The sequence below is a fragment of the Alcaligenes faecalis genome, from assembly GCF_002443155.1.
In the GTDB taxonomy this organism is placed as follows: Bacteria; Pseudomonadota; Gammaproteobacteria; order Burkholderiales; family Burkholderiaceae_B; genus Alcaligenes; species Alcaligenes faecalis.
The window spans coordinates 2,915,723-2,973,393 of the sequence record NZ_CP023667.1 but is presented as its reverse complement, the minus strand read 5'-3'; the positions used below and the strand labels follow the sequence as shown (position 1 = coordinate 2,973,393).

44 protein-coding genes and 1 pseudogene (1 of these 45 cut by a window edge) are annotated in these 57,671 nt (G+C 57.3%); 31 read left to right on the top strand and 14 right to left on the bottom strand.

Annotated elements, in window-relative coordinates; all coding sequences use genetic code 11:
• Nucleotides 1-24: 24 nt before the first annotated feature.
• The 4 genes from CPY64_RS13920 to CPY64_RS13905 all read left to right on the top strand — a co-directional run bounded on the left by CPY64_RS13920 (nt 25) and on the right by CPY64_RS13905 (nt 3,569).
• Complete coding sequence (locus CPY64_RS13920) at nt 25-996, top strand: amidohydrolase family protein (protein ID WP_042486206.1); 972 nt, start codon at nt 25-27, stop codon at nt 994-996.
• A gap of 2 nt (nt 997-998) precedes the next feature.
• Nucleotides 999-1,823 carry an alpha/beta fold hydrolase gene (locus tag CPY64_RS13915; RefSeq protein ID WP_042486203.1) on the top strand — a complete coding sequence of 275 codons (825 nt, stop codon included), beginning with the start codon at nt 999-1,001 and terminating at the stop codon, nt 1,821-1,823.
• 83 nt (nt 1,824-1,906) lie between these two features.
• A complete protein-coding gene (locus tag CPY64_RS13910; protein ID WP_042486201.1) occupies nt 1,907-2,959 on the top strand; it encodes a 2,5-dihydroxypyridine 5,6-dioxygenase NicX family protein in 1,053 nt (350 codons plus the stop codon).
• Entirely contained in the window at nt 2,946-3,569 is a 624-nt protein-coding gene (locus CPY64_RS13905) for an N-carbamoylsarcosine amidohydrolase (RefSeq protein ID WP_226791382.1), read from the top strand. Before CPY64_RS13910 ends, CPY64_RS13905 begins: the two co-directional genes overlap by 14 nt.
• A 690-nt stretch (nt 3,570-4,259) precedes the next feature.
• On the opposite strand, the gene CPY64_RS13900 is transcribed toward CPY64_RS13905, so the two are convergent.
• From CPY64_RS13900 to CPY64_RS13875, 6 genes are all read right to left on the bottom strand, one after another.
• Entirely contained in the window at nt 4,260-5,288 is a 1,029-nt protein-coding gene (locus CPY64_RS13900; RefSeq protein WP_042489560.1) for an IS110 family RNA-guided transposase, read from the bottom strand.
• Between the two features lie 565 nt (nt 5,289-5,853).
• On the bottom strand, nt 5,854-6,804 hold the full coding sequence (locus CPY64_RS13895; protein WP_042489577.1) for an IS110 family transposase: 951 nt from the start codon (nt 6,802-6,804) through the stop codon (nt 5,854-5,856).
• Between the two features lie 566 nt (nt 6,805-7,370).
• Entirely contained in the window at nt 7,371-7,889 is a 519-nt protein-coding gene (locus CPY64_RS13890; protein WP_042489471.1) for an aromatic-ring-hydroxylating dioxygenase subunit beta, read from the bottom strand.
• Nucleotides 7,890-7,902: 13 nt separating this feature from the next.
• Nucleotides 7,903-9,192, bottom strand: coding sequence for an aromatic ring-hydroxylating dioxygenase subunit alpha (locus CPY64_RS13885; RefSeq protein ID WP_009460850.1), 1,290 nt, complete (start codon nt 9,190-9,192; stop codon nt 7,903-7,905).
• Between the two features lie 66 nt (nt 9,193-9,258).
• Nucleotides 9,259-10,536: an NAD(P)/FAD-dependent oxidoreductase gene (locus tag CPY64_RS13880; protein ID WP_042489468.1), complete on the bottom strand. Its 1,278-nt coding sequence runs from the start codon at nt 10,534-10,536 to the stop codon at nt 9,259-9,261.
• A 31-nt stretch (nt 10,537-10,567) separates the two neighbouring features.
• Nucleotides 10,568-10,882: a non-heme iron oxygenase ferredoxin subunit gene (locus tag CPY64_RS13875; RefSeq protein ID WP_042489465.1), complete on the bottom strand. Its 315-nt coding sequence runs from the start codon at nt 10,880-10,882 to the stop codon at nt 10,568-10,570.
• A gap of 381 nt (nt 10,883-11,263) precedes the next feature.
• Here CPY64_RS13875 and CPY64_RS13870 point away from each other — a divergent pair.
• The 11 genes and pseudogenes from CPY64_RS13870 to CPY64_RS13820 all read left to right on the top strand — a co-directional run bounded on the left by CPY64_RS13870 (nt 11,264) and on the right by CPY64_RS13820 (nt 24,463).
• Nucleotides 11,264-12,360 (top strand): annotated as a pseudogene (locus CPY64_RS13870) (TRAP transporter substrate-binding protein).
• Nucleotides 12,361-12,384: 24 nt separating this feature from the next.
• Nucleotides 12,385-14,787, top strand: a complete 2,403-nt coding sequence (locus CPY64_RS13865; protein WP_042489457.1) for a xanthine dehydrogenase family protein molybdopterin-binding subunit — start codon at nt 12,385-12,387, stop codon at nt 14,785-14,787.
• Entirely contained in the window at nt 14,784-15,620 is an 837-nt protein-coding gene (locus CPY64_RS13860; protein ID WP_042489452.1) for an FAD binding domain-containing protein, read from the top strand. Before CPY64_RS13865 ends, CPY64_RS13860 begins: the two co-directional genes overlap by 4 nt.
• Nucleotides 15,621-15,623: 3 nt before the next feature.
• Nucleotides 15,624-16,811: a xanthine dehydrogenase family Fe-S subunit gene (locus CPY64_RS13855; RefSeq protein WP_042489449.1), complete on the top strand. Its 1,188-nt coding sequence runs from the start codon at nt 15,624-15,626 to the stop codon at nt 16,809-16,811.
• A 44-nt stretch (nt 16,812-16,855) separates the two neighbouring features.
• Nucleotides 16,856-17,875, top strand: coding sequence for an ABC transporter substrate-binding protein (locus tag CPY64_RS13850; RefSeq protein ID WP_042489446.1), 1,020 nt, complete (start codon nt 16,856-16,858; stop codon nt 17,873-17,875).
• Entirely contained in the window at nt 17,875-18,654 is a 780-nt protein-coding gene (locus tag CPY64_RS13845) for an ABC transporter ATP-binding protein (RefSeq protein ID WP_042489443.1), read from the top strand. Before CPY64_RS13850 ends, CPY64_RS13845 begins: the two co-directional genes overlap by 1 nt.
• The gene (locus CPY64_RS13840) at nt 18,647-19,408 is read left to right on the top strand and encodes an ABC transporter permease (RefSeq protein ID WP_042489440.1); all 762 of its coding nucleotides are present in this window, start codon (nt 18,647-18,649) and stop codon (nt 19,406-19,408) included. Before CPY64_RS13845 ends, CPY64_RS13840 begins: the two co-directional genes overlap by 8 nt.
• 38 nt (nt 19,409-19,446) lie before the next feature.
• Complete coding sequence (locus CPY64_RS13835; protein WP_042489438.1) at nt 19,447-20,055, top strand: TRAP transporter small permease subunit; 609 nt, start codon at nt 19,447-19,449, stop codon at nt 20,053-20,055.
• Nucleotides 20,056-20,066: 11 nt separating this feature from the next.
• Nucleotides 20,067-21,743, top strand: a complete 1,677-nt coding sequence (locus tag CPY64_RS13830) for a TRAP transporter large permease (RefSeq protein ID WP_042489483.1) — start codon at nt 20,067-20,069, stop codon at nt 21,741-21,743.
• A gap of 24 nt (nt 21,744-21,767) precedes the next feature.
• A complete protein-coding gene (locus CPY64_RS13825) occupies nt 21,768-22,790 on the top strand; it encodes an XdhC family protein (RefSeq protein WP_042489435.1) in 1,023 nt (340 codons plus the stop codon).
• Nucleotides 22,791-22,978: 188 nt separating this feature from the next.
• Nucleotides 22,979-24,463, top strand: coding sequence for a bifunctional ADP-dependent NAD(P)H-hydrate dehydratase/NAD(P)H-hydrate epimerase (locus CPY64_RS13820; protein WP_052363053.1), 1,485 nt, complete (start codon nt 22,979-22,981; stop codon nt 24,461-24,463).
• 3 nt (nt 24,464-24,466) lie between these two features.
• Here the strand turns inward: CPY64_RS13820 and CPY64_RS13815 are convergent, their stop codons facing one another.
• Complete coding sequence (locus CPY64_RS13815) at nt 24,467-25,390, bottom strand: EamA family transporter (protein WP_042489432.1); 924 nt, start codon at nt 25,388-25,390, stop codon at nt 24,467-24,469.
• 152 nt (nt 25,391-25,542) lie between these two features.
• Here CPY64_RS13815 and CPY64_RS13810 point away from each other — a divergent pair, with 152 nt between their 5' ends.
• Nucleotides 25,543-27,147 carry a phospholipase D family protein gene (locus CPY64_RS13810; RefSeq protein WP_042489429.1) on the top strand — a complete coding sequence of 535 codons (1,605 nt, stop codon included), beginning with the start codon at nt 25,543-25,545 and terminating at the stop codon, nt 27,145-27,147.
• Between the two features lie 95 nt (nt 27,148-27,242).
• Here the strand turns inward: CPY64_RS13810 and CPY64_RS13805 are convergent, their stop codons facing one another.
• Nucleotides 27,243-30,851 (bottom strand): ATP-binding protein, encoded by a 3,609-nt coding sequence (locus tag CPY64_RS13805; RefSeq protein WP_042489428.1) that lies wholly within the window; start codon nt 30,849-30,851, stop codon nt 27,243-27,245.
• 195 nt (nt 30,852-31,046) lie between these two features.
• Here CPY64_RS13805 and CPY64_RS13800 point away from each other — a divergent pair, with 195 nt between their 5' ends.
• The 3 genes from CPY64_RS13800 to CPY64_RS13790 all read left to right on the top strand — a co-directional run bounded on the left by CPY64_RS13800 (nt 31,047) and on the right by CPY64_RS13790 (nt 33,862).
• Nucleotides 31,047-31,793 (top strand): GntR family transcriptional regulator, encoded by a 747-nt coding sequence (locus CPY64_RS13800; RefSeq protein ID WP_042489478.1) that lies wholly within the window; start codon nt 31,047-31,049, stop codon nt 31,791-31,793.
• A gap of 179 nt (nt 31,794-31,972) precedes the next feature.
• A complete protein-coding gene (locus tag CPY64_RS13795) occupies nt 31,973-32,866 on the top strand; it encodes an MBL fold metallo-hydrolase (RefSeq protein WP_042489475.1) in 894 nt (297 codons plus the stop codon).
• 21 nt (nt 32,867-32,887) lie between these two features.
• A complete protein-coding gene (locus CPY64_RS13790; protein ID WP_042489425.1) occupies nt 32,888-33,862 on the top strand; it encodes a Bug family tripartite tricarboxylate transporter substrate binding protein in 975 nt (324 codons plus the stop codon).
• Between the two features lie 538 nt (nt 33,863-34,400).
• On the opposite strand, the gene CPY64_RS13785 is transcribed toward CPY64_RS13790, so the two are convergent.
• Nucleotides 34,401-35,429: an IS110 family RNA-guided transposase gene (locus tag CPY64_RS13785; RefSeq protein WP_042489560.1), complete on the bottom strand. Its 1,029-nt coding sequence runs from the start codon at nt 35,427-35,429 to the stop codon at nt 34,401-34,403.
• A 416-nt stretch (nt 35,430-35,845) separates the two neighbouring features.
• On the opposite strand from CPY64_RS13785, the gene CPY64_RS19120 reads away from it, so the two are divergent.
• Nucleotides 35,846-36,055 (top strand): hypothetical protein, encoded by a 210-nt coding sequence (locus CPY64_RS19120; protein WP_162178867.1) that lies wholly within the window; start codon nt 35,846-35,848, stop codon nt 36,053-36,055.
• Nucleotides 36,056-36,581: 526 nt separating this feature from the next.
• On the opposite strand, the gene CPY64_RS13775 is transcribed toward CPY64_RS19120, so the two are convergent.
• A complete protein-coding gene (locus CPY64_RS13775) occupies nt 36,582-37,553 on the bottom strand; it encodes a Bug family tripartite tricarboxylate transporter substrate binding protein (protein ID WP_042488873.1) in 972 nt (323 codons plus the stop codon).
• Between the two features lie 37 nt (nt 37,554-37,590).
• Nucleotides 37,591-39,180 (bottom strand): sulfatase family protein, encoded by a 1,590-nt coding sequence (locus CPY64_RS13770; RefSeq protein ID WP_042488871.1) that lies wholly within the window; start codon nt 39,178-39,180, stop codon nt 37,591-37,593.
• Nucleotides 39,181-39,286: 106 nt separating this feature from the next.
• Here CPY64_RS13770 and CPY64_RS13765 point away from each other — a divergent pair, with 106 nt between their 5' ends.
• Complete coding sequence (locus CPY64_RS13765) at nt 39,287-40,201, top strand: LysR family transcriptional regulator (RefSeq protein WP_042488869.1); 915 nt, start codon at nt 39,287-39,289, stop codon at nt 40,199-40,201.
• A 114-nt stretch (nt 40,202-40,315) separates the two neighbouring features.
• On the top strand, nt 40,316-41,428 hold the full coding sequence (locus tag CPY64_RS13760; RefSeq protein WP_042488867.1) for a GGDEF domain-containing protein: 1,113 nt from the start codon (nt 40,316-40,318) through the stop codon (nt 41,426-41,428).
• Between the two features lie 72 nt (nt 41,429-41,500).
• Here the strand turns inward: CPY64_RS13760 and CPY64_RS13755 are convergent, their stop codons facing one another.
• Nucleotides 41,501-43,933 carry a penicillin acylase family protein gene (locus tag CPY64_RS13755; RefSeq protein WP_042488864.1) on the bottom strand — a complete coding sequence of 811 codons (2,433 nt, stop codon included), beginning with the start codon at nt 43,931-43,933 and terminating at the stop codon, nt 41,501-41,503.
• Nucleotides 43,934-44,122: 189 nt separating this feature from the next.
• Between CPY64_RS13755 and CPY64_RS13750 the strand changes: the two genes are divergently transcribed.
• From CPY64_RS13750 to CPY64_RS13725, 6 genes are all read left to right on the top strand, one after another.
• Nucleotides 44,123-44,710, top strand: a complete 588-nt coding sequence (locus CPY64_RS13750) for a hypothetical protein (RefSeq protein WP_042488862.1) — start codon at nt 44,123-44,125, stop codon at nt 44,708-44,710.
• Nucleotides 44,711-45,127: 417 nt separating this feature from the next.
• Nucleotides 45,128-46,345 carry an ABC transporter substrate-binding protein gene (locus tag CPY64_RS13745; protein ID WP_042488859.1) on the top strand — a complete coding sequence of 406 codons (1,218 nt, stop codon included), beginning with the start codon at nt 45,128-45,130 and terminating at the stop codon, nt 46,343-46,345.
• A gap of 67 nt (nt 46,346-46,412) precedes the next feature.
• Nucleotides 46,413-48,308: an ABC transporter permease gene (locus CPY64_RS13740; RefSeq protein ID WP_042488856.1), complete on the top strand. Its 1,896-nt coding sequence runs from the start codon at nt 46,413-46,415 to the stop codon at nt 48,306-48,308.
• Nucleotides 48,305-49,072, top strand: coding sequence for an ABC transporter ATP-binding protein (locus CPY64_RS13735; RefSeq protein WP_035273692.1), 768 nt, complete (start codon nt 48,305-48,307; stop codon nt 49,070-49,072). Before CPY64_RS13740 ends, CPY64_RS13735 begins: the two co-directional genes overlap by 4 nt.
• Nucleotides 49,069-49,848, top strand: coding sequence for an ABC transporter ATP-binding protein (locus CPY64_RS13730; RefSeq protein WP_042488853.1), 780 nt, complete (start codon nt 49,069-49,071; stop codon nt 49,846-49,848). The genes CPY64_RS13735 and CPY64_RS13730 overlap by 4 nt, the downstream gene beginning before the upstream one ends.
• A gap of 48 nt (nt 49,849-49,896) precedes the next feature.
• Complete coding sequence (locus tag CPY64_RS13725) at nt 49,897-50,445, top strand: DUF924 family protein (protein ID WP_042488850.1); 549 nt, start codon at nt 49,897-49,899, stop codon at nt 50,443-50,445.
• Nucleotides 50,446-50,587: 142 nt separating this feature from the next.
• Here the strand turns inward: CPY64_RS13725 and CPY64_RS13720 are convergent, their stop codons facing one another.
• Nucleotides 50,588-53,428 carry a c-type cytochrome gene (locus CPY64_RS13720; protein ID WP_052363037.1) on the bottom strand — a complete coding sequence of 947 codons (2,841 nt, stop codon included), beginning with the start codon at nt 53,426-53,428 and terminating at the stop codon, nt 50,588-50,590.
• Nucleotides 53,425-53,901 carry a (2Fe-2S)-binding protein gene (locus CPY64_RS13715; protein WP_035273699.1) on the bottom strand — a complete coding sequence of 159 codons (477 nt, stop codon included), beginning with the start codon at nt 53,899-53,901 and terminating at the stop codon, nt 53,425-53,427. Before CPY64_RS13715 ends, CPY64_RS13720 begins: the two co-directional genes overlap by 4 nt.
• 400 nt (nt 53,902-54,301) lie before the next feature.
• On the opposite strand from CPY64_RS13715, the gene CPY64_RS13710 reads away from it, so the two are divergent.
• From CPY64_RS13710 to CPY64_RS13700, 3 genes are all read left to right on the top strand, one after another.
• The gene (locus tag CPY64_RS13710; RefSeq protein WP_042488848.1) at nt 54,302-56,560 is read left to right on the top strand and encodes a xanthine dehydrogenase family protein molybdopterin-binding subunit; all 2,259 of its coding nucleotides are present in this window, start codon (nt 54,302-54,304) and stop codon (nt 56,558-56,560) included.
• 61 nt (nt 56,561-56,621) lie between these two features.
• Complete coding sequence (locus CPY64_RS13705) at nt 56,622-57,446, top strand: alpha/beta fold hydrolase (RefSeq protein WP_042488844.1); 825 nt, start codon at nt 56,622-56,624, stop codon at nt 57,444-57,446.
• Nucleotides 57,447-57,527: 81 nt separating this feature from the next.
• Nucleotides 57,528-57,671: the 5' end (the start) of a 2,5-dihydroxypyridine 5,6-dioxygenase NicX family protein gene (locus CPY64_RS13700; RefSeq protein WP_042488842.1), read on the top strand. 909 nt of this gene lie beyond the right edge of the window; the window shows 144 of its 1,053 coding nt (coding positions 1-144); the start codon lies at nt 57,528-57,530; the stop codon falls past the right edge of the window.

Sequence of the window (57,671 nt, the reverse complement as noted above, 5' to 3'; positions counted from 1 at the left end):
TCAATAATTTAGGGAAAATTTACGGTGAAACGTATTAAAAAAATAGCACTGGAGGAGCACTTCAACGCCGTTGGCTTTGAGGATTATTCCAAGGCCTTTGTCAAACATATTGACAGTGCCGACGCGCGTGAACTGATGGCTCGTTTGCATGACTTCGACGCGCAGCGTCTGGAGGTGATGGATCGTGCCGGTATCGAGTACGTTGTGCTGTCGCAGACCGGCCCTGGGGTACAGGTGGAAAAGGATGTGTCCGTCGCTATCGAGCGTTCACGTCAGAACAATGATTTCCTGGCGCAGCAAATTGCCCGCCATCCCGATCGCCTGGGTGGCTTTGCCACTTTGCCCATGCAGGACCCGGCTGCCGCAGCACAAGAACTGACGCGCGCGGTGCAGGATCTGGGCTTGAAGGGCGCGTTAGTTAACGGTCACACGCATGGTGTGTACTACGACGGCCGCGAATACGATGCCTTCTGGGAAACCGTGCAGAAGCTGGATGTGCCTTTTTATCTGCACCCGTTTGATGCCTACGAAATGCCACACGCTTACACGGGCCACCCGGAGCTGATGGGCGCAACCTGGGGGTGGGGTGTAGAGACCGGCACCCACGCGCTGCGCATGTTGTTCGGTGGTGTGTTTGATCGTTGCCCGGACGTGAAGCTGGTGCTGGGTCATATGGGCGAAGGCCTGCCATTCCAGCGCTGGCGCTACGACAGCCGTTTTGCGGTCTACCCGCACGGTGTCACCTTGAAGCGCAAGCCATCCGAGTACATAGGCAGCAACATCTTGATCACCACTTCTGGTGTCTGTTCAGCCCCGACCCTGATGGGCGCGATTGGTGAAATGGGTGCTGAAGCCGTGCTGTTCTCGGTGGACTACCCTTACGAATCCACTGAGCTGGCGGCAGATTTCATCGAAGCAGCGCCTATGGATGACAAGACACGCGAGCTGGTTTGCTACGGCAACGCAGCCCGTCTGTTCAAACTGGACCGGAGCTAAGCATGAGCACATTTTTGTACGGCGCTCATGTGCACGCTAACGGTATTCGCCAGCATTACCTGCGTTTTGGTGGCTCCGTCGGAGGGCGTGACCAGCGTCCTGCCGTCATCATTGTTCCCGGCATCACCAGCCCGGCGGTGACCTGGGGTTTTGTGGGCGAGCAGTTCGGCAAGCACTTTGATACCTACATTCAGGACGTGCGTGGTCGCGGTTTGAGCGAAGCGGCTGAAGGCATGGATTACAGCCTGGATGCGCAAGCCGATGACTTGATCGCCTTGGCTCAAGCCTTGGGTCTGAAAGACTACATCGTGGTTGGTCACTCCATGGGTGCCCGCATTGGTTTGCGTGCGGCTCACAAGAACAGCGAAGGTTTGAACCGTTTGGTGATGGTTGATCCTCCCGTCTCTGGCCCAGGTCGCCGTGCTTATCCCTCCAAGTTGCCCTGGTATGTGGATTCCATGGCCATGGCTCGCAAAGGCTGCACCGCAGAAGACATGCGTGCCTTTTGCCCGACCTGGACCGAAGAGCAATTGCAGTTGCGTGCTCAGTGGCTGCACACCTGCCACGAGCCTGCGATTCTGGCCAGCTTCGAGGGTTTCCACACCGACGATATCCACGTCGACTTCCCGCATCTGAAAGTGCCTGCCTTGCTGATGACAGCCGAGCGTGGTGACGTGGTGCGTGATGAAGATGTGGCCGAGATTCAGCAACTGGCCTCGGGCGTTCAGCACGTTCGTGTGCCCAATGCCGGTCACATGATCCCTTGGGATAACGAAGCAGGCTTTTACGAAGCCTTCGGTGATTTCCTGGGCCAACGCTTGGTGTGATGTTGAGCAGGGGTCGCCTAGGCGGCCCTGTCGTGATTAGGCATGTCGGTTTGAAGCCGAGGTGCCTCACAAGGAGAGACAAAATGGCAGTGAGTGATTATCAACTTATCGAAGCATGGCAAGAAGTGCTGCGCCTGTCCAAGCTGGAAGCGGGTCAAACAGTGACTTTGCTGACCAGCTCCACGACCAATCAGCAAACCATGCAGTGTGCGCAGATTGCGGCGCAGTCCATGGGCGCGGTGGTGAACCGTCTGGATCTGTTGCCTGTGAATGCAGAAAAGGCCCTGAGCCGGGATCCTTTGGCTTATTTGGGCACCACGCCTTTGACGGGCAATGAGGCGGCAATTGCGGCTTTGAAGGCCAGCGATCTGGTTCTGGACCTGATGACCCTGTTGTTCTCGCCCGAGCAGATCGACATTCTGAAGTCGGGTACCAAGATTTTGCTGGCTGTGGAGCCACCGGAGATTTTGGTTCGTACCGTGCCAACCGAAGCGGATCGAGCGCGTGTGACAGCGGCCGCTGGCCTGATTAAAGCGGCCAAGGAAATGAGCATTACCTCTCCTGCCGGCACTAATTTGTGTTGCCCGCTGGGTGAGTTCCCCGCGATTCGTGAATACGGTTTTGTGGATGAACCCGGTCGTTGGGACCACTGGCCTAGCGGTTTTGTGCTGACCTGGCCGAATGAGTTGGGTACCAACGGCACTATCGTGATCGACAAGGGCGACATCCTGCTGCCGCAGAAAAAGTACTCCTCCGAGCAGATTATTCTGACTGTGGAGAATGGTTATGCCACGAAGATCGAAGGCGGCATTGAGGCGCAATTATTGGACGAGTACATGAAGTCCTTCAATGACCCTGAAGGCTACGCTATCTCGCATATCGGCTGGGGTCTGCAACCGCGTTGTCATTGGTCCACGCTGGGTTTGTACTCGCGTGAGAACACCATTGGCATGGATGCCCGTGCGTTCGAGGGTAACTTCCTGTTCTCCCTGGGCCCGAACAACGAGGCAGGCGGCAATCGTACGACGGCATGTCACATCGACATTCCTTTGCGCAATTGCACGGTCAGCCTGGATGGCCGTGCCGTAGTGCGTGATGGCAAAGTACTGGACGGAGGCGTTGGTGAGTACGAATGAGGGAGCGGTTTACGCTCAACAAGGTTTTGGGTCGACGCTGGAGCCTAAAGCTCCTTACGGTTTGTTGATTATTGATCTGGTGAATGGCTTTGCTGACCCGGCGGTGTTTGGCGGCGGCAATATTCCCGAGGCGATCGAGAACACGCAGAAGTTGTTGGCGACGGCGCGTGAACAAGGCTGGCCGGTTGCTCATACCCGTATCGTGTATGCGGACGATGGCGCTGATAACAACATCTTCAGCATCAAAGTCCCTGGCATGTTGGGACTGACTGAAGACGCGCACAATAGCCACATCGTGCCGGAGTTGGCTCCTGCTCCCGGTGAGTTCGTTGTTCGCAAGAATGTGCCGTCGGCTTTCTTTGGTACGCCCTTGGCGGCATGGTTGACGCAACGTGGTGTGCAAACGCTGCTGGTTGCCGGTGCGGTTACCAGTGGTTGCGTGCGTTCCAGCGTGGTCGATGCAATGCAACTGGGCTTTCGCCCCCTGGTCGTCTCTGATTGCGTGGGTGACCGTGCAATTGGCCCACACGAGGCTAACCTGTTCGATATGCGTCAGAAGTACGCCACCGTGGCAACGCGTGAAGAGGCGATGAAGTTGATTGGTCTTTAAAGCGATTCAAGCTCTTGAGTTTTTGAGAAGAACGATGTGTTTCATCATGGCCTGGATGGGCGTCCGTGCTTGATGGACATGAGTTGTCGTTAACAAGTCTGTTTTGATAGCCTTGTGATTGAGTATCGGTGGTCTGCCGCTTGGGGGCAGGCTATCGGACCTGTGCCCCTGGGAGCCGAATGGCTCTCGGGGGCTTTTTTATTTCTGGCAGCGTGGTGGGGCTGCAAGGATTGCGGTGTCGGGGCTTTCTTCTGGACGTGCCGTTTGGGCTTTGCGTGAGGGCGGCGGATAGTTTTCTTGTGGGGCCCGGGTACGGCTTGTCTTGGCGGGTCTCTTGCCCACGCTGCGCGTGGGTACCCTTGTCAGAGTGCTGGGGCGGGCGGGTCGTGAACTCGGAGCGCGGCTTGTCCCCCGTACATGGACGCCCCTGTTTTGCCAAGCACTCACTTCATGTTGGACAGTGGGTCGAGATTGCACCCGTACATCCGGACTTGATTGCCGCGTCAGCGGCGGTCCCTGATGGGTTCTGCTGGTTGGTGCCTCAATCGGACAAGCGCACTGCTTAGTGCCTGGGGGACATCGGGTTTAACCAACCACGGTCTGACCTATCTTGCCATCATGTCGTGTTTGCCTGAGCAATCGGGAGAAGGGTTAATAGTGGCTTTTAAGGGGAAGCTCAGTCCAGCCTGACTATGAGCCGTCAGGCGTGTAGTCAGGCTGGAAGGTTCGTTGATTGGCCAGTAACGCCCAGACGATACGGGCATTTTTGTTGGCTAATGCAACAGCCGCTACGTTAGCGTGAGATCGCTGCAAGAGTCGTTGTAGCCAACCGGTGGGCTCTGCGGCTTGCCGTGCACGATAGATCACCGCTCGAGCGCCATGAATTAACAAGGTACGTAGATATTGATCTCCTCGTTTGCTGATTCCCAGGAGCACGGACTTGCCACCACTGGAGTGCTGCTTGGGCACTAAGCCTAGCCACGCCGCTAACTGTCGGCCATTGGTGAAGTTTTTGGCATCGCCGATCGTGGCAACCAAGGCACTGGCGGTGATCGGGCCAATGCCCGCAACTTTCTCAAGTCGGCAGCTCGCTTCATTGGCCTTATGCCAGGCTTTAATCTGCCGCTCCAACTCATGGACCTGTTTATCCAGCTCTTTTAAGTGATCCAGGAGCCGGAGTATGAGTAATCGAAATGAGCCCGTCAGCTCCTGATTCGCCTGCTCGAGTAGCGCAGGGACACGTGTATGCAGGTGAGAGATTCCCTGTGGGACGATCAGCCCGAACTCAGCCAGTAATCCGCGGATCTGATTGGCCTGTGCGGTCCGTGCCCGTACGAACCCTTGTCGAGCCCGGTGCAAGGCCAAGACGGACTGTTGTTCGATATTTTTGATCGGTACAAACCGCATGTTAGGCCGAGCCACTGCCTCGCAGATGGCTTCGGCATCAGCAGCATCGTTCTTGTTGGTTTTAACGTAGGGTTTAACAAACTGAGGGGCAATCAAGCGTACGGTATGCCCGAACGATTCTAATTTACGGGCCCAATGATGCGCACTTCCACATGCTTCCATGCCAATCAGGCAGACCGGTAAGGTGGCGAAGAACGTGGCCATCTGGTCGCGTTTGAGCTGTTTTCTTAACACGGTTTTGCCTTGTTCATCGACGCCGTGCAGTTGAAAGACTTGCTTTGCCAGATCGATACCTAGTGTCGTAATCTTCATGATGGACGCCTCGCTCGGTTCAAGTGGTTGGTGATACGCCCACTTTGGCACATAGGATGCCGGTGCGGGTAGGGGCGTCCATCCCATTGGACAAACCGCAAGCGTGCTCCTCAAACAGCACGCCCCTTGCATCCCGCCCCAGCACTCTGCCGGCGGCAAGAGCCCTGACTCGCCCGCCAAGCCGTCCCCGGGCCCCACAAGAAAACAAGCAATACTGTTTAAAGCCCAAACGGCACTTGCAGAGGTGGGATGAAAGGTAGGGGCTCAGATTGGATGGGTGGAGAAAGGAAGGGGGGGGAAGAGCAGAACAGCGGAAGGATATGTGCTTAGGAAGCGCAGGAGAACAAGGCACGAGTCTTTGTTTGCTCAAAGAGTCTATCTATAAGAGATTGGTAGATAAAAAGCCATTGTGAGCCGTTCAGTCAGCCTGCTGGGGTGTTGGGGCGGATCAGAGTACTTGCCGCGGTCAGGAGATAGCGTAGGGGTTCAAGCATCCTGCTGTTTGAGCCGGACGCTTGTACTTGGTCCGGGGGACCAAGTACCCGGCGAGGTTCTATGGTTTGGGTCAAGCTGTTTTAGGCGATAGTTTGGACGGGTCAAAGGCTTGTCCACTTTTCCACACGGCATATGCAATGCGCAGCAACTTACGAGCCAGAATCACAATCGATTCTGTGCCCGCCAGGCCTCGGGCACGATACGCTTCATACAACGGTTTACATGCCGCACTGCGGCAGGCCGACATCGCTGCCAAATACAGTTGTCGGCGCAGCAAAGCCGGCCCACGCTTGCTGATACGACGACGCCCTCGCTTGGTCCCTGAGTCGTTGGGTCGGGGATCGAGCCCGCTATACGCGACTAAGGCATCCGCATTGGCAAAGGGAATACGATTGAGCAGTTCGGTCAACAAGGCCGCTGTCTGTTGACCGATGCCACTCACACTACGCAAACGTTGATATCCCTGTTCGAGCTGCGGGTCGTTCGCAATCAAATGCTGTATTTGTTGATCCATTGAGGCCAGCACAACATCAAATCCATGTTGTAACGCTTGGGTATCGACACCTGATAGATCCACGTCGGTAAAGGCCTGGCGTAAAGCGCTCTGGTGAGTGATCACTTGAGCGCGACGAGACAACAGTTGACGCAACTGTTGTTGCTCGGGGGTGAGCGGTTGCCAAGCTTGCAGGCTGGATTGATGCTCTTGCAGGTAGCGGACAATGACCTCTGCATCAATATTATCGGTCTTGGCCCGGCTGCCTAAGGCTCGTGCATAGTAAAAGACATCACGCGCGTTCAAGATATAGACCGTCAAGCCATGCAGATAAGCCAACTGGGCCAGTAAGGCGTGGTAATTGCCCGTTGACTCCATGGCAATTAGCGCGTGTTCTGACACTGTCTTTAACCAACGGGTAATGCCAGTCGTCGTGTTGGCAATGATGCAGGGCCGTTGGCCCGCTACGCTGATGACCAGCTCAGCCTTGGCAACATCAGCACCGATATAAAGCACAGTCGTTTGCATGGGAGCACCTCCAAAGCGCACAATGAGTAACGTCGGGGTGTACGCCATCCGGCTCGTTGACTTGCGTTCAGATCGGCGGTCGCGGTTCGATGAACGGCGCCGCTCAGTTCCTTATCGACGGTGATGGGTGGGGCGGGAGAGTTCTCGCGGTGTCGGTCCGGCATTGGCCGATCGTTCAGGATGTCCCTCCACCCCGACAACTTAACCATACAAGTTCAGGATGCGCCCGTAGCTACCTCCTGACAAGGGCACCGGTGCGCAGCACCGGCAAGTGCTCAGCCCGGACACCCCAGCAGGCCGACTGAATGGCGTCTTCACAGAGACTTCTTTTATCCCCGGCCCTGACTAACCTGAATTCCTCCGGGCCCGATAGGCCCCCCAAGCCGGCGCTACCAGCCCTAAATCTGACATTGCGCCAGACATAAGTCCTCTGCCCAATAAATAAGCAAAAAAAAGCACCCCTCAATAAAGAAGGGCGCTCGAAAGGAATCAGAAGACCTTCTGACTCAAGTGGCTCGGAAGCAGCACACAAAAAACAGCTTTAAAACCAGATGCAAACTCCGGACTTAGACCGGGAACACCAGATCGTTCGCCAGAATAGACGTATCAAAAATCACCTGACGCTCCTTGAGCATCAACCGACCCTCCACACGCGTGAACGTATCAAAATAATTACCCACCAGATGCACCGTGGAAGGCCCTTCCACCAAGGTCTGCATCAGCATGAAATTACCCTCGGCCTCAATGTCGCCATTATCCTCCTCGCTGATCACACGAACATCCGTGACCAGATGCAGCATGTAGCGCGGGGCATACATCTGCGTGCGGGCGATAGCCACCGCACGATCGTGCATCATGTCGCGCCCTTCGGCGTAGACCAGGCCCACTGGCAAATTCAGATCCGCGTTCTCGCGTGAAGTGACCCGGTAAACCGCGTCCTCCACAAAAAACATGGGCCAATCCTCAACATTGCCACGATCCAAAGTGGCACAGTACTCGGCATTGAAAAGCTCAATTTCCGCCTTCAACACCAAAGCACGCTCAATAGCAATCTGGGCGGGTTTGAAAGAAAAATCCATTTTCATAAGTCAGCTCGTCTTACAGATCCATCACTTGGCGGTAGTACTGGTACATGGAGCGAATAGCCGCTTCCGAGATCAGCGTATTGGACGTACCCAGCTTGCTTTCATCGAGCTTGATGATGTTCACCTCGCTGCTGGAACGACGTACCCCTTCCTGCACAAACTTCATGGCCTCGTTGTCTTCCAGGCCCAGGAAACCGGCAGGGCCCATCAGGTTGCCCTGACGCAGACGGTGACGAGTCATCTCCTCGGTATCGTCCTCATAGCCAAACATGGTCCATTGCATGATCAGGCTGTTGGGGCCATTGGGCACAATCTGACGCACACCCAAGGTATTCATCTCGCGCTGAACAATCAGGTTGGGCCAGATCGTCTGCATGGTCACCGACCACGGCGAATCAAACTCCTTGACGTAGTCCAGGAAACGCTCATCGCGCAAACGCATATCGTCCACAAAGGAACGCATTTCCTTCTTGTTGTCCTCGCTGACCTCGGCGTACTTGTCCTCGGACTTGGCCGATGCCATATAGCCATGGCGTCCATGCACAGGGTCCACATACATCTGCGATTTGTTGCCCGCCACCAGCAGACCGAACACCACCAGGAAAGAGTGCAGCAAGGTCGCGTGGTACGGATCCTTCAGGTTCTCGTGGTACATCTTCCAGTTGCAAGGCAACTCGTTACGGTAGTAACCCAGAATCTTCAGCTTCTTGCCGGGAAACACCGCCTCGAAATCCTTCAGGATTTCAGGTGTCAGGTATTCCGTAATCGGCTCGACCTTGTCGCTGTAGGACGCAAAAATCACGCCATTGTGCGTAGTCACATGCAGCTTTTTCAGACCATGCTCGGAGTTCTTGAAGCTGCGCGGCATGCCGCCTTCTTTATTCGCACCGCGCTTGAAAGGAATCCCTTGCAGATCACCCTTCAGGCTGTAAGACCACTGGTGATACGGGCACACAAACTCATTGGTATTACCTTGGTTGTGACGGCAAAACTCCGCGCCGCGGTGTGCACAGCGGTTTTCAAATACGTTGATGCTGCCATCTTCCGCACGAGCGACGACCACAGGCGTGGAACCCACATACGAGCGCTTGTAGTCGCCCGAATCGGGGATTTCTGCTTCCAGGGCCACAAAGTTCCAGGTGTCACCGTGGAAAATGCGTTCCATCTCGCGGTTGTAAATGTCGTTGCTGGTGTAGACCCAATCCGGAATGGTGTTGAGCACGTCCTCGGGCCAGGTGCATTCCTCGACAGGGCGGTCTTTGGACCCGACCGTCTGGCCTATCACCGTTTGCGTCTGATACATGGGGTTCTCCTCTGATAACTCTTTAATGATTCGTGATGACGAGGCGGCGCAGGCCGCTTCTCTTTCTTAGACTTGGGCCGTACGGGCCGCTTCTTTCACGTACTGGCGCAGCTTGGTCGCCGGGTCCAATACGATGGCTGGGTCCACAGGCAAGTTCTGCTCCATGACGCTACGCAAGGCGCGTAGATCCGCACCGGCATTGACGCCAATCGCGTGTCGCAGATGTTGGCCCTCGAAAGCCAGCAACATGAAGCTGATGGCGTCGCCCTGGCTGTCCATGACGCCGCGTACCTGATAGTTCAGATCCGGGCTGCCTTGGCCCAACATCTGAATGTTGCAACCGAGCACATCCGTCCAGAACCAACTGACCGGTGCGGCAGGCGCGTCCTGCCCGGCAATGGCGTAGGCTACCTGACGGGCTTGTTCATTGGCGTTCTGCCAGGATTCGCTGCGGGTGCGCACGGAGGTGTCAGGGCAAATCTGTGTGGCGCAATCGCCGGCGGCATAAATGCCTGCCACACTGGTGCGTCCCTGGCGATCCACAATAATCCCGGCCGTCATATCGTCGACCGCAATGCCGCTGGCCCGGGCCAAGGCAGAGTTCGCTGTCAGACCGGCGGCCACAATAGCCAGATCACCACTCAGGATCTGGCCATCACTCAGTTCCAGCTGAACGGGGTGCTCGTGTCCAGCCACAAAGTGGGCCTGACGTACTCCCTTTCCCAAGCGCACGGTGATGCCTTGCGACTCGAAGCGCTCCAGCAACCATTGCGACAGCAGCGCAGGGGCGTTGCGGGCCAGCAGACGTTCATTCGCTTCAATGACAGTGACCTGTGCGCCGGTTTCGCTGGCGGTAGAAGCCAGTTCCAGACCCATGAAGCCGCCACCAACCACCAGGGCGCGCAAACCGGGATGCAGGCGGGCTTGCAGGCTCAGGGCATCGTCCAGCGTACGCAGATACAGGGCGTTGGTCTGGCTGGCAGGCAGCAGAGCCAGTTCGCGGGCCGCGCCGCCTGTGGCCAGCACCGCGTGGTCAAAGCTCCAGGTCTGGCCATTGCTCAGGCTGGCCTGGCGCGTGGCGCAATCCAGAGACTGCACGCTGGTGTCCAGCAAGAGTTCAATATTCTGTTCTTGATAGAACTCGGCTTTTTGCAAAAACACGCTGTCAGTGGTCGCGCTGGACTTGAGCACGTCTTTGGACAATGGCGGGCGTTCGTAGGGAAGATGAGTTTCATCCCCTACCAAGGTGATGCTGCCGCTAAAGCCCAGGCTGCGCAGTTCGCGCGCCAGCACCGAAGCCGCTTGGCCAGCGCCGATGATCAGTACGGAAGTGTGGTGTGCCATGATGTTGCAGGTCTCGTCAGCAGAAAAAAGCTCAGGCCTGACTCAAGTCGGCCAGAATATCGTTGCCTTCAATGCGCAGCGGGTAGACCTTGATGTCCACCGTGGCAGGGGCGTTCATGGCCTTGCCAGTGCGCAAACAGAACTTGGCCTGATGCAGCGGACATTCCACACAACCGTCTTCCAGATAGCCGTCGGACAGCAGGGCATATTGATGGGTACAGACGTTGTCGGTCAGGTGGAACTCGTCATCCAGTTTGTGCAGGGCCAGTTTCTTGCCTTCCCACTCGATTGCCAGGGACTCTTCGTTGTCGATGGCATCGGTTTCGGAAATTTTTATCCAGTTCAAAGTTGTCTCCGGGTTGTGCTTTCAATTAGTCAGTATACTGTATAAATTATAAAATAAAATATCGTTTTTATAAGGGATTGCGCTAGTTGAGGCTTAAGCTATTGATGATGCTTTCCTTTATCTCATCAAGGACATGCGTCAGTAGTTTCCCTGCTTGACCAAAAATTAATTAATCGCACACTTACTATTATCGAAGTGGTGAATGTGAATTTCATAGTGTGCTGACACCGCTTGGAACGTCCGTCTGGCCCCTTGGGGGGGACAGTTTGGCAAGGTTCAGACAGCTGCTGTCCGGGCCCGAGGCCAGACTGGCGGGCAAACTACCCAGACCCCTATCGAGCAAGGGGTGTAAATACATTAAAAAATACAAAGAGGTGAGTGATGGAGCGTCGTAGTTTTCTGCTGAAATCGGCAACGGTCGCTGGTGCAGGTTTGGCAGCAGTAGCCGCCCCTGCAATTGCGCAGAACAGCCCCACCGTACGCTGGCGCATGTCGACCGGCTGGCCCAAAAGCCTGGACACCATTTACGGTTCGGCTGAGGCGCTGTGCAAACGTGTCAGCGAGCTGACCGAAGGCAAGTTCGAAATCCGCGCTTTCCCCGGTGGCGAGCTGGTGCCTTATGCCCAGAACATGGATGCCATCAGTAACGGCACGGTCGAGTGTAACCACGTGCTCAGTACTGCTTTTGTGGGCAAGAACACCGCCGTAACCTTTGATACCGGCTTGTCCTTTGGCATGAACGCCCGCCAGCATAACTCCTGGGTGCACTTCGGTGGCGGCCTGAAATTGCTGCGCGAAATGTACAGCCAGTACAACATCGTGAACTTTGTAGCCGGTAATGTGGGCGTGCAAATGGGCGGCTGGTTCCGCAAGGAAATCAAGGATCTGGACAGTCTGCAAGGCCTGAAAATGCGTATCGGGGGCATCGGCGGCATGGTGCTGTCCAAACTGGGCGCGGTGCCTCAGCAGATTCCTCCTAGCGATATTTACTCCTCGCTGGAAAAAGGCACGATTGACGCGGCCGAGTGGTTGGCCCTTACGACGACGAAAAGCTGGGTTTGAACAAAGTTGCTCCCTTTTACTACTCCCCCGGCTGGTTCGAGGGCAGTGCGTCCTTGACCACCATGGTCAATAAAGATGCCTGGGAAGCCTTGCCTGCCAACTTCAAGGCTGCATTCGAGACGGCCTGTAACGAGCAGACCATGCTCAGTCTGGCCAAGTACGATGCCTTGAATCCCGGTGCCCTGCGCAAGCTAGTGGCTGAAGGTGCCAAGTTGCGCTACTTCCCCAAGGACGTCATGAAGGCCGCCTACGACAAGTCCCAGGAATTGTGGAAAGAACTGTCGGACAGCAACGCCGATTTTGCCAAGATCTATCCAAGCTGGAAGGCCTTCCAGGAGCAGGAAGCCAGTTGGTTCCGGGTTGCTGAAAGCGCCCTGGACAACTTCACCTTCAGCGAGTTGGGCAAGCGCAGTTAAGCAGCACATTCTTAAGGTAGTGAAATGAGTCAGCACAGTCACCCGTCAAGCCTGGGTGGCCAAGGAGTGGGTGCGCGTATTCTCCGCAAGGAGGATGCGCGCCATCTCAATGGCCGAGGCAACTTCATCGGAAACATGACCATGCCAGGCTTGCAGGAAGTCGCATTCCTGCGTAGCCCTATGGCGCATGCCCGAATCCGTCAGATCAATATTGAAGACAGCGCACGCGCGCAGGTTATTACCCGCGCCGATATGCCGGACTGTCTGGATATTTACGCCGCTTCCACTTTGCCCAGTTACCAGGCCTCCAGCATGCCGCCGCTGGCCTCGGGCAGTGTGCGTTATGTAGGCGAGCCGGTTGCCATGGCCTTTGGTGACAGTCGCGCAGTTGCCGAGGACGTTCTGGAGGAGATTGAAGCCCTGTACGACGAGCTGCCGGTTTACGGCAGCGTGCCGGCCTCGCTGGCCGCGCAGGGTGATCTGCTGCATGAGGGCTGGCAGGATAACGTGTTTGTGACATTGCGCTCGGACGTGGCCTTTGAGGAGCACGCCGCCCGTGCCGACCGCGTGATCGAGCACTCTGTCAGCCTGTCGCGTCAGTGCATGTTGCCGATGGAAGGCAAGGCTGTTCTGGCCTATTGGGATTTCCAGGCCGATCAGTTGGTGGTGTATTGCGGCAGCCAGATCCCGCATATGCATCGCACTGGTATTGCCCAGTTCCTGGGGATGGATCAGGCGCAGGTGCGTGTGATTTCCCCCGATGTGGGCGGCGCCTTTGGTTATAAATGCGTGCTGCATCAGGAAGAGCTGTGCGTGGCCTGGTTGGCCAAGACCTTCCGCAAACCGTTCCGTTTCATGGAAGACCGTCGCGAGCACTTGATTGCGGGCGCTAATACCCGTGAACACCAGTACCGACTGAAAGCACACATCAGCAATGAAGGCCGCCTGCTGGCGCTGGACGCTGAAATTGATATTGATGGCGGCGCGTACTCCGTCTGGCCCTTTACCGTGGGGCTGGAAGTAGGCCAGGCCTTGGGCAACTTGCCCGGTCCTTACGATTTCCGTGGTTACCGCTGCCGCACGCGCGGTGTGGGCACCAACAAACCTGGTTTCATGCCATACCGTGGCGTGGCCCGTACCGGTGTCTGTCTGGCCATTGAACAGATGATGGATCAGATCGCTTTGGCGGTGGGCAAGCCCTCCTGGGAAATCCGCCTGATGAACCTTGTAAAAGGCGAGCAAATGCCTTACGTCAACGTGGCCAACAAGCATTACGACTCGGGGGATTATCCAGAAAGTCTGCGCCGCGCTCTGGCGGCGGTGGATGTGGATGCTGTGCTGGCTCGTCAGGCCAAGGGTGAGGCTGATGGCCGCCTGATTGGTCTGGGTGTGGCTTCTTATACCGAGCAGTCTGCACACGGCACGTCCGTGTTCGCCAGTTGGGGCACGGCGGTGATCCCCGGTTTTGATCAGGCTTTTGTACGCATGACCCCGGATGGCGGTCTGGAAGTGCGCGTGGGTGTGCACTCGCATGGTCAGGGTATGGAAACGTCTTTTGCCCAGATCGCCAGCGAAATTCTGGGCATCCCCGTAGCCAAGATCAAAGTGGTGCACGGTGATACCGGCCGCACGCCATTCTCCACCGGCACGTACGCCTCGCGCTCCCTGGTGATGTCCGGCGGTGCGGTGTCCAAGGCCTGTAAAGAGCTGCTGCCGCGCGTGCGCAAGATTGCCGCGCATATGCTGAAAACTGATGTGGACAGCATGCAGCATCAAGGCGATATGTTCAGCGCCGAGGGGCGCCAGGTCAGCATCGCCCAAGTGGCCGATGCCTGGTATATCAACCCGCAGCATTTGCCCGAGGACGTGGACCCGCAAGGTCTGGAACTGTCGGTAGGCTACAAACCCAAAGTCGATACTGGCAGCTTTACTTATGCCAGCAATGCCGTGGTGGTGGCCGTCGATCCAAGTACCGGCGGCGTGGAAGTGCTCAAGTACGTGGTGGTGGAAGACTGTGGCGTCATGATCAACCCCATGATTGTGGAAGGCCAGACGATCGGCGGGATTGCCCAAGGGATTGGCACCGCCTTGTACGAAGAAATGCCGTACGACGAGTTTGCTCAGCCGCTGGCATCGACCTTGGCAGACTACGTCATGCCCGGTGCCTGCGAAGTGCCCAATATTCATATCGAACACATGGAAAGCCCGTCGCCCAATACCGAATTTGGTGCCAAAGGTATGGGTGAGGGCGGAGCGATTGCTCCTCCCGCTGCCATCATGTCCGCCATCAATAATGCCCTGCGCTCTACCGGAGCACAGGTCTCGCACACGCCCGTGACACCGCATCGACTGCTAAGCGCGATTCGCGCTGCAGCACAGCCCGCCAATCAGCAAGATAAACAGCCCGTGTCGGAGGTTCAGGCATGAAGGCCGCCAAGTTTGAGTACGAACAGGCCCAGAGCCTTAAACAGATCCAGGATGCCTATGGCAGCGATCCTTCCGCCGTGCGCTTGATGGGCGGTAGCCAGTCCCTGGGCCCCATGTTGAATCTGCGTCTGGTGCGCCCTGGCCGTGTGCTGGACGTGTCGGCAGTGCCCGAGCTGCGTCAGGTATCAGCCCATAAAGGGCGAGTGCGGATCGGCGCTGCCGTGACACACGCCCAGATTGAAGACGGCATTCACGAACTGCTGCGCGGCCATATGATGCAGAAAGTGGCAGGCCGCATTGCTTACCGGGGTGTGCGCAATCGCGGCACTTTGGGTGGCAGCCTGGCTCATGCAGATCCGGCGGCAGATTGGGTGCTGACTTGTGCTGCTTTGGGTGCAAACGTCAATGTGCGTGGAACCCAAGGGAGCCGCAGCGTTCCCATGAGCGAATTCATGCTGGCCGCCTACACCACGGTGCTGGAAGCCGGTGAGTTCATCGAGTCTGTGGATGTGCCTGAAGTGTCCGGTTCAGCCCGTTGGGGTTACTACAAATTCACCCGCAAAGTGGGCGAGTTTGCCGATGCCAGTTGTGCCTGCTATTTCGACCCGGCCACCCGCACGGCGCGCGTAGTGATCGGTGCCATGGAAGGCGCCCCGCGCTCTTTGCCCGAACTGGCCGTGAAAGTGGCTGCACAAGGGGCCGCCGTCCTGGAAGGGGACACGATTGAAGCGGCCCTGCAGCCGTATCTGGCACAACGGGACGAGGCCCATCAGGTGCTGTTCCGTACGGTAGTAGAGCGCAGCCTGAAGCAAGCGCTGGGTGTGAAAGGTTAAGACATGGCAGAAATCTCGATTCAAGTTAACGGCCGTCAGCAAAAGCACGAGGCCGAACCGCGCACCCACCTGGGTGATTTCATCCGCGAGAAAAGCCGTTTGACCGGCACCAACCTGAGCTGTGAACACGGTGTGTGCGGCGCATGTACGGTGCTGGTGGATGGTCGTCCGGTGCGCTCCTGCATTACCTTTGCCGGTGCTTGCGATGGTCACGAAGTCACCACCGTAGAGGGTTACGACGACGACCCGATCATGAGCCGTCTGCGTACCGCTTTTTCGGAAAAACATGCTTTGCAATGCGGCTTCTGTACGCCCGGCATGTTGGCCACCAGCCGCGATATCGTGCTGCGTTTGCCCGACGCGGACGAAGCCCGTGTGCGCATTGAACTGTCCGGCAATATTTGCCGCTGCACCGGCTATCAAGGCATTACGGCTGCCATCCTGTCCGTGCTGCAAGCCCTGCGCGATCAGCCCGATGCCCAGGTAGAAGCCTTGCGCGCCGCTGTGGTGCAGAACGTGCAGCAGGACTGGAACCAGAACGGCTTTACGACTTTTGAAGCGGTACAGGAAGAAGTACAGGCTCCCGCCCCGGTGGCCGCTGCTGCACCTGCCGCGTCCGGCAGTGCCGACAAGGGCAAGGGCCAGGCTATTCAAGGTGGTTTTGATGCCCGTTTCCCGGCCGATCAGGTTTGGGCTTTCATGAAGGATTTGCCCAAAGTGGCGGGCTGTCTGCCCGGCGCGATTATCGAGTCCCAGGAAGGGGCTACGGTGCAGGGCAAGATCGCCATCAAATTTGGCCCCATGTCGGCTGCCTTCAAGGGTAATGCCACGTTGGAAGAGGATAACGAACGCCGTGCTGCCGTGCTGCGCGGTGAGGGCGTGGACTCCTTGAGCCAATCGCGTGCCCGTGGCGATGTCAGCTTTCAGGTCAATCCGGATGGCGAAGTGCGCAGCCGCGTGGAAGTGGAGCTGGTGTATTCGCTGCAAGGGCCACTGGCGCAGTTTTCGCGCTCCGGGCTGGTTCAGGATTTCGTGCGCCGCATGATTGCGGAGTTCGGCAAGAACGTGAACCTGCGCCTGGAAAAACCGCTGGCTGAAGGCGAGGAGCCAGTGGTGGCCGAGTTCAATCCGGTCAAGATGTTTTTCAGCATTTTGTGGGACCGCTTCAAGGGACTTTTCCGGCGCTCATAAGCGCATAGACGACGCAAGACGATAAATATAACGGGGGTAAGGAGATGACGGAGCGTAAAGCTTTGGGAGGACGTGTGCGCCTCGCAATCGGGGCCACCTTCTTGTTGAGCACTTGGGGGGCGGTAGCAGAGCCCTTGAATGTAAAGCTGGACTGGACCCCTTGGGCCGTCCATGCACCGTTCCATCTGGCCGTGGAAAAGGGCTGGTTCAAGCAGGCTGGCCTGGATGTACGGCTGGAAGATGGCAACGGTTCTGTTACGGCGGTGCAGATCGTAGGCGGCAGCGACCGCTTCGATGTGGGGCAGGCGGCGCTGGCCTCCATGGTGATTGCACGCAGCAAGGGCTTGCCAGTCAAAGGGCTGGCCACCTTTGCCACGTCCAGCGATATTGGCGTGCTGGTGCCCAAGGATTCGGGCATTAGTGGCCCGGAGGGCTTGAAGGGACGCAAGATCGCCTATACCGCCGGTTCTCTGGAAGCGCCTTTTGTCGATGCGTTTCTAGCGGCGGGCGGATTGCGCCGCAGCGATGTGGATCTGCTTAGCGTGGATGCCGCAGGCAAGGCCGCTACCTATGCGGTGGGCCGGGCGGATGCCGTGATCTCCACCATTCCTTTTGTACTGGCTTCGGTGTCGCGTCAGCGCGTCTCCAATGCGATTCCTTTCGCCCAGCACGGTCTGGATATGGTCAGCTTTGGCCTGTTTACCAGCGAAGCCAAATTGGCCAGCCGGGGGCAGGAGCTGACGACCTTTTCCAATGTGGTGGCCAAGTCCTGGAACTACATTTACAACGGCCACGAGCAAGAGGCGGTAGATGCGATTGTGGCGCAACGCCCCAATGCACGTCTGGACAAAGCCATTTTGCTGGACCAGCTGAACATTCTTAAAAACTACTTCGGCCCGGCTGTCGAGCAAGGCAGCATTGGCGTGAACCAGCCTACGGATTGGGACAAGACCATTGCCACGCTGGAACGGGTGGAGCTGATCCCGGCTGGGCAGAAAGCCACGGACTACTACCAGTCTGATGTGGTTACTCCGCAATCCCTGAGCAGTCTGGAGCTGAAGTAATGGCGGCGCAGGTTCTTTCTCAAGATGTGCGCAAGCGCTTTGAGGGCGCGCGCGATGTGCTGGCGCTCGATGGCATCAATGTCGATATTCAACCCGGCCAGTTCATCAGCATTCTGGGCCCCAGCGGCTGCGGGAAAAGCACTTTCCTGCGTTGCGTGGCCGGACTGGAAAACATCAGCAGCGGCTCCTTGACGGTAGATCAGCAACCCGTCAGCGGACCACCTGATCAGGTAGGCATGGTGTTCCAGCGCGATGCCTTGCTGGAGTGGCGCACCATACGCGACAACATTCTTTTGCCTTTGGAGTTTGCCGGCAAGCGCACGGCCGATTATCTGGACAAGGTGGACCAGTTGCTGGCCTTGACCGGCCTGTCTCAGTTTGCGGACAACTATCCACGTCAGTTGTCCGGCGGCATGCGCCAGCGGGCCTCCATTTGCCGTGCCCTGGTGGATGATCCGCGCCTGTTGCTGATGGACGAGCCTTTCGGTGCGCTGGATGCGCTGACGCGCGACAACATGAACGCTGAATTGCAACGCATCTGGATGAAAACGGGCAACACCACCTTGTTTGTGACGCACGGCATTGCCGAAGCCGTTTTCCTGGGCGATACCGTGCTGGTGTTCTCGTCCCGTCCGGGTCGCATTCTGGAGCAGATCAAGATCGACTTTCCCCGCCCGCGCCCGCTGTCCTTGCGCGAGACCCTGGAGTTCGGTCGGCATGTGGCGCATATCCGTCAATTGTTTGGTATTGCCGATGGCGCGGGAGACAGCCATGAATAAAGCCTTGCGTTCCATGCCCAGCTGGTTGGCGGGCGTGGTCTCTACCGTCGTGGTGCTGTTGGCGTGGGAATTAATTTGTTGGCTGGGTCAGGTGCGGGAAGTGATTTTGCCGCGCCCCTCGCTGATTCTGGAGGACTTGTATGGCGAACTGGGTTGGTACATGGGTCAAGCGTTATACACGCTCGGCATCACGCTGGCTGGATTTGTATTGGCCGCCGTAGGCGGCGTGCTGATCGCTGTCGCATTAGTGGGTTCACCGCTCTTCGAGCGTTTTTGTTATCCCTTGATTGTGGGTTTCAACAGCATTCCCAAAGTGGCTCTGGCACCACTGTTCGTGGTCTGGATGGGTACCGGCTACGAGCCCAAGGTGGCCATTGCTTTTCTGATTGCCGTCTTTGCCGTGATTGTGGATACGGTACAAGGCTTGCGCTCGGTCTCGCCCGACATTCTGGACCTGGGCCGGGTCCTGAAAGGCGGGCCGGTTGCCTTGTTTTTCAAAGTGCGCTTGCCCTCTGCGCTGCCCTCGATCATGGCGGGCCTGAAAGTGGCCCTGTCCCTGGCTTTGGTGGGGGCCATTGTGGGCGAGTTTGTGTCCTCCCAGCGCGGGCTGGGCTTTGTGATCATGAGCGCCCAAGGGGTGTTCGACACGGTGCGCGTGTTCTCCGCCCTGTTCATTCTGGCCGTCATGGGGCTGGTGTTGTATTTCCTGCTGGATGCAGTTGAAAAGCGCGCCACCCGTTTTCGGTCTCATTAGATTTCCACTAACTTCAACGCAGAAAATCTGGGGGATTGATGCAATCTTTACTCAAACTATCAAAGGCGATTGACAGCCTGAATCAGTTATGTGGCCGGGTGGTCATGTGGGTGGTTCTGCTGGTTGTCGTAATCAGTTCCTATAACGCCATCGCGCGCAAGTTCTTCGATTCCAGCTCCAATGCCTGGCTGGAGGTGCAGTGGTATTTGTTTGGTGCCTTGTTCCTGCTGACGGGCGGCTACACCTTCTTGCGCAATGAGCATGTGCGTGTGGACGTATTGGCCTCGCGCCTGTCCGAGCGCAAGCAAATTGTGATCGAAGCCGCGTGTGTGGTGCTGTTCATGTTGCCGGCCTGTGTTGCCATCATGGCCTTGTCCTGGCCGGTGTTCATGGACTCCTACCTGACCCAGGAAGTGTCATCTAATTCCGGTGGCCTGATTCGCTGGCCTGCCAAATTGATTATCCCGATTGGTTTTGCCCTGATTTCCCTGCAGGGAATTTCGCACCTGATCAAGTGCATCGGTTTCCTGCGTGGCGCTTGCCCCAACCCCAACAAGAAGTTGCAGGACAAAACGCCCGAAGAATTGCTGGCTGAAGAAATTGCACGGCAAGCCGAGGCCAAGTTAGCGCATCAACACAAAGGCTGAACCAGATCATGATGGATTTATTTGTCGCCAATATGGCGCCAGTGATGTTTGCATCACTGATTGTTTTCTTGCTGCTGGGCTTTCCGGTTGCCTTTGCGCTGGCCGCCAACGGTATGGTGTTCGGTCTGATTGGTGTGGAAATGGGCCTGTTCAACTGGTCTTTATTCCAGGCGCTGCCGCTGCGTGTATTTGGGATCATGGCCAACGATACCTTGCTGGCGATTCCCTTCTTTACCTTCATGGGGCTGATTCTGGAGCGGTCGGGCATGGCAGAAGACCTGCTCGATACGATTGGTCAGCTGTTTGGCTCCATGCCCGGCGGCCTGGCCATTGCCGTGGTGTTTGTGGGAGCCATGCTGGCAGCCACCACAGGTGTGGTGTCGGCCTCGGTGATTTCCATGGGCCTGATCTCCTTGCCCATCATGCTGCGCTATGGCTACAGCCGTCGATTGGCAACGGGTGTGATCGCTGCTTCGGGCACCTTGTCGCAAATTATTCCGCCATCTCTGGTGCTGATCGTACTGGCTGACCAGTTGGGTCGTTCGGTAGGCGATATGTACCGTGGCGCCATGGTGCCCGGTCTGGTGCTGACCGGTGCTTATCTGCTCTACATCCTGATTCTGGCCGTACTGCGTCCCAAGGATGTGCCTCCCATTCCGGTTGAGCATCGCACTTACTCGGAGGCCAATGGCCGCTCGGGTGCACGCTCCTTGTGCGTGTTGCTGTTGATCTCGCTGGTGGCCGGTTATGTATTGGACGAGTTTTGGGTTGATCCCAACGGCCCGGTAGATGAGAAGGTCATTATTTGCATCTTGCTGGTTGGTGGTGTGGCTTTCGTGCTGGCCCTGATCAACAAATGGCTGAAGCTGGGCTTGTTGTCGGTGCTGGCCGAACGCGTGGTGTTCGTCATGATTCCGCCCTTGGGCCTGATTTTCCTGGTGCTGGGGACGATCTTTCTGGGTATTGCGACACCGACCGAAGGCGGGGCCATGGGCGCCGTGGGAGCAATTCTGATGGCGGTCAGCCGTCGCCGCCTGAGCATCGACCTGCTCAAGCAAGCCATGGATACCACCGCCAAGTTGTCCTGCTTTGTGATGTTCATTCTGATCGGTTCCACTATCTTCTCGCTGACTTTCCGTGGCGTGGATGGCGACCTGTGGGTGGAGCATCTGCTGATCGACCTGCCAGGCGGCGAATATGGCTTCCTGATTCTGGTCAGTGTGCTGGTGTTTGTACTGGCCTTTTTCCTGGATTTCTTCGAGCTGGCGTTCATCATCGTGCCTTTGCTGGGGCCGGTGGCCGACAAGATGGGCATCGATTTAATCTGGTTTGGCGTGCTCTTAGCCGTTAATATGCAAACATCCTTTATGCATCCACCATTTGGCTTCTCACTATTTTATTTGCGCTCGGTGGCGCCCAAGGATGATTACATCGACAAAGTGACCAAGAAGAAGATTCCGGGTGTGGCTACAGGCGACATTTACTGGGGCTCCGTACCCTTTATCTGCATCCAGATTGTCATGATTGCCGTGGTGCTGCTGTTCCCAGGCATGGTGACGCACTACAAGGGGACGGGGGCGAAAGTTGATCCCAGTACGGTCACGATCGAAATGCAGGATGAATACGGTGCCGACTTGAATCCGTTTGATGATTCGGGCGATGGCGGCGGGATGCCGGTATTCAAGTAAATACAGGAAAGACAGGAGACACATATGGAGAGCCTGGATGTCAGGGTATTGCGCCAGCTGCAAGAGTGGCGCGCACAAGGACGTGACGCCATTCTGGTCACGGTTGTGCAGACCTGGGGTTCGTCCCCCCGTCCAGAGGGCTCCATCATGGCTCTGGAAAAGGATGGGGCGGTGGTCGGGTCGGTCTCGGGTGGTTGTATCGAGGACGATCTGATCCGCGCTTATCACGACCCCGAAGGGGCGGATAAGCGCCTGCATGGCGATGGCCGTCCCCAGTTGTTGACGTATGGCATCAGCGCGGATGAGGCGCATCGCTTTGGCCTGCCTTGCGGTGGCACGATCCGTTTGCTGGTGGAGTTCAACCCCTGCCCGCAAGCCTTGTCAGACGTGTTGGGCCTGCTGGAACAGCGTCGTCTGGTGCAACGACACGTGGATCTGCAAACCGGCCGTGCCTGGAGCAGTGCTACCCGCGTTCCGGCGGCTTTGCATTTAAGTCAGGACTGCCTGTCGGTCACTTTTGGCCCGTCTTATCGGCTCTTGCTGATCGGGGGCGGGCAACTATCCGAGTACGTGGCAACCATTGCCTTGTTCAATGGCTTTGATGTGACGGTCTGCGATCCGCGCAGCGAGCATATTCAGGGCTGGAGCGTGGCGGGTGCACGTGTGGTCAGCGGCATGCCGGACGATGAAGTCATTGCCTGCGTACCGGATCGCCGTACGGCCATTGTGGCTCTGACGCACGACCCCAAGCTGGACGATATGGCCTTGCTGGAGGCGCTCAAGAGCAGTGCCTTTTATGTGGGGGCGATTGGTTCGCGACGTAATAATCAGAGCCGTCGTGAACGCCTGGCCGAATACTTTGACCTGACGGCCGAAGAAATTGACAAGCTCAAAGGTCCGATTGGCTTGTATATAGGCAGCAAGACCCCGGCAGAGATTGCTGTCAGTATCATGGCCGAGATCATTGCGATCAAGAACGGTGTAGATGTGCCGCGTGAGCTGTCCGTTGGCTCTGTCAAGGATAGACAAGAACAGCAGTCGGCCTAGAGGGTGGCTGCTGCGACAGTTCTGCATTAAGGCAATTCGCACTAAGATAAGAGAACGGGCGGCGACCCGTTCTTTTTTTGTCTCCGGGCCGCCCAGGACCTGACGCTTGCTGCTCTCAGCAGGCCGCCAGCGGGTGACAAGCCCGTGCAGCACAGGGACATTTTGATTTCTGCCTTCGTGAGCCTGTCATGCCCTTTGTGTCTCAATATGGTTTTTTGCCCCTGAGTGCCGCCCCTGGAAAACAGGCTCTGTACAGCCCGGCACAGTGCGCCAGCATGGATGCGGCGGCACCGGGTTTCGGGGTGTCTATCGAGCAATTGATGCAGGCCGCTGCCCGTGCAGTGGCGCGTGCGGTGCAGCGACACTGGCCGCAAGGGGCCGTGCTGTTCTTGTGTGGGCCGGGCAATAACGGTGGCGATGCCTTGGTGGCGGCGCAGATTCTGCGTGAGCAGGGGCGGGTTGTTTCTGTGTTCAGTCTGGTGGACCCGTCCCAGCGACAAGGAACAGCTGCCTGGGCTCAAACACAATGGCAGGGGCGCTGGGAAAGCCAATGCCCGGACTTTCGACGTTTTTCCGTGGTGGTGGATGGCTTGCTGGGTGCAGGCCTGGATCGTGACGTAGAAGGCGAGACAGCGGCCCTGATTCAGTCCCTGGCGGCCTCCAAAGTCCCCGTATGTGCCATTGACGTGCCTTCTGGCCTGGATGGAGCCAGCGGACAGGTACGCGGCGTTGTGGCCCCTGCTACCGTGACGGTCAGCTTTGTGCGGTACAAGCCGGGCCATGTGCTGTATCCGGGGCGTGCCTTGTGCGGCAAGCTGGAGCTGGCCGACATCGGCATGCCAGCCCCGGCCTTGCAAGACGCCAATACCTGGTTGAATGAGCCAGCCTTGTGGCAGGCTCATCTGCCGCAGCTGGGGGCTCAGAGCCACAAATACACACGTGGGCATGCCTTGGTGGTTGGGGGCGAACAGATGACCGGAGCCAGCCGTCTGGCGGCCCGTGCCGCGCAACGTGCGGGGGCAGGGTTGGTCAGCATGGCTGTGCCGCCTTCCGTCTGGCCCGTTTATGCCAGTGCACTGGACAGCATCATGGTGGCTGCCTTGGATGACACCCTGACCACGGACGAGCGTATTCGCGCTTGGCTGGTAGGTCCGGGGGCTGGCCTGGGCGAGGAAACCCGTCGTTTGACCTTGGACTTGCTGGCCACGGGGCGGCCTTGTGTGCTGGATGCAGATGCGATCAGCAGCTTTGCGTCACAGCCTCAGGAGCTATGGGGTGCCCTGCATGAGCAATGTGTTTTGACCCCTCATGCCGGCGAGTTCGCCCGCGTCTTTGAGGAGGCGCCGGATCGTCTGGAGGCGGCACGACTGGCAGCTACGCAATGTGGTGCCGTGCTGGTTTTGAAGGGGGCGGATACTGTCATTGCCGCGCCGGATGGGCGGGCCTTGATCAATGCCTGCGCGCCGCCCTGGCTGGCGACAGGGGGAAGCGGGGATGTGCTGGCGGGTCTGGTCTGCGGCTTGCTGACCCAGGGCATGCCGGCCTTTGAAGCGGCCGGTGCGGCAGTCTGGCTGCATTCACAAGCCGCGCTGGAGTTTGGCCCCGGCCTGATCCCGGAGGATTTGATAGAAGTGCTGCCGCGCGTTTGGCAGCGCCTTCTGTCCAGGGCCTGATACTTACTTGCGTGGGGCGCGCTGGTAAGCCAGCGCCACAATCCCGCTAAGCACTACCGCTCCACCCAGCAATTGGGTGGAGTTCAAGGTCTGTTTCAGAATCAGCCAGCCCAGAATCAGCGAGGCCACCGGCTCCATGTTCATGAAGGGCGCATTGCGTGTCATGTCCAGGCGGGGAGCCAGCACAAACAGGGTCACGAAGCCCGTGGTGTACAGCGCACAGACCAGTGAAAGGGCAATCCAGCCTGTGGCATCGTGGGGCAGGGAAGAGCCGCCGGGCAGCAGTCCCAAGGGGCTAAGCGCAATCAGGCAGACCAGGGTTTGGCTGATGGTACAGAAGCTGCGTACCAGGCCGGGCAGGGGCGCCAGTTTATTTTCTGTAATCCATAGCCCAATCGCAAAGGCCAGGGCGGTCAGCAGGCTGCACACTACGCCCAGCACCCATTGCCCATCCAGCGTTGCGCCCTGGATCAGACTGGGGGCGTCCAGCGCCAGCAGGAGGCCGACCAGAATCGCCACCATGATGATGGAGGTCTTGCGCGTGGGTTTGTGCCCGCCCAGTATCCAGGTCAGCAGGGCCAGCAGAATCGGGTACATATTGGCCACCAGCAAGGCCAGGGCGACAGGGATGCGGGCGATGGAGGAGTAAATCAGCATGCATTGCATGGTGATCAGCCCGCCCAGCATCAACTGCCAGCCCAGGTACTGACGGGGCACGTACAGGGCTTGTTTGCGCCAGATCAGCAGCATGCTCAAGGCCAGCGTGGCGGCGGCCGAGCGGAAAATAACCGAGATGATCAGCCCGGTGCCATGGTCCAGTGCCACTTTGGCCGCAATGTGGTTGGCGGCAAAAGAGCTGCCCAGCATCAACAGTAAAATAATGGCAAGGTGGCGGGGCAGTAAGGCAGAGGATGTGGCGGGGGGCATGCTACTTGTTTCAGGTTTAAAGTATGGGTGGTTGCTTTATTGTTGTCCGCCCTGTCACTTGCTGCAAGTGTTGATTGCAAATCGAGGTCCATATCCCTAGGGTTGGCGGTGCTACTATGTGGAGCGATGTCCATGACCACAGAGATGACTCCATGAAAATCGATCCCGCCAAGAAGCCGACGATACCCCATTCCACGGGGCAAGCGCCGTCCTTCTTCTGGCGCAGCTTAATTGCGGGTGGAGCCTTGCTGGCCGGCCTGACAGGCTGTGCCCTGCCGTCGCTGGAAGGACGTAGCCACAGCGAGGCCTTGCCCCTGGAGCAGGCTCGGGACACCATGATTGGCCAGGCAGTGGCTCCCATGGTTCAGCAGCATCCTGGCTTGTCGGGCATTTATCCCTTGTTTGATCCGCACGACGCGTATGCCGCCCGTGCCCTGCTGGCCTTTGCGGCCCAGAAAACGCTGGATGTGCAGTATTACATCTGGCGGGGCGACACCACCGGCACCCTGATGCTGGGTACCTTGCTGCAAGCGGCAGAACGTGGCGTGCGCGTGCGCTTGCTGATTGACGACAATGGCATCACGGGTCTGGATGCTACCTTGTCTGCCTTGGACGCTCACCCCAATATCGAGGTGCGGCTGTTCAATCCCTTTGTATTGCGCTGGCCTAAACCTTTGGGTTTCCTGACGGACTTCTCCCGCCTGAACCGGCGCATGCACAACAAGTCTTTCACCGTGGATAACCAGGTCACCATTATTGGCGGACGCAATGTAGGGGATGAGTACTTCGGTGCGACCCAGGACGTCTTGTTTGCGGACCTGGACGTCATGGCAGTTGGTGCCGTGGTGCAAGACGTCTCCCATGATTTTGACCGCTACTGGGCCAGCCAATCCGCCTATCCGGTAGACAGCCTGATCAAGCCGGGCGGTCCGGAAGCGTTGGTGAAGTTTCAGGCGAAGTTGCAAGAGGCCGAAGCCCAGCCACGTGCCAAGGATTATCAGCAGGTGCTGCGTGAATCGGATCTGGTCAGCCATTTGGTGCGTGGCGAGCTGGATTTCCAGTGGGCCCGTACCACCATGATCAGTGACGACCCGGCCAAGGCTTTGGGCCCGGTCAATCCAGAGCAGTTGATGGTCTGGCAAATGGACCATGTGCTGGGCAAACCCACCAGTCAGGTGGACCTGGTGTCCTCTTATTTTGTGCCCACCGCTGCTGGCGTACGCGCTTTTGAAGCGATGATGCAACGGCCTGGCATGAAGGTGCGCATTCTGACCAATTCCCTGGCTGCCACGGACGTAACCGCTGTGCATGCCGGCTATGCGAAACGACGCAAAGCCTTGCTGGAAGCTGGCGTGCAGCTGCTGGAGCTGCGGCCCACCATGGACAAGCCTACGCGCCACGGTTCGGGGCCTTTTGGCAGTTCGGGCTCGGCGCTGCACGCCAAGACCTTTGCCGTGGATGGCAAACGCCTGTTTGTGGGCTCTTTCAACTTCGATCCGCGCTCGATCAATTTGAATACGGAACTGGGCTTTATTATTGAAAGCCCGGAAATGGCTCAAGCCTTGTCCAAGAGTTTCGAGGAAGTCCTGCCTTACCGCAGTTATCGTGTCGAACTGGACAAGAATGGCGACCTAGTATGGATTCAGCTGAACGAAGACGGCACCGAGCGCTTTTTCACGTCCGAGCCAAATGCCAGCATCTGGCGCAGGGCCGGAGTCGGTGTGCTGTCTATCTTGCCTATCGAGTGGCTGCTTTAAAGCACACCCGGTTCCCTGCTAGGGATGTGAAATGCCCCCAAGGATGATGTTTGCATTCTTGGGGGCATATTCATCTGGCCGCGTTTTTCTGCTGACTAGACCTTGAGCTTTTGCACGGCCTGCCGGCGTGTCTGAATCCAGTCTGCATAGCGATGCAGGCCGTACTTTTCCATGTGCTGCTCGGCCAGGTTCCATTCCTGCAAAGCCTGGGCATTTTCACCCAGCGCCATCCAGGCATCGCCGCGTACACAGTGCAGCTCTGTGCGCAGGCTGTCCGTGTCATAGCGCAGGCCTTGAGCGGCGGCCTTGTCCAGCCAGGGCATGGCTTCATTGCTGCGCCCCAGACGTATCATGGCGCGGGCGATCCGGCTCATCAGGCCATCCGCGCTAATCGGCAATCCGTACTGGGCAGTCTGTACGCAATCGAGCAGGGAATGCAGGCTGGCTTCGCGACCTTGCAGCATCACTTGGCAGTAGTGCAGGTAAGAGCGGCTAAGCGCAGACCAGGGCTCGGGGTTATGCGACTTTTGCAGCTCCTGCAAGGACAGTTCGGCCACCTGCTGACAGTCTTCCAGTTGTTCCATCAGGTAGTAGGCCTGCATGACGAACAAATGAGTAATGGCGCGCAGGGAGAAAGCGGTATCCCTGCGCAGGCTTTGCAGGGCCAGACGCGTGTGCTGCTGAGCGGCGTCCATATCGCCCTTCAATGCCAGGGCGACACTCAAGGTTCCAAAGGTAATGGACTGGGGGAAATGCTCGGCAATGGCCTGCCGGCTGTTCTGCTCTTTCAGGTCATCAAAGACCGCCAGGCTCAGGTTCAGCGTCTGGATGGCATTGCCGACATTGCCTTTCCATAGTTCGTGCTGGCCTATGGCATACAAGGCCCAGCTGCGGTTCTGGTCGTGGCTGGTTTCATTGGCCAGGGCCAGCAGCTGACGTGCTTTTTGCAAGGCCTGCTCGAAGTTGCCCTGGGCCTGGAAAGCCGTCCAGGCCGTCCACAAGCTGATCATGACCTGATCCGAGTCATGCTCGTCATGCAGCCCATGTCCCAGTTCGTAGGCCATGGCGGTAGAGGCAGAGGCCGGGCCGTACAGGGAGGACTCGATCGCGCCTTGCAGCATGCGGCATTCAAACTGCAGGGTTTGGCGTACTTGCAGGTCTTCGATCAAGTCGCTGCGGTTCAGGGAGCGTTGCAGATACTGGCTGGCCTGACGCAGATTATCTTGCGCCAAGGCTTCACGGGCGGCGCGTTGCCACCAGAAGGCGGCCTCTGCGCTTTCGGCCTCGCACAAGTGCAGGGCAACCTGTTCGGGAGCATGACGACGGCGGATACCGTGCTGGGCAATGGCGTAGTGAGCCTGGCGCAGTTCCTCCTGCATGGCCACGCGTTCCAGTGCCTGGGAGATCAAGGGCAGGCAGGAAACATGCTTGTCATGCACATCAATCAAATCCAGCGTAGCCAGCGTATCCAGTCCGCCGCTCAAGGCGGTGTTATCCAGACGCAGCATCAGGGCCAGTTCGTCAATGGCAATGGGCTCATCCTGCAAGGCGATGCTGGTCAGGATGTGGCGTGTTGCGGGCAAGAGGCTGTGATACTGAGTGCAGATCAGGTCGGTCAGACACAAGGCGTCATGGCATTCGCTATTGAGCTCGTGACCGCGCAGCAGCTCATTGGCATGGCCGGGGTTACCTGCACTTAACTTGACCAGGCGGCTGCGTTTGTCGCGCGCCAGACGCTGACCCCGTTGGCTGCTTAGCAGACTGTTGATGCTGGAGCGATCCAGTGTGCGCAAGCTCAGATGCTCGGCACGCTCCAGGCCATGACCAGGCTTGCGGCTGGTGGTCAGCAGCAAGGTTGGGTGGCGAGGGGCGGTATGCGCCAGCAAGCGGATCAGACGTTGCGTAGGCGGGTCGGCCCACTGCACATTTTCAATAATCAGCAAACGGCGGCGCGGGGAATTGCCAGGGCCACTAAGCAGATTGAACAGAAGGTCCATATGCGCCGTGGATGGCTCGTTCAGATCCTGCTCGTCAGGGCCGCTGTTTAGCCACTGATGCAAGGACTGGGCCTGTTTGGGGCTGATTTCCAGTGCCTCTTGCAAGGTCTGAACAGAGAACGGGTCGCGTTGCTTACTGTTTTGCGCGGTGATGTAGTTGGCGATTTGCTCGTGCAGCCAGAGGCGGATCGGGTGCCAGGCCACGCGTCGCTTGTCCTCGCGACAATGCAGCACAATGCAGTGATGGGCAGTTTTTTGAACATAGTCCGCCAAAGACTGCACCAGCAGGCTTTTGCCAATATGTGCGCGCCCATGAATGGCAATGTGGTGCAAGGCCCGATTCGAGCCTATATGCGACCAGGCCTGCACCAGGTGATCAAACTCTTGCGAGCGACCATAAACGCGGCTGGTCAACCGTGCATGTTCTGTTTCGGAGGGGCTCAGGTTCAGCCAAAGAGCCTCGTTCTGGCGGCCCACAGGCCCTTGAATATCCTTGGTGTCCAGACGCAGAGCGGCTTGCACGCTGATGCGCGGCGCGCCGGGGGCGGCCTCCCAGCTCAAGGGCAAGACCACTTGTGCCAACTGGCCCCATGGGTCCGGGTAGGCGCTTTGATCGTCCATGGCCAGATCAGCATGCAGGGCGATGCTCAGCTTGATGTGCTCGTCCATGCGCAAGGTCGCAGCCACGCGCGCCAAAGCGGCCGCCTGGTTAACGGGCGCTTCCAGCAGTTCGGGATAACCAAAATAGGCAATCAGTTGACTGGGGCCAGCTTCACAGGGCCAGCCGCCATGCTGTTCGATCAAGTGCTGCAAAGTCTTGCGGCTGTGCTCCAGCAGTTGCCCGCCTTTTTCGCGGGCGTGGCGGTGGCTGGGCTCAAAGCGCAGACAAAAACCCACTGCCGCCAAGGGACGCAGGCGCAGGGAAACGGTTGTGGGCATGGATTTTGCGGGGCTGACCGAGCGCGCCGGCAAATCCACCAGGTTGCGCGTCTGCGCGCTGGGCTCGCAACCCAGACGATCGGCCAGCAGGACGGAACATTGCTCGTAGGCGTGCAGGGCGGCTTCGTGCTGGCCTTCCTGTTTCAGCCGACGAATCAGCTCCTGGTGCAGTTTTTCTTCTTCGGGCCAGATCACAAGCCAGCGTTTAAGGTAACTGATTGCTTGCGGCGCAGGCAGGGCGCTCAGGCCGGACTGAATATAACGGTCACGACATTGCGACAGAGTTTGCCGAATGTTTTGCTGCGTATCTTGCAACCAGTCTTGCAACTGCTCGCCATGATGCAGTTTCACTTGCCCCAGCAAGGGGCCCTGATACAGATTCAGACGCTCCAGATCGCTAAGGGACGGCTGGCTGGGGTGCTGCAGCAAGCTGAGCACGTCCACCTGGGTATGGCTGGGATCCAGCGCCAGGCTGTCATTGGTAATGTGCAGGGCCTGATCGCAGCCTTCAAAAGCACGGCGCAAGGCATGCAGCGCGTGGCGCAAACGAGCGCGGCCCACGCTGATAGGGTCTTCATGCCAGATCGTTTCCGCCAGACGGCTGCGACTGATGGGTTTACCCTGCGCCAAAGCCAACATGGACAATAAGATACGCGCTTTATCGTAATTGATGATTTGTGCGCGGCATTGTCCTTGAACCAGTAGTCGGTAGGTACCGAGCAGGTAAATTTGGGCCAAGTGCGAGGCAGAGGAAGGTAAAACATCCATGGGCTCGGGCTCGTATCAAGAGTTAAGCAATGATTGGGATAATGTATCCGATCCGTTTAATTTTCGTTTACCAACTTTTGCAAAAATAAACGCCTTGCTTGTTCAAGATTAAACCTTTTTGGGATATCTCCGGCTTACCGCATCGCAGGCTATGATGTGAGCTTGTCACTTTCCTGTGCTTGGTTGCCTTTTCGTATGGTTGATCCCACACGTTCTTCGCTGCGCAAACAGTCCAAATTGCCTCTGTCGCTCAAGGTGAAATATACCTTGCGAGCGCGCCTGGAGCGTGGTGAATGGCCGGTGGGGACGCGTATCCCCACGCTGGAAGAGCTGATGCAGGAATACGGGGTTTCGCGTGCTACTGTGCGTGCGGCTCTGGACGAACTGGAGCACGAAGGCCTGATCGAGCGTACGCGTGGCAAAGGCACTTTTGTGATTGGCGACGTTGCACAGGATCATTGGCTGATGTTGCCCACCAATTGGGATGCCTTGATCGAGCATTTGACGCGTCTGGATTCGGTCATGGTGGAGCTGGGCAGTGGTGCGGGAGCCTTGCCCATTGAAATTACCGGCCAGTCCTTGCCGGATGAGTACTGGTGGACCAATCGCATCAATTACGCCGATGGCGTGGCTTATAGCCTGAATACGGTGTATGTCCTGCAAGCTTTGGCCCAGACCTTGCAGCCTGAATTAAGTCAGGAGCCTGTGCTGCTGGTGCTCAATCGTCTGGCTCGCGAGCAGATTCATACGGTTCGTCAAACCCTGACGGTGCGGGTTGCTGATGCGGACCTGGCGCGTCATTTGAGCATGGATATAGGCATGCCCGTCGTGCGGGTGATTCGCCTGATCATGAACCGTGCGAATCAACTGGTTTATGCGGCGCAGGTCTTTTATCCTGCCAAATACCTCAGCATTCAGACTGAGCTGACACCTGGTTTCTAAGCCTGCCATTCCAGGCGCGATGCGCCTTTGCGACACTCCTAGGTAAAAACACCAAGTTATTCCGCTGGATAGCGAGGTGTACACTTTTTCCATAAAGTCCTAAAAATAGAACTTTATGACTTTATGGAAAAGGCACTGTTTTGGTGCCGGAAGTTTTTATCTGTTTGGAGGAGTTTTACGTGAAGATAACCATGCTTGGTACCGGCGCTGCGCTGCCAGATCCCGACCGTGCTCAGTCGTCCATTTTGGTGACGCTGGAGAACGGCAAGAATTACCTGTTTGATTGCGGCGAAGGGTCCACGCGTCAGATGGTGAAGGCCAATATCAATCCGGCTGATGTGCCGTGGGTGTTTTTAAGCCATCTGCACTATGACCATGTTTGCGGCCTGCCGTTTTTCGTGCTGTCCAGCTGGGTTTTTAATCGTGAAGGCAAGCTGAAGGTTTTTGGTCCTAAAGGCACGCAGGATTTTGTGGATCATTCCTTCGAGAACGGTGCTTTCCGTGTGGATATTCAGGCCCGTGCGGCCTATCCGGCTCGTCAGAAAAACATTGAAGCTGTACGTCCCGAGGTTTTCGAGGTGGAACCCGGCCTGATGTACGAGGACGAGGACGTCAAGATCTACATTGATGTGGTGGATCACATTCCTACCGAAATTACGGATTGCTTTGGTATCCGCATGGAGGCCGAAGGCAAGGTGGTGGCGTTCAGTGGCGACACGGCTCCTTGCGAGTCCATGATACGTCTGGCGCAGGATGCCGATTTGCTGATACACGAGTGCACGTTCCCGGAGTCTTTCCTGAAGCATCGTGCGGAATCCGGGGTAGGAACGTTTGCACATACCAGCCCTTTGCAGTTGGGTGAGATTGCTCGCAAAGCCAATGTGAAGAGTTTAGTGGCGACCCATTTTGGGCATTACGATTCCACCAGTCCGGTGATTAAACGTGCGGCGGGTAATCATCTGCCGGTTGATTTGATGGGGCCGGAGCGCCTGGACGAAGTGGCTCGGGATATTCGCAAAAGCTACAAAGGCGATTTGCGTTTGGCAACGGATTTGATGCGCATAGACCTGTAAAAGGCGCGCGGGGGAGACAAGATGCTGGCAATTAAAAAGACGATGGTGGGCCTTGTAGCTGCGCTTGGCCTGGGGGCAGTGGGACCGGTCTGGGCGGATTATCCCGATCATCCTGTGCGAGTGGTGATTCCTTACCCTCCGGGAGCGGCGGGTGACATTATTTTCCGTATCTTGCAGCCCGAGCTGTCTCGGGAGCTGGGGCAAACGGTGATTACGGATTACAAGACCGGCGCGGGCGGCAATATCGGCACGCAGATGGTGGCGCGCTCCAAGCCGGATGGTTATACCTTGCTGTTTTCAGCCACCAATAATTTTGTGATCAATCAGTTCTTGTACAAGAACATGGGCTATGACCCATTCAAGGATTTGCATGTGATCAACAAGGTGGCGGATGCGGCGGCGTTTGTTTATGTGAATGGGGAGTTGCCGGTCAAGAATATGGCTGAATTCCGGGATTACGTGCAGCAGCGCAAAGGGCAAGTGAATTACGGGACGCCGGGGGCAGGCACCACGCCGGAGCTGTCGGCCTGGAAATTGTCCGAGGCTCTGGAAGGCGACATGCTGGGTATTCATTACCGCGGCTCGGCACCGGGGATTCAGGCCTTGTTGAGCAATGAAGTGCAGATGTTTGTCAGCAGCTACGGCTTGGGGGCTGCTTTTTTGCCAGAGGGGCGTTTGAAGGCTTTGGCAGTGGCCTTGCCAGAGCGTTTCCCGGCTTTGCCCGATGTACCGACGATGGAGGAGCTGGGCTACAAGGATGTGGTGATCAGCAACTGGTGGGCCTTGGCGGTTCCTGCCGGGACAGATACGGAGATTGTGGCCAAGATTGAAGGGGCTTTGGAGAAGGTGCTGGCCGATCCCGAGATTCGCAAGAAGCTGCTGGATCAGGGGTATTTGCTGTCCAAGGTGTCGGCCGAGGAGTTCCGCAAGGAGCTGCCTGCAGAGGCGGATTACTGGCACGACATCGTGACTAAGGCTGGGATTAGTTTGGACTGATGTATTACCGCCTGATCGGGGCTTGGTGTGTTTTGGAGCGCTGTGTGCGAGGGCTTATTTGAATTGGGAGGAGGTTGGTTCTGACAGGGGAGGTTTTCTTCTGGACGTGCTGTTTGGGCTTTGCGTAAGGGAGTGGATGGTTTTCTTGTGGGGCCCGGGGACGGCTTGTCTTGGCGGGTCTCTTGCCCACGCTGCGCGTGGGTACCCTTGTCAGAGTGCTGGGGCGGGCGGGTCGTGAACTCGGAGCGCGGTTTGTCCCCCGTACATGGACGCCCCTGTTTTGCCAAGCACTCACTTCATGTTGGACAGTGGGTCGAGATTGCACCCGTACATCCGGACTTGATTGCCGCGTCAGCGGCGGTCCCTGATGGGTTCTGCTGGTTGGTGCCTCAATCGGACAAGCGCACTGCTTAGTGCCTGGGGGACATCGGGTTTAACCAACCACGGTCTGACCTATCTTGCCATCATGTCGTGTTTGCCTGAGCAATCGGGAGAAGGGTTAATAGTGGCTTTTAAGGGGAAGCTCAGTCCAGCCTGACTATGAGCCGTCAGGCGTGTAGTCAGGCTGGAAGGTTCGTTGATTGGCCAGTAACGCCCAGACGATACGGGCATTTTTGTTGGCTAATGCAACAGCCGCTACGTTAGCGTGAGATCGCTGCAAGAGTCGTTGTAGCCAACCGGTGGGCTCTGCGGCTTGCCGTGCACGATAGATCACCGCTCGAGCGCCATGAATTAACAAGGTACGTAGATATTGATCTCCTCGTTTGCTGATTCCCAGGAGCACGGACTTGCCACCACTGGAGTGCTGCTTGGGCACTAAGCCTAGCCACGCCGCTAACTGTCGGCCATTGGTGAAGTTTTTGGCATCGCCGATCGTGGCAACCAAGGCACTGGCGGTGATCGGGCCAATGCCCGCAACTTTCTCAAGTCGGCAGCTCGCTTCATTGGCCTTATGCCAGGCTTTAATCTGCCGCTCCAACTCATGGACCTGTTTATCCAGCTCTTTTAAGTGATCCAGGAGCCGGAGTATGAGTAATCGAAATGAGCCCGTCAGCTCCTGATTCGCCTGCTCGAGTAGCGCAGGGACACGTGTATGCAGGTGAGAGATTCCCTGTGGGACGATCAGCCCGAACTCAGCCAGTAATCCGCGGATCTGATTGGCCTGTGCGGTCCGTGCCCGTACGAACCCTTGTCGAGCCCGGTGCAAGGCCAAGACGGACTGTTGTTCGATATTTTTGATCGGTACAAACCGCATGTTAGGCCGAGCCACTGCCTCGCAGATGGCTTCGGCATCAGCAGCATCGTTCTTGTTGGTTTTAACGTAGGGTTTAACAAACTGAGGGGCAATCAAGCGTACGGTATGCCCGAACGATTCTAATTTACGGGCCCAATGATGCGCACTTCCACATGCTTCCATGCCAATCAGGCAGACCGGTAAGGTGGCGAAGAACGTGGCCATCTGGTCGCGTTTGAGCTGTTTTCTTAACACGGTTTTGCCTTGTTCATCGACGCCGTGCAGTTGAAAGACTTGCTTTGCCAGATCGATACCTAGTGTCGTAATCTTCATGATGGACGCCTCGCTCGGTTCAAGTGGTTGGTGATACGCCCACTTTGGCACATAGGATGCCGGTGCGGGTAGGGGCGTCCATCCCATTGGACAAACCGCAAGCGTGCTCCTCAAACAGCACGCCCCTTGCATCCCGCCCCAGCACTCTGCCGGCGGCAAGAGCCCTGACTCGCCCGCCAAGCCGTCCCCGGGCCCCACAAGAAAACAAGCAGCACGGGTTAAAGCCCAAACAGCACTGGAGAGTAGAAATGGTTTGGACTTGTTGAAAGGTGGTTTCGTTTTTCTTGGGACGCCTCAGACGGGTTTTGAGCTTGGTTTGAGTACGTGGGTGATAGGCGGGGTGACTGGAGTTGAGGAAAAAAGTGGGTGGGAATTAAGTAGCTTTTTTTATGATGCTGTAGGAGGCTGTAAGGTTTTTGGGCGCTACTCTTTTGGCTTTGGCTTTGGCTTTGGCTTTGGCTTTGGCTTTGGCTTTGGTTGTTGTTGTTGTTGTTGTTGTTGTTGTTGTTGTTGTTGTTGTTGTTGTTGTTGTTGTTGTTGTTGTTGTTGTTGGTGGTGGTGGTGGTGGTGGTGGTGGTGGTGGCCACTTCTGGCGCCATTGCTTCCGCAGTATCAACAGGGCGTAAAAACAGTAAACCTCACGTCGTATTGAGCCATTCAGTTCTACTCTAAAAAGAAGGGAGCAGAGTAGTGTGAGTCTGCCGGTTGGTGCAGGTGTAGCAGTGGTCGGGCGGATCAGAGTACTTGCCGCGGTCAGGAGATAGATAGCGTAGGGATGCAAGCACCCTGTTGTTTGACCGGGGCGCTTGTGGTTCGTCCGGGGGACGAACCACCCCGGGAGTTCAGGGTGCGCCCGTAGCTATCTCCTGACAAGGGCACCGGTGCGCAGCACCGGCAAGTGCTCAGCCCGACCACTGCTACACCTGCACTAACCGGCTCCCTGCTCCTGCTCCCTTCTTTACCGAGCTGCATCGCCTTCAGGCCTTAAGCCTCCCCGAAGCAACTCCACGAAGAAAGCCTCCTCTCAGTAATACCTACGCGCCTACGTAGTCCCAAAAAAACAGCCCCTGGTTCTGAACTGACCTCATAAGGCAGGGCATTGATCCAACCTTTGGGATGCAGTTCAGTTTTCAGGGGCTGTCATTCCAGCAATTACTGATCAGAGCGAATATTGTTATCCCGTACAATCTGCTCCCAGCGAGCACTGCGCTGCTGCACCCATTGCGCTGGAGAAACCTTGGACGAATCGTAGGCTTGAATATCCAGCATCCGCAAAGTCTCGGCGGTAGAAGGACGTTTCACGATATCGCTCAGCAAGTCGTTCCAAGCCTTGATTTTCTCTGGAGGTGAACCCTTGGTGGTGAACACCAGGTACGAGAAGCTCTCGTTGAAGTTCTCCAGGCCTGGCAACTTCGCTTCGGCCAAAGTAGGGACTTCAGGCAGCAATGGATTGCGCTTGCCACCGGACGTTGCCAATGGCGTCAGTAGACCTTCCTTGATCGGACCCAAAACACCAGCAATCGTCAGAAAGCCGCTGTCCAGACGTTCGCCATACATATCATTGACCACAGCACTATTGCTGCGATACGGAATGTGATCCAGTTTGATACCGCTATCTTGCGTCAAGGCCGACATCATCAAATGCCCAGGCGAACCCATACCGGCCGAACCGTAATTCATGGGCTTGGCGCGAGCACGCTCCAGAAACTCGGCAGGTGTGGTGATGCCGGTCTTGCTGGGAACCACCAGAACCTGGTCAAAAGTACCCAGCAAGGACACCAGCTCCAGGGACTCCCCGATCTTGAACTTGCTGTTGACGTAAATATGCGGATTGGCCGTGGCAACCGTATCCAGTGTCAGCAGCAAGGTATTGCCATCCGGCTTGGCTCGGCCCACCGCTTCGGCAGCAATTGTGCCTGCCGCACCCGCGCGGTTCTCCACCACAATCGTCTGACCGGTGGTTTCAGTGGCCTCGCGGGCCAACATGCGACCCAGGACATCCAGCGGGCCGCCTGCCACGGAACTGACCACAATTGTGGCCACCTCGGCACTCTGGACTGGCGTAGCCAAAGGTAAGATCAGCGCACAAATGCTTACTTTGCGCAGCAAGGAAAGGGTGGGCATAGATGTCTCCAGATAGGGGTAGTTAAAGGTCTTCAGCTCACGCTATCGCCAAGGGCAGGGGACTGGTTTCGCTGTGAGCCATCATGGTATCGATCAATTGGCACAAAAGCGTTGTTTTTAACGCTTGCGCGTCCGGTTCATTCCACAAATTATGTTGTTCCAGCGGATCGGCTTGCAGATCGTACAGCTCTCCGATTTGACCGCCTTCGTACAGGCTTAAACGATGCTGCTGCGTGACCAGCGAACGCAGCTTGGTGCGAATAGGCGTATTGAACAGCTTGCGCTGGTTTTCTTCCTCGATCAGCACACCTTTGCGCCAATCCACTGCTTCGTTTTGCATCAATTGCAGCAAGGAGCGACCCTGAATGCCGTTGTAGGGCAACTGGCCCGCACGCTCCAGCACCGTAGGCGCGACGTCAATGGTAGAACAGACAGCTCCACTTGTGCCTTGCGCTTTCGCATTTCTGGGGTCAAACCAGATAAAGGGGCTGCGAATGATGCTCTGGTAATGCACAGGACCTTTCAGCATCAACTGATGGTCGCCCATGAAGTCGCCATGATCACTCATGAACATGACGATGGTGTTTTCCGCCTGACCAGTGCGCTCCAGATGATCCAGAATGCGTCCGATCTCGGCATCAATATGGGTGATGGAGCCGTAGTTCAGCGCAATCGCCTCACGGGCTTCGCGCTCGGAGCAGGCAAACAGCGTGGGTGTGTGCTTGATGGCTTTGCCCTCATCACGCAGCTGATGCAGCAATTGCAGATGCGCAGGCAGGGGATGCGGCCCGAGGTGGAAGGAGTCAGGCAGGCTGACCTCTTCCGGCTTGTACATGTCCCAGTACTGACCGTGGGGTGTGTAAGGGTGGTGCGGGTCCGGAAAAGAACACTGAATAAAGAAGGGCTGTTGTTCCTGGGCATATTTGTCCAGCACAGCGCGGGTGCGTTCACCAATCCAGGCCGTGGTGCTGTACTCTTCTGGCACACGGGTACGCCAGGCTTGGCCAATACGGCTTAACTCGTAGTCGGGGGTCGGGACGGCGTTTTCAGGGCCGGACAAGGCGGCGATTTCAGGGTGTTCATCCTGCAGCCAGCGACCATAGTCACCCCAGACCTGATCGCCGTGATCAATAGCCAGGTCCACGTGCTCGTAGCCGTAAAAAGGCAGTTGCACGCCGTGATCGGGACGGTCGCGCCACCATTGGCCACATTCCTGGCCGTAATCGTTAGTAGGCAGGGGAGGACGCGCTTCACCCTTGGTCGGCGGATCATCCGGACGTGGGTACAGTGGTGGCGTATCCGTTATATTTTGCAGGTGCGCCTTGCCTACCAATGCCGTGCTCCAGCCCGCTTGACGCAGTACATCGACAAAAGTGCTGGAGTCCAGTGGCAGAGGAACCCCGTTGTGACGAGCACCGTGCAACGAGGGCATGCGACCGGTCATCAGGGATGCACGGTTGGGCATGCAGATGGGGGTAGCGACGTAAAATCGATCAGCACTCCAACCGCGAGCTGCTAAAGCATCCAGATTGGGCGTTTTTATTTCTTTATTGCCGTAACAGGCTAAATGGTCAGCGCGGAGTTGATCCGCAATAATCAATAAAAAATTGGGTACTGATTGAGACATGAAGTGCCTATTTTGTAGCTTTGGGTATACCCATTATGGAAGCTGTAGCCATAATGTTAAATTGAATAACTTGCAGGTATATATACCTCTTTCATATAGGTAAGTCATGAGCTGGAGTGAACGCATTCGCTTAAAGCATCTGCAGGTTTTAATTCGTCTGTGCGAAGAAAAAAGCATGAGCGATGTGGCCCGGCAGTCCAATATGACTCAGCCTGCCTTGTCAAAATGGCTCAAGGATTTTGAAGACAATATAGGCATGCCCTTATTTGAGCGCCATGCTCGTGGCATTGAGCCTTTGCCTGCAGCCCTGGCGCTGGTTTCCCAGGCGCAGGGGGTGTTGAATCGCCTTGACCGCATGAGTGCCACTCTGGAGCAATACCGGCAGGGTTTTCGCCAGCAATTTACCTTGGGTATTTCGCCTATGGTGGCGGCGGTTTATTTGCCGCAACTGCTGGTGTATTTGCACGAGCGCGATCCGCAATGCCATATCCGCATTCAGGAGGGCACGCTGGATATTTTGAGTCGCAATCTGGAGCAGGGCGAGCTGGATCTGGTTATTGGCCGTGTGGATGAAGCGGGCCGCAATCCGGCGATGGCGTATCTGCCGCTGGGCATGGTGCCCTTGGGCGTGGCGGCTTGCCGCAAGCATCCTTTGGCGCAGCAAGATGAGGTGACCTGGGAGCAGACGCTGGAATATCCCTGGATATTGCCACCCCGGAACAGCCCGATGCGACGCAGTTTCGAGTTGAGCCTGGATGCCAAGGGCCTGCCGTATCCCACCTGCGCCATTGAATCCGCTTACGCGCATACCAATGCCCGTGTCGCGGTCGGCAGTGATTTTTTAGTACCCATGACGCGCAGCATGGTGCCGGTCTACCCGGAGCTGTGTATCTTGGAACTGGACTGGAGCGACCCGCGCTTGCATGGTCAGCTCGGTCTGTTGTGGCGCCCGCAGGATTCGGGCGAACCGATGTTGGAAGAGGTAATTAGCTGGATGAGCAAACAATCTCAAGTGATGTGATGGTAAGTCAGGGTCAGCATGGCTGACCCTGAAAAAACTGACAGCTTGTTTTTTAAACTTATGTAACTAAAAATTGCGATTATGTTACTTTGTTTCTTCTTAGCGAATTGATTGATGGGAACAGTTCTGGAAGGCTGGAAAAACTTGCAAGCGATCAGTATCAGCTCGGTGCGCGACACACTGAGCGGGAAATATCATTCTCGTGACTTCATTCATGCCCGGATGGAGTATTTGCGCAGCCGTGTCATCCTGGTCGGCTTGTTATTTGCTTTGTTGACCCCCCTTTGGACCTTGATGGACTGGCTGGTTTTACCTGGCTGGCCCACGCATTTGATGGCGATACGGGTTTTAAGCCTGGGGGGATTGATCTTGTGTGTGTGGCTGGCATTCAATGGCCACCAGCGCATCACCCGCATTTATGTTTTAAGCGGGCTGGTTTTTATTTTGCCGGCCTCTTTTTACGCGTATATGCTGCTGACGCTCTCGGGGGCAGGGCATTACGTGGTGCTGGGCTACGGCTTTATTCCTTTCCTGCTGGTGGCGACCTTAAGCATTTTTCCCTTCACCTTGCTGGAATCTGCTTTGGTAGGGGGCGCATTAATTGCCTTGCAGGTCCTGGCCAGTGTCAGTTCTGGAACCTGGATGACCATGAAAGGTTTGCAAGACCTTTGGCTCTTGAGTGCCTTGCTGGTTGTTGCCCTGACCGCCAATTATTTTCATCTTGGGCTATTGCTGCGTTTATACCGGCAAGCCACGCACGATACCCTGACCGGGCTATTGAACCGGGGCGCGGTCAGCCGTCAATTGGGACAGGGGCCAGTCCAGGAAAAACTGCATGTGCTGATGGTGGATCTGGATCATTTCAAGCAGATCAACGATACCCACGGGCATTCGGTAGGGGATGATGTATTGACGCGTACCGCCTCTTTATTCAAGGCGCATCTGGGGCCGGATGATCTGGCGGCCCGTTATGGCGGCGAAGAGTTCGTGCTGATTCTGGCCGGGCGCAGTGATGCGCAGGCTTTGAGCTTTGCTGATTTGCTCTTGCGTCAGGTGCAGGCACAAACCTTTTATAACCACGACCGCGAGCCTTTCCAGATTACGGCCAGTATGGGTTTGGCGGTGTGCCAGCCCGGTCAGGTGATTGAGGATGTGCTGATGCAGGCTGACCAGCGCTTGTACGATGCCAAGCGCGCCGGTCGCAATCAGGTGGTGGCGAAGGGCTAAGCCTGTCTGGCAATGCAAAAAGAAACGGGGCCTGGAGCAGCAAATGCTCCAGGCCCCGTTTTGATTGGCTACTTAGTAGCGCAGGGTCTGGCTGCCCTGGCTGGACTTGTCTATGTCCTGAGCGCTGATGGCATCGCTCTTGCACTTGAAGGCGGCATACATCTCCAGCTGATCCGAGTGATGCGTATCGGCTTCGCCTTTGGGGTTGATGAAACCGCTTTGACCGGGAGCCATCACCGAGCACATACGTACGCCAGCAGGATCCATTACATACTGGAAACGGGCGCTGCCAGTGTTCAGATACGGCATGATGCGGCGCTCGTGCGCAGGGTCAGACCAAGGCACCCCAATCGCATTGCGTGCCGCAAACAGCATGGAAACAGAGGGAGCACGCCATTGCTGGGCTTGTGCGCCTTGTGACTTCTGCAAGGAGGCGGCTGCTAGTTCCAGTGCGTCCAGCACCAGTTCCTGGGCCGGACGGCCTTGCAGGAAATCAATCGTTTGTGGCACTCCGGCCGATGGACCCTGGATGGCGTTCCAGATCAGCTTGGCCGCAGCGGCTGGCTGGGCGCTGCGTGGATCATCCATGGCCGGGTACAGGCTTTGCGTGTAAGTGTTGTAGACGTTGTCCGGCAAACGACCTTTCAGGAATACCGGCACCGCGGCTTGCATCCAGGCCTGCATCACAGCCGGGGCGCTGCCTTCGTATTGCTTGCCGTTGCTGGCTACGTGCAGCTTGTAGTCCCAGCCTTTCAACTGCTCGGCTGCCTGACGGGCCAGGGCGCTGGCACGTGGCAGCTTGGCGGCTTCCTGGATGAGGGGGACGAAGTAGCGCGCATTCAGGTCAGAGCGTGCGCCCAGGGAATCAATGCCCCAGATTTCTGCATCGCTCAGGCGTTGCTTGGCTTGCAGCGGTGCCAGCAGTTCCTGCACGCGGTCCACATAGGAGAAGTTGGAGTTGTCGGCCAGCAAGGCGCCGTAAGCCTTGTTGTTCCAGCTGGCGATATAGCCTTGCTGCGGGTTCAAGACTTTCGGGTTGTGCTCAAAGCTCAGAAAGCCTTGCCATTCCATGCTGCCGTCGCCTGCTGCCGGAAACTGGATGGCCTGACTGGCCGGGCGCTGGGGCAAGAGGCCCAAGGCAGCGGCACCGATATTGTTTTTGGTATCGGCATAGAACCAGGTAATGGAGGCGCTGACGCGGGCTGCCTGGGCCATGAATTGATCCCAGTTCTTGGCCTTGGCCGCATGTGCCCAGCCCAAAAGGGTTTCAATTTCCCGGCCTTCCCAGGTGCGACGGTTGGCGTAGGCCGTGTTGTTCTTCTTGTCCCAGCTGCTGACATAACCTTGGGCCGCACGGTAGATGTCCAGCGTCACGTCGTCCTGGTCACGCACTTTGATGCGTACCTGCTTGTGCTCCATGGAACGCCAGGCATTGTTGTACCAGTAGCTGTGTGGATCACCGTCTTTCAAGCGCAACTGGTAAACGTCGTTGGTATCCAGCGAACCCACGGTGGAGCCCCAGGCAATCTGGCCATTGGTGCCGAAGAGGATGGCGGGCAGGGCCACGGCAGTGCTGCCGGTCAGGTCGTAGCCCGCACCATGCAGGCCGACGCTATAGGTAATGGACGGGGTGTACCAGCCTTGTTGCGGGCCGTTGTACAGCACGGCATGGCCGTGAGTCGTCTTTCCAGGGCCCAGCAGCCAGGCATTACTGGCCGTAGGTGTGCCGGCAGCCACGGTGGGGCCCAGGGCCACGGCTTGCTTGTGCAGATAGTCTTGCGCTGCTTGCGAGGACAGGGCCTGCAACTGTGTGGGCAAATCAGCCAGAGCGGTCTTGGCTTCAGGCTGCGCAATGATGGTGGGGGCGGTGGGGTCATTCAGCCAGCGCAATTGCTTGTAGAGCTGTTCGCCACGTTCCGCGCCCTGGTCGGCCTTCAGGGTTTCCAGCAGATTCAGGTTGGCTACTTCTGCCGTACCGGCAAAGAAGCGGTTCAGAATCAGGCCCACCCAGACCATGGCAATGTCTTCAGGCTGCCATTCAGAAGGCTCGAAGCCCTTGTCCAGAAACTCCTTGGGCATCAAGGTGTCGCGCTGGGCTTTTACCTCGCGCACACGCTGGGTAAAGCCAGCGGCATAGCCTTCAAACATGGCGCGGTCTTCTTTGGACAGGGCGGCCAATTGCTTGCGTATGGAGTCCGGGTCGATATTGTTGTGGGTGACTTTGTCCAGTTCCAGGAAGTCCGCTCCCAGAACCTCCGCTACCGTTCCCCAGCCGGAGCGCTTGGCAATTTCCATCTGATATAGACGGTCTGTGGCCACAGCATAGGCATAGCCATAGAACAGGCCATAGGTGCTGTCAGCATAGATATGCGGCGTGCCGTAGCTGTCGCGCTTGATGGTGACGCTGCGCTCACTTACAGGTGCGCTGGCACAGGCGGCCAGCAAGACGCTGGTGGTCAACACGCCAAGGGTCAGCCGGGATGGGAAGCGACGGGGGGAAGTCAAAATCTGGTCTCCTCAAGAGTAGCCGTGGGGGCTACTGTTTTTTTATCTCTTGAGAATATAACGTCAAAATTCTTTAGGTATTGATATTTCCAGGTGAAACATTATAGAGGATTTCCCCAGTAGAAGAGGGCAGCCTGGGAATGAAACTTGCTGGCTCTTTGTTGAACACATCTATATGGGAGCCTTGTTATGGAACGCATTATTGCGGCGGAATTTGATACGTTTGATCAAGCCCAACAAGCAGCGCGAGTCCTGCAGGGGCAGGGTTTGGACAGCCAGGATCTACAGGTTTTCTACCTTAAGCCAGGAGGTCAGCACGGGCAGTATCCAATCGGAGGTGACAGAACCTTGGATAAGGCTGCCCGAGGGGGCGGTTTGGGTGCCATCCTGGGTGTAGTCCTGGGGGCCGCCCTAGGGGTCGCGTTGGGTTGGTGGTTGCTGAGCATGACAAGCTGGCCCCAGTTTGTGTTGATTGCGTTTGCTGCCTTGGGGGCCTACGTGGGCGCCATGGTGGGCGGTATTGTGAAACTGGGCGGCCGTAGACCTGAAAAAGAGACCTTGAATCGGGTGTCGGGCGTCATGCTGGCGGCGCGTCTGGGGCAGGCCGAGGAAGCTGTGCTGGTGCGTGAATTGCAGCGCAATGGGGGATACGCCATCGAATGGGCCAACGGTAATTGGAGTGATGGTCAATGGCAGGACTTCAACCCAACGCGCACGCCCCAGTTATACGATTTACCCTCATCGGGGCAGAGAGTTCACGAGACTCGCAGTGGCTGATTGCTACCCTGAGACTGTAAATCCAGAGCATTAGCTCATCCGCCTTTCTAGCGTTTTTAGCCGTTTGATTCCTCTTTGGCGGATATGATGGAGCAGTTTATGAAATCCATGATTCGGCGCGCGCAGGAACCAGGCGGGGCGGTTGCGTTTTAATCTCTGGGCTTATTAAGTGTAGTCACTGTATATCGACAGCTCTCTTCTTCTCAGGCTATCTACTTTTTCTGCTCATTTCTTCTTGGTCTCCTTGCTTTAATGGCTTTCTGCGTGGCTTGCTGTGTTTTATGTTTAAAGTGTTCAAGGGTATATCCCTAGGTCTTGGCCGATTTACTCGCAAAAATACCATGTGTACACTTTAAATCACTAAAACAAGACAAGTTGCTGAGTCGTGTTTCGCCTCACAAGCCCACGGAGAAGACAATGAACAAGACATTTGCAGGGGTAGCACTGGCAGGAACGATGATGTTGCAAACCTTGGGGGCCACCGCTGCCGCCGAGGGGGTGATCAAGATTGGTGAGCTGAACAGCTATAAATCCCAGCCCGCTTTTTTGGGGCCTTATCGAAACGGGATGGAGCTGGCGGTTGAGCAGATCAACCAGGCCGGGGGGATTCACGGCAAGCAGCTGCAATTGATCATCAAGGACGACAACTCCAATCCCGGCGATGCGGTACGCGCTGCCGAAGAATTGATCTCGCGTGAAAAAGTGGATGTGCTGACCGGGACCTTCTTGTCCAATATCGGTCTGGCCATTACCGACTTTGCCAAGCATAAAAAAGTTTTCTTTCTGGCCAGCGAGCCGTTGACCGACAAGATCGTCTGGGCCGATGGCAACCGCTACACCTTCCGCCTGCGCAACTCCACCTATATGCAGGTGGCCATGCTGGTGCCGGAAGCCGTCAAGCTGCACAAGAAGCGTTGGGCGATTGTGTACCCCAACTACGAGTACGGTCAGTCCGCTGTTGCCACCTTCAAGACCTTGATGAAAGAAGCCCAGCCCGATATCGAGTTCGTGGCTGAACAGGCTACTCCTCTGGGTAAGGTCGATGCTGGTGCCGTGGTGCAGGCTTTGTCCGAAGCCAAGCCTGATGCGGTCTTTAACGTACTGTTTGCGTCCGACCTGGCTCGTCTGGTTCGTGCCGGTAATCAGCGCCAGTTCTTCAGTCCCGCCTTGCCGGTGGTCAGCATGTTGACCGGCGAGCCGGAGTACCTGGACCCCTTGGGTGAAGAAACGCCGGAAGGCTGGATCGTCACCGGCTACCCCTGGTACGCCATCGACACGCCCGAGCACAATGCCTTCCTGAAAGCCTATCAGGACAAGTACAAAGAGCACCCACGCCTGGGTACGATTATTGGCTACAGCACCATTGTGTCGATTGCCGCCGGTATTGAAAAAGCCGGCTCTACCGACACGGAAGCCATGATCAAAGCTTTCCGGGGTCTGGATGTGGTCACGCCTTTCGGCCCCATCACTTACCGCACGCAAGATCAGCAGTCCACACAGGGGGCTTATGTGGGTGTGCTGGCCAAGCAGGACGGCAAGGGCATCATGACCAATATCCGTTATGCCGATGGCAAGGATGTACAGCCTACGGATGAGCAAGTCAGCCAGTGGCGTCCTGCCGCGGCCAATCAATAATTCCAAGAACGCATTATTTCGTAGATCGGCGCGCCATCTGGCGCGCCACTTCTGACGCGAGGCAGTAATGGCCTTATCGGGTTTATGGGTTCAGTTCCTTAACGGACTGGCCGAGGCATCGTCTTTGTTCCTGGTGGCGGCGGGTTTGTCCCTGATCTTTGGGGTGACACGCATCGTCAACTTTGCACACGGCTCCCTGTACATGCTGGGCATCTACATGGCGTATTCCACCGTGCAATTCATGGGGGGCTCGGCGCTGGGATTCTGGGCAGGCCTGATTGTGGCCGCCTTGCTGGTCGGCGCATTGGGGGCCTTGCTGGAGATCGTGCTCCTGCGGCGTATCTATAAAGCGCCTGAGCTGTTTCAGTTATTGGCCACCTTTGCTCTGGTGCTGGTGATCAATGACGGGGCCCTGGCCGTGTGGGGGCCAGAAGATCTGTTGGGGCCATTGGCTCCGGGTTTGAACGGCTCCGTTTCCATTGCAGGGCGCTTCTTCCCGGTGTATGACCTGGTGCTGATTGTGATCGGCCCGGTAGTGCTGGGCTTGCTATGGCTCTTGCTGACCCGTACTCGTTGGGGTGTGCTGGTGCGCGCCGCGACCCATGACCGACAAATGCTGGGTGCGCTGGGCGTGAATCAGGCCTGGCTGTTTACGGGTGTGTTTGCCCTGGGGGCCTTCCTGGCTGGTTTGGGTGGTGCCGTGCAGTTACCGCGTCAACCCGCCAATCTGCTGCTGGACTTGAGCGTGATCGGGGATGCTTTTGTGATTGTGGTGGTCGGTGGCATGGGCTCCATCCCCGGTGCTTACGTGGCGGCCTTGATCGTCGCGGAATTGAAGGCTCTGTGTATCGCTCTGGGCACGGTCACTTTCTTTGGCGTGGACTTTGCCTTTCCGAAATTGACGCTGGTGGTGGAGTTCATCTTCATGGCCGTGGTGCTGGTGTTCCGGCCCTGGGGCTTGTTTGGGCGAGCTCAAGCCGTCAGCCGTAACTCGGCTCCGATTGAAGCGCCCTTGCGTGCTGGTAGTAGGGCTTTCCAGGTCATGGTGCTGGTAGTTCTGGGTGTGATGGCTGCATTGCCCTTGATGAGCGACTGGTTCCCGTACGCGCCTGTGCTGGCTCTGGATATTCTGGTTTTGTCTCTGTTCTCCTTGAGCCTGCATTTCATGATGGGGCCAGGTGGCATGAACTCCTTTGGTCATGCTGCTTACTTTGGTCTGGGGGCGTACGCGGCGGCTCTGCTGTTTAAAGCGGCGGCCTTGTCCATGGGCTGGTCCCTGGTTCTGGCTCCGGCTGTTGCAGGCTTGGGGGCGCTGATCTTTGGCTGGTTCTGCGTGCGCCTGTCCGGTGTTTACCTGGCCATGCTGACCTTGGCATTCGCGCAGATTATCTGGTCGATTGTCTATCAGTGGGACAGCTTTACAGGCGGCTCCAATGGCGTGGTCGGTATCTGGCCTGCAGAATGGCTGTCGGGTGATCGCTATTATTACTTTGCCTTGCTGCTGGTGGTGGCAGCGGCTTTCCTCTTGCGTCGCATCTTGTTCTCACCCTTTGGCTATGCCATGCGTGCTAGCCGGGACTCTGCTTTGCGGGCCGAGGCCATTGGTATCCCCGTCAAGCGCGTACAGTGGCTGACCTTTATTTTGGCGGGCACGTTTGCCGGTCTGGCCGGTGCCTTGTTCGTGTTTTCCAAGGGTAGTGTGTCGCCTGAAGTGATCGCGGTGAATAAATCCGTGGATGGCCTGGTCATGGTCTTGCTGGGTGGTTTGCAAACCCTGGTCGGTCCGGTGGTCGGTGCAGCGGTGTTCACCTTGTTGCAGGACTTCTTCCTGGGCATCACGCAGTATTGGCGCGCCTTGTTTGGTGGCGTGATTCTGCTGCTGGTTCTGGCTTTCCCGCAGGGTATTGCCGGCTTTTTCAAACGCTGGGCGCATCGCCGCGTAGCACCGGAGGCATCGTCATGAGTTTGCTGCAAGTACGAGGTCTTAAAAAAGCGTTTGGCGGCAATCTGGCCGTAGACGGTATTGAGTTTGATGTACAGGCCGGGGAATTCCTGGCCTTGATCGGCCCCAATGGCGCAGGTAAAACCACCACCTTCAATATGGTGGGCGGGCAATTGACGCCCACTGCTGGTTCGGTGCGTTTGGGCGATCAGGAACTGGTGGGGCTGGCCCCGCGCAAGATTGCCGCTTTGGGCGTGGGCCGTACCTTTCAGATCGCCGCGACTTTTGCATCCCTGACGGTGGTGGAAAACGTGCAGATGGCCTTGCTGGCGCATCAGAAAAAGCTGTTTTCCTTTTGGCGTCGGGCGGCTCAGTTCGAGCGTGCGCGTGCGCTGGATTTGCTCGATCAGGTGGGCATGCTGGCGCAGGCTGAACGGCCTTGTAGCGAGCTGGCTTACGGCGATGTGAAGCGGGTAGAACTGGCGATTGCGCTGGCCAACGATCCGCGTCTTTTGCTGATGGATGAGCCCACAGCGGGCATGGCCCCCAAGGAGCGCAATGAGCTGATGCGCCTGACCAAAAAACTGGTGATCGAACGCAATATGGGTGTGCTGTTTACCGAGCACAGCATGGATGTGGTGTTCGAGCACTCGGATCGCATGCTGGTGTTGGCCCGTGGTCGGCTGGTGGCCGAAGGGGATGCGGACTATATCCGTCAGCATCCCAAGGTGCAGGAGGTGTACTTTGGAACAGGCAAAACATTCGAGAACAAGGAGCCAGCATGACGCAGGACTTATTAGTCGGTTCTGAGCGGATCGCCGCAGGCGGGGCGGACGAGCAGCCTTTGCTGAGTGTGGATGGCTTGAATGCCTGGTACGGTGCCGCGCATATCTTGTTTGATTTGTCCCTGACTGTGCAACGCGGTGAGGTGGTCGCCTTGATGGGGCGCAACGGTGCAGGCAAGTCCACCACCTTGAAATCCATCATGGGTTTGATGGAGCGCTCCAACGGCCATATCGAATTCATGGGCCAAGCCATTCACGACAAGCAGCCTTTTGAAATTGCTCGTGCCGGTTTGGGATTTGTACCCGAAGACCGACGCATCTTTACTGATTTAAGCGTCACGGAAAATCTGGAAGTGGGCCGTCAGCCCGCACGACGCTGGCCGGATGGCACAGCAGCTCCGCACTGGCAGCCTGAACGCTTGTACAGCCTGTTTCCCAATCTGGGTCAGATGCAGGACAGGCCCGGCGGGCAGATGAGCGGGGGCGAACAGCAAATGCTGACCGTCGCGCGCACCTTGATGGGCAATCCCTATCTGGTCTTGCTGGACGAGCCGTCCGAGGGTGTGGCACCCGTGATTGTGGAGCAGATGGTGCACATGATTCTGGAGCTGAAGCAGGCGGGTGTCAGCATCTTGCTGTCCGAGCAGAATCTGCATTTTGCCGAGCTGGTGTCGGATCGGGCGTATGTGCTGGAGAAGGGGCAAATACGGTACAGTGGCGCCATGCAGGAATTAAGTGCCAACGAACAAGTGCGGCGCACTTACCTGTCCGTTTAACTTCGGGCCTCCAGACAGTGGAGGCCGGACCGGCTCCAGGAGAACACCATGGCAGATGCACGTCCCAACCCTCAGGCAGTGATTGATTTCTGGGTTGAATCAGGGCCAGAGAAGTGGTTTCGCAAGTCCGATGACTTTGACCGGGAATTTCGCGAACGGTTTTTGGACTGGCACGAACGTGCGGCCAAGGGGGAGCTGGATGATTGGGCGCAGACCGCAGAAGGGGCTTACGCCTTGCTGATTTTGCTGGATCAGTTCCCACGCAACTCCTTTCGCAATACCACGCGCATGTATGCGACCGATGAAAAAGGTTTGGCGATTGCCAAGGAAATGGTGGCCAAGGGCCTGGACAAACAGATTCCGGTGGAGCGCCGTGTGTTTTGCTACCTGCCATACTCCCATGCGGAGAGTCTGGCCGATCAGCAAGAGGCTGTGCGCCTGAATCAGGAAATTGGCCGTCCCTGGCTGGATCATGCCGAAGAGCATCTGGATGTGGTGGAGCGTTTTGGCCGCTTCCCGCATCGCAACTCGATTCTGGGGCGTCCTACCACTGCGGAAGAACAGAAGTTTCTGGAAGCCGGTGGTTTTTCGGGTTGATGGATTTTGAGTCTGGCCCAGGCTCGGGTTTAACCGTGTCAGAGTACAATGCAAGATAAAACAAAGGCGGCCAAGTGAAAACTTGAAGCCGCCTTTATTTCATCTGCCGTGTATCTAAACACTATCTGCGGACAAGCCTCGTCTACAGGTGTCCCTTCTGCTCCCGTATGGTCGCAATCTTGTCTTTCAGGCCTGTCCAGGCGGGTTTGTCCGGTGCAAAACGCGCCCGCATATAGTTCAGCAGATCTTCCATCTGCTCGTCATTCATGCTGCTCTTGAAACCGGGCATGGAACCCAGGGTGGGCCGTGCCGGACGGGTAATGCCGTGCATCAACACCTGAATCGTATTGTCCGGGTGTTCACTGTGCAGATTGCTGTTCAAGGCCAGGGACGGGCGAGCCCCAAAGAGCACCGGCCCACCACGTGGGTCATGGCAAACAGCACAAGCGCCGTTGAACAGGTTTTCGCCTGGCATCACCATCACGTCCTTATTGCTGCGGCTATCTTGCTCCAGCAGCGCGGCCTGGGCGGCGTGTGTTTGTTCTTGTTCGCTCTCGACCGGGTTCAAACTGCTTAGGTAGTGCGCCATGGCACGGACGTCGGACTCCGGCAGTTCTGCCAAGCCTGCGACGACCGGCCCCATCGGTCCCGCCGCCACGCCATGACGGGGCGAGTAGCCGGTACGCAGGTATTGGTACAGCTCCTGTTCTGTCCAGGGAATGGGGGCTTTGGACAGGCTATTGAGCGCCGGCGCTTCCCAGTTGTCCGCAAAACCACCCGCCAGGAAATTCGCTTTACCGCCTTTTTCCGCGCCCAGCATATTGCGTGGGCTATGGCACGCCGCACAGTGACCGCTGCTATTGACCAGATAGGCCCCCCGGTTCCATTGCACGGTTTGCGTCGGGTCCGGCACGTAGGCATTCGGATCACGGTGAAACAGCAGGTTCCAGCCCGCCACCAGGGGCCGCATATTCATGGGGAAGGGCAGCTTGGTTTCAGGCACTTCGGACTTCACTGGCTCTTGTGTCATCAGGTAGGCGTACAGGGACTGCATGTCCTCATCGCTGATCTTGGCAAAGGCCGTGTAAGGGAAGGCCGGGTACAGGTGGCGTCCGTCCTGATGAATGCCCTCGCGCATGGCGCGCTCAAAGGCTTTGTAGCTCCAGCTACCGATGCCGGTTTCTTTGTCCGGTGTGATGTTGGTGGTGTAGATAGTGCCAAACGGTGTATCCAGGCCCAGACCGCCCGCATTGGGTGTGCCGCCTTCAGCGGTGTGGCAGACCATGCAATCGCCTGCAATGGCAACCAGGCGGCCACGCTCAATCGCCAGCTCTGAAAAGATGGATGTGTCCACTTGGCCGACAGGCGCGATGGCGGGCCGCCAGGGCAGGGCACTCAAGACTGTGCCGGTGGCGACCGCGGCCAAGGCCCCCCACCAGGCTTTGCGTTTTTTGCTGCTGCCTGTTTTATCGGACTGATAGCCCAGTGCCAGAGACTGTTCGCTAAAAGGCGCACTGGTCAGGCGTATGCCACTGGCATTGAAAATTGCATTGGCAATAGCGGCCGCGGCAGGCAGTTCCACGCCCTGGTTCCAGGCCAAAGGCTGGCCTACGGCAGACTCTCGTTTGACCAGTTGGACGGCGGGCTTGTCGGCGGTTTCTTTGACAGGGCTGTCGTTGCTACCTTCGCTGCCTTTGCCCACGCCATTGTTCAGCAGTTGTTGAGCCCAACGGCCCAGTCGGTCGGCCAGGGCGGGCGCAGACTCCGGGGTCTGCTCGGGATTGCTCAGTTCGGTGCTGTCGTGGCCAATGGTCAGCTTGTCTATGCTGAGCGTGCCTTGACGGGTATCGACGCTGACGTCCACGGCCCAGGCGGACCACTGTTCTCTTGCAGCCTGTCCGGGGACGTTTTCAACAATATGGCTGTAGGCCAGCCCGCGACCCTTGCGCAAAGGGCCTTGATGGGCGGGCAAGGGCTCGGACCAGTCCGACTGCTCGGCAACCCGTTGCAGCAGTTCTCGACCTTGGGGGCTGCTGACTTGTTCCAGTCGTGCCTCCAAAGGGTCCAGACCCAGGCTGTGGCAGTCCTGATCGAACTGCGACTCCTGGGCAAAGACTGTGGCCTGGGCCAGACTGTCGGGGTCACTGCTGGCGGCCGCGCCATCATAGTTAGGCGTGGGTGCAGAAAAGTAATCGCTCTTTACGTCCGGACCGCTGCTGGGCAAACCTGGCTGGCCGCAAAGAATGGCCGCCAGCGAAGGACGTGCACCGGACAAGGTGTTCAGTTGCCAGCGGGTCGCCCGCAAATGGGCATTCAAGTCGTTTCGCTCTGCGGTGCCTTTATAGACGCTCAGGCGAATGGTGACTTCGCTGTGGCTGGCACGAACTTGCACGGCCTGGGGGCGGCCAAAGGCCATGACTGCCGCATCCATGGCGCAGTCGTAAGCATCGGCCTGATTGCCGGCAATATCCTGCAAATGGATCTGTTCACTGGGCAGGCCGCTCAAGGCTTGCAGCTCAATCAGCAGGGCAGCGGGGCGCTGCGTATGCGCCCAAACATAAAGCTGCTTGTCCTGATAACAGGCACGAGCCCAGGCAGTTTCCTGATGCTCGGCGGCAGAGTGCCACTCATAGCTTTGATCGGGGGTGCCCAGTGTCGCGGCAACAGTCTCATCGGCTGGCAGGGCAGCCTGGTTTGCAGCGACAGGCGTGGCCCAGCGCGTATCCAGCAAGGCGGCGCCTTGTTGAGCCTGCTCGGCTTGTACCGCCAGCACACCCAGGAAATTGCCCATATGCACACAGGCTACAACGCCGGGTACTTGCAGGGCAGCTTGTTGGTCTACCGTTTGTAATTCAGCGCCCAGATACTGCCCGTTTTCATAGGACCAGTAAGGGGGGCGTACCACAGCGCCATGCAGCAAGCTGGTGCCCGCAGGCAGTTCGGGCCACAGCGCTCGGGAAAGGTCTTGTACTGAATGACTCATTGCCGGGCCTTTGCGACGCGTACGGCGGCTTGCATGATTTCTACGTGCGTGCCGCAACGGCACAGGTTATAGCGCAGTTCGTCCCGAATTTGCTCTTCGGTGGCTTGCGGATTGCGTTCCAGCAGGGCCTGCACGGTCATGACCATGCCATTGAGGCAGTAGCCGCATTGCGCAGCCTGGCAATCTATAAATGCCTGCTGAACATCATTAGGCTGGCCATTCCGGGCCAGGCCTTCTAACGTAGTGATCTGGCGGTTTTCTACCAGGCTGACCGGCACGACACAGGAGCGGGCGGCCACCCCATCGACCAGCACCGTACAGGCGCCACATTCACCCAGGCCGCAACCAAACTTGGGGCCATTCAGTTCAAGGTCGTTACGCAATACATAAAGCAGTGGCGTATCGGGTTCCACCTCGATGATGTGGGTCTCTTGATTGACCCGCAAGGTATGCGGGCGAGTACAAGGGTTCATGGGTTTCACCTTAGGGAGATCGCACCTTGTTGTCGAACAGCGTGTGCGGTGCTTTTATCAGCTCGGTATTGATATGCTTAAATTAAGTGTATACACTTTAATTTATCGAGTAAATAGATTCTACTACTCCCTTGAGGTATCAATCAAAGCTCTCTGGGGAAGACGTTCGAAATTCGGTCTAATCTTATTTAATATAGGGTTTACACTGATTATTAAGCCCTTGATTTTCTCTTTATAGTAGTTGCGATAAATGGGTTTCAGCGCACTGTATTTGATTTTATTAGGGCGTGTACGCTGGTAATCGATGTTTTGCCAGGGTACGCCTCAGGCAGGTTTTCAGGGAGGGCTCCCTGTTTGCCGGTTTCCAGACCCTTATAGAAAGCCCAGCCAGGAGAGTGTGATGTCTTACGATGCGCCGCGCCACCAGCAGCAGGACTTGCTCAGGGCGTCCGGCACCTTGCTGATTTTAGCGGCACCGGCACGGCCTCCCAAGCCTTCGCCCGGCCAGCCCGGCGTGGTGTCCGAGTACTTGCAGGCGCACGATGATGTCTTTGTCGCCGTGTCCGAACAGGGCTGGGTGCGCGCTTTTAACGGGCACGTGGACCTGGGCACCGGTATTCAAACTGCGCTAAGTCAGATCGTGGCCGACGAGCTGGATGTGCCCATGACGCGCGTGCAAATGGTGCTGGGCCATACCGATGCTGTGCCCAATCAAGGCCCCACCATCGCCAGTGCTTCGATTCAGATTCATGCTGTACCGCTGCGCAAGGCGGCGGCTCAAGCACGTCAATTGCTGCTGGCACAAGCCGCAGAACGCTGGGCACTGCCTGCCGATCAATTACGCGTGGAAGACGGCACCATCATTGCCCCGGACGGGCGCAGCCTGACGTACTGGAAACTGCTGGAGGGTCTGGAACTGCGGGCCTATCTGGATAAAGAAACTCCCACCAAACCGGCCGAGCAATTGCGCATTGTAGGGACAGCCCAGGCGCGTGTCGATATTCCGGGCAAGGTCGCGGGGCAGTGGGTGTATGTACACGATGTGCGCGTGCCCGGCATGTTGCATGGTCGTGTCGTGCGTCCTCCTTATATAGGGCGCGATAGCGGCGACTTCATTGGTCGCAGCCTGGAATCCGTGGACGAGGAGTCCATCCGTCATATTGCCGACGATGTGCGTGTCGTGGTGATTGGCGACTTTATTGGTGTGGTCGCACGTCGTGAAGAACACGCCATGCGCGCCGCCCGTGAATTGAACGTGCGCTGGAAAGCGATTCCTCCTTTGGAGGATATGAATAATCTGGAGCAGCTGATTCGTCGTCAGCCCATGACGGAGCGCTTGCTGGCGGATAAAGGGCCGGATTTTGATGAACTGCCGCCAGAGGGCAAACGCTTGAAGCGTACCTATGTCTGGCCTTTTCAGCTGCATGCCTCCATTGGCCCGTCTTGCGCCGTGGCGGACTACCAGCCCGGCCATAGCCGAATCTGGTCAGGCTCGCAGAACCCGCATATGTTGCGTGTCCACTTGAGTCAGTTGCTGGACGAGGACGAAGCCGGCCTGGAGATCATCCGCCATGAAGCAGCCGGTTGCTATGGCCGTAATTGCGCTGACGATGTATGTGCGGACGCCTTGCTCTTGTCACGAGCCGTCGGTGCGCCGGTACGTGTGCAACTGACGCGTGAACAAGAACACGGCTGGGAGCCTAAAGGCGCTGCTCAGCTGATGGATGTGGAAGGCTCCATTGATGCCGAAGGACAACTGCGTCATTACGATTTTGTGACCCATTACCCCTCCAACGATGCGCCGAACCTGGCGCTCTTGCTGACGGGGCGGGAGTCGGCGGCCCCACGTCAATTGGAAATGGGGGATCGCACGGCAGTACCGCCTTACAGCTATCCCAAGCAGCGCATTGTGTGTCAGGACATGCCCGCGATTGTGCGTGCTTCCTGGTTGCGCGGCGTGTCGGCCATGCCCAACTCTTTTGCGCATGACTGCTTTCTGGACGAGCTGGCAGTGGAAGCCGGTGTGGACCCCTTGATCTATCGCCTGCGTTATCTGGATCAGGATGAACGTGCTCAGGAGCTGCTGCAGGCGGTGGCGGATAAGGGGCAATGGCAGATCGGGCAGCGTGGTTCGCGCGGGCAGCCAGATGAGCAGGGTTATTTGTATGGCCGTGGTCTGTCGTACGCCCGTTATATACACAGCAAGTTCCCTGGTTTTGGGGCGGCATGGTCAGCATGGTTACTGGATTTGCGGGTCCATATAGAAACGGGCGTGATCGACGTTCAGCAGATTTATGTAGGTCAGGATACCGGGCAGATGGTGAACCCGGCCGGTGTGCGTCACCAGATTCACGGCAATGTGATTCAGTCCTTGAGCCGCACTTTGTATGAACAGGTGCGCTTTAACGCACAAGGCGTGGTCAGTGCGGAGTGGGGCGCCTATCCCATTGTTGATTTCCCGCGTATCCCGCCTATTGAGGTGGTTTTGATGGACAGGCAGTCCGAGCTGCCTATGGGGTCGGGCGAATCCGCCTCCGTGCCCTGTGCCTCGGCCATTGCCAATGCTTTGTTTGATGCAACTGGCCGACGTTTTCGGCAGGTGCCTTTCACACCGGATGTGGTCCGGGCCGCGCTGGCTGCTATGTCTCAAATGGCCTAGGCAGCAGCAGTTTTCATGGGTCGGGCTTAGGGCCTGACGGTTTCAATCCAAGGACAGATTAATGAGTACCTTTCTTTACGGCGGCCATGTTCACGCCAATGGCATTCGTCAGCATTACCTGCGTTACGGTGGTTCGAGCGAGGGTCGTGATCAGCGGCCAGCCGTCATCATCGTTCCCGGCATCACCAGCCCGGCAGTGACCTGGGGGTTTGTGGGCGAGCAGTTCGGCAAGCACTTTGATACCTACATTCAAGACGTGCGTGGTCGCGGCTTGAGCGAAGCGGCTGAAGGCATGGATTACAGCCTGGATGCGCAGGCGGATGACTTGATTGCACTGGCTCAGGCGCTGGGCCTGAAGGACTACATCGTGGTCGGTCACTCCATGGGTGCCCGCATTGGTTTGCGTGCCGCTCACAAGAACAGCGATGGCCTGAACCGTCTGGTGATGGTTGATCCGCCAGTGTCCGGCCCAGGTCGTCGCGCTTATCCCTCCAAGTTGCCCTGGTACGTGGATTCCATGGCGATGGCTCGCAAGGGCTGCACGGCTGACGACATGCGTGCCTTCTGCCCGACCTGGACCAAAGAGCAATTGCAATTGCGTGCTCAGTGGCTGCACACCTGCCACGAGCCTGCCATTCTGGCCAGCTTTGAGGGTTTCCACACCGACGATATTCATGTCGACTTCCCGCATTTGACAGTACCTGCCTTGCTGATGACAGCCGAGCGCGGCGATGTGGTGCGCGATGAAGATGTGGCCGAGATTCAGCAACTGGCATCTGGCGTTCAGCACGTTCGCGTGCCTAATGCCGGTCACATGATTCCTTGGGATAACGAAGCAGGCTTCTACGAAGCTTTCGGTGATTTCCTGGGCCAACGCCTGGTGTGATGTTGAAAGGGTCGCATGGGCGGCCCGTCGTGATGCAGAGGTTCCGCGTCAGTGCCGGAGCCTCTCACAAGGAGAGACAAGATGGCAGTTAGTGATTATCAACTTATCGAGGCATGGCAAGAAGTGCTGCGCCTGTCCAAGCTGCAAGCGGGTCAAACCGTGACCTTGCTGACCAGCTCGACCACTCACCCGCAGACCATGCAGTGCGCGCAGATTGCCGCTCAG

What these genes read in the sequence shown, in the direction of transcription:
- CPY64_RS13915 (WP_042486203.1), top strand. Translation starts at nt 999, where the DNA reads ATGAGCACATTTTTGTACGGCGCTCATGTGCACGCTAACGGTATTCGC.
- CPY64_RS13910 (WP_042486201.1), top strand. Translation starts at nt 1,907, where the DNA reads ATGGCAGTGAGTGATTATCAACTTATCGAAGCATGGCAAGAAGTGCTG.
- CPY64_RS13900 (WP_042489560.1), bottom strand. Translation starts at nt 5,288, where the DNA reads ATGAAGATTACGACACTAGGTATCGATCTGGCAAAGCAAGTCTTTCAA.
- CPY64_RS13895 (WP_042489577.1), bottom strand. Translation starts at nt 6,804, where the DNA reads ATGCAAACGACTGTGCTTTATATCGGTGCTGATGTTGCCAAGGCTGAG.
- CPY64_RS13890 (WP_042489471.1), bottom strand. Translation starts at nt 7,889, where the DNA reads ATGAAAATGGATTTTTCTTTCAAACCCGCCCAGATTGCTATTGAGCGT.
- CPY64_RS13885 (WP_009460850.1), bottom strand. Translation starts at nt 9,192, where the DNA reads ATGTATCAGACGCAAACGGTGATAGGCCAGACGGTCGGGTCCAAAGAC.
- CPY64_RS13880 (WP_042489468.1), bottom strand. Translation starts at nt 10,536, where the DNA reads ATGGCACACCACACTTCCGTACTGATCATCGGCGCTGGCCAAGCGGCT.
- CPY64_RS13865 (WP_042489457.1), top strand. Translation starts at nt 12,385, where the DNA reads ATGAGTCAGCACAGTCACCCGTCAAGCCTGGGTGGCCAAGGAGTGGGT.
- CPY64_RS13860 (WP_042489452.1), top strand. Translation starts at nt 14,784, where the DNA reads ATGAAGGCCGCCAAGTTTGAGTACGAACAGGCCCAGAGCCTTAAACAG.
- CPY64_RS13855 (WP_042489449.1), top strand. Translation starts at nt 15,624, where the DNA reads ATGGCAGAAATCTCGATTCAAGTTAACGGCCGTCAGCAAAAGCACGAG.
- CPY64_RS13850 (WP_042489446.1), top strand. Translation starts at nt 16,856, where the DNA reads ATGACGGAGCGTAAAGCTTTGGGAGGACGTGTGCGCCTCGCAATCGGG.
- CPY64_RS13845 (WP_042489443.1), top strand. Translation starts at nt 17,875, where the DNA reads ATGGCGGCGCAGGTTCTTTCTCAAGATGTGCGCAAGCGCTTTGAGGGC.
- CPY64_RS13840 (WP_042489440.1), top strand. Translation starts at nt 18,647, where the DNA reads ATGAATAAAGCCTTGCGTTCCATGCCCAGCTGGTTGGCGGGCGTGGTC.
- CPY64_RS13835 (WP_042489438.1), top strand. Translation starts at nt 19,447, where the DNA reads ATGCAATCTTTACTCAAACTATCAAAGGCGATTGACAGCCTGAATCAG.
- CPY64_RS13830 (WP_042489483.1), top strand. Translation starts at nt 20,067, where the DNA reads ATGGATTTATTTGTCGCCAATATGGCGCCAGTGATGTTTGCATCACTG.
- CPY64_RS13825 (WP_042489435.1), top strand. Translation starts at nt 21,768, where the DNA reads ATGGAGAGCCTGGATGTCAGGGTATTGCGCCAGCTGCAAGAGTGGCGC.
- CPY64_RS13820 (WP_052363053.1), top strand. Translation starts at nt 22,979, where the DNA reads ATGCCCTTTGTGTCTCAATATGGTTTTTTGCCCCTGAGTGCCGCCCCT.
- CPY64_RS13815 (WP_042489432.1), bottom strand. Translation starts at nt 25,390, where the DNA reads ATGCCCCCCGCCACATCCTCTGCCTTACTGCCCCGCCACCTTGCCATT.
- CPY64_RS13810 (WP_042489429.1), top strand. Translation starts at nt 25,543, where the DNA reads ATGAAAATCGATCCCGCCAAGAAGCCGACGATACCCCATTCCACGGGG.
- CPY64_RS13805 (WP_042489428.1), bottom strand. Translation starts at nt 30,851, where the DNA reads ATGGATGTTTTACCTTCCTCTGCCTCGCACTTGGCCCAAATTTACCTG.
- CPY64_RS13800 (WP_042489478.1), top strand. Translation starts at nt 31,047, where the DNA reads ATGGTTGATCCCACACGTTCTTCGCTGCGCAAACAGTCCAAATTGCCT.
- CPY64_RS13790 (WP_042489425.1), top strand. Translation starts at nt 32,888, where the DNA reads ATGCTGGCAATTAAAAAGACGATGGTGGGCCTTGTAGCTGCGCTTGGC.
- CPY64_RS13785 (WP_042489560.1), bottom strand. Translation starts at nt 35,429, where the DNA reads ATGAAGATTACGACACTAGGTATCGATCTGGCAAAGCAAGTCTTTCAA.
- CPY64_RS13775 (WP_042488873.1), bottom strand. Translation starts at nt 37,553, where the DNA reads ATGCCCACCCTTTCCTTGCTGCGCAAAGTAAGCATTTGTGCGCTGATC.
- CPY64_RS13770 (WP_042488871.1), bottom strand. Translation starts at nt 39,180, where the DNA reads ATGTCTCAATCAGTACCCAATTTTTTATTGATTATTGCGGATCAACTC.
- CPY64_RS13765 (WP_042488869.1), top strand. Translation starts at nt 39,287, where the DNA reads ATGAGCTGGAGTGAACGCATTCGCTTAAAGCATCTGCAGGTTTTAATT.
- CPY64_RS13760 (WP_042488867.1), top strand. Translation starts at nt 40,316, where the DNA reads ATGGGAACAGTTCTGGAAGGCTGGAAAAACTTGCAAGCGATCAGTATC.
- CPY64_RS13750 (WP_042488862.1), top strand. Translation starts at nt 44,123, where the DNA reads ATGGAACGCATTATTGCGGCGGAATTTGATACGTTTGATCAAGCCCAA.
- CPY64_RS13745 (WP_042488859.1), top strand. Translation starts at nt 45,128, where the DNA reads ATGAACAAGACATTTGCAGGGGTAGCACTGGCAGGAACGATGATGTTG.
- CPY64_RS13740 (WP_042488856.1), top strand. Translation starts at nt 46,413, where the DNA reads ATGGCCTTATCGGGTTTATGGGTTCAGTTCCTTAACGGACTGGCCGAG.
- CPY64_RS13735 (WP_035273692.1), top strand. Translation starts at nt 48,305, where the DNA reads ATGAGTTTGCTGCAAGTACGAGGTCTTAAAAAAGCGTTTGGCGGCAAT.
- CPY64_RS13730 (WP_042488853.1), top strand. Translation starts at nt 49,069, where the DNA reads ATGACGCAGGACTTATTAGTCGGTTCTGAGCGGATCGCCGCAGGCGGG.
- CPY64_RS13725 (WP_042488850.1), top strand. Translation starts at nt 49,897, where the DNA reads ATGGCAGATGCACGTCCCAACCCTCAGGCAGTGATTGATTTCTGGGTT.
- CPY64_RS13720 (WP_052363037.1), bottom strand. Translation starts at nt 53,428, where the DNA reads ATGAGTCATTCAGTACAAGACCTTTCCCGAGCGCTGTGGCCCGAACTG.
- CPY64_RS13715 (WP_035273699.1), bottom strand. Translation starts at nt 53,901, where the DNA reads ATGAACCCTTGTACTCGCCCGCATACCTTGCGGGTCAATCAAGAGACC.
- CPY64_RS13710 (WP_042488848.1), top strand. Translation starts at nt 54,302, where the DNA reads ATGTCTTACGATGCGCCGCGCCACCAGCAGCAGGACTTGCTCAGGGCG.
- CPY64_RS13705 (WP_042488844.1), top strand. Translation starts at nt 56,622, where the DNA reads ATGAGTACCTTTCTTTACGGCGGCCATGTTCACGCCAATGGCATTCGT.